Origin of the sequence: Maribacter sp. (genome assembly GCF_039968975.1) — a bacterium.
Lineage (GTDB): Bacteria > Bacteroidota > Bacteroidia > Flavobacteriales > Flavobacteriaceae > Maribacter.
The window spans coordinates 1-41,619 of record NZ_JBDVOT010000240.1 but is presented as its reverse complement, the minus strand read 5'-3'; the positions used below and the strand labels follow the sequence as shown (position 1 = coordinate 41,619).

39 protein-coding genes, 1 tRNA gene and 1 pseudogene are annotated in these 41,619 nt (G+C 35.3%); 25 read left to right on the top strand and 16 right to left on the bottom strand.

What is annotated here, in order from left to right; genetic code table 11:
• Positions 1 to 766: pseudogene (locus tag ABJI11_RS16730) on the top strand (ATP-binding protein); the annotation flags it as partial.
• Between the two features lie 3 nt (positions 767 to 769).
• A complete protein-coding gene (locus tag ABJI11_RS16725) occupies positions 770 to 1,435 on the top strand; it encodes a response regulator (protein ID WP_348354786.1) in 666 nt (221 codons plus the stop codon).
• 197 nt (positions 1,436 to 1,632) lie between these two features.
• Here the strand turns inward: ABJI11_RS16725 and ABJI11_RS16720 are convergent, their stop codons facing one another.
• From ABJI11_RS16720 to ABJI11_RS16710, 3 genes are read right to left on the bottom strand one after another with little or no spacing between them, the layout of a single operon-like run.
• A complete protein-coding gene (locus ABJI11_RS16720; RefSeq protein WP_348354783.1) occupies positions 1,633 to 2,523 on the bottom strand; it encodes a transglutaminase family protein in 891 nt (296 codons plus the stop codon).
• Positions 2,524 to 2,525: 2 nt separating this feature from the next.
• Complete coding sequence (locus tag ABJI11_RS16715) at positions 2,526 to 5,087, bottom strand: circularly permuted type 2 ATP-grasp protein (protein WP_348354780.1); 2,562 nt, start codon at positions 5,085 to 5,087, stop codon at positions 2,526 to 2,528.
• A gap of 11 nt (positions 5,088 to 5,098) precedes the next feature.
• Positions 5,099 to 8,422, bottom strand: coding sequence for a transglutaminase family protein (locus tag ABJI11_RS16710; protein ID WP_348354777.1), 3,324 nt, complete (start codon positions 8,420 to 8,422; stop codon positions 5,099 to 5,101).
• A 227-nt stretch (positions 8,423 to 8,649) separates the two neighbouring features.
• Between ABJI11_RS16710 and ABJI11_RS16705 the strand changes: the two genes are divergently transcribed.
• The gene (locus tag ABJI11_RS16705; protein ID WP_348354774.1) at positions 8,650 to 9,192 is read left to right on the top strand and encodes a DUF4287 domain-containing protein; all 543 of its coding nucleotides are present in this window, start codon (positions 8,650 to 8,652) and stop codon (positions 9,190 to 9,192) included.
• 2 nt (positions 9,193 to 9,194) lie between these two features.
• Here the strand turns inward: ABJI11_RS16705 and ABJI11_RS16700 are convergent, their stop codons facing one another.
• The 5 genes from ABJI11_RS16700 to ABJI11_RS16680 form a co-directional block, all read right to left on the bottom strand.
• Positions 9,195 to 10,091, bottom strand: a complete 897-nt coding sequence (locus tag ABJI11_RS16700; protein WP_348354771.1) for a flavin reductase family protein — start codon at positions 10,089 to 10,091, stop codon at positions 9,195 to 9,197.
• 31 nt (positions 10,092 to 10,122) lie between these two features.
• Entirely contained in the window at positions 10,123 to 11,358 is a 1,236-nt protein-coding gene (gene fahA / locus ABJI11_RS16695) for a fumarylacetoacetase (protein ID WP_348354769.1), read from the bottom strand.
• A 12-nt stretch (positions 11,359 to 11,370) separates the two neighbouring features.
• Positions 11,371 to 12,531, bottom strand: a complete 1,161-nt coding sequence (locus tag ABJI11_RS16690; protein ID WP_348354766.1) for a homogentisate 1,2-dioxygenase — start codon at positions 12,529 to 12,531, stop codon at positions 11,371 to 11,373.
• Between the two features lie 75 nt (positions 12,532 to 12,606).
• Positions 12,607 to 13,737, bottom strand: a complete 1,131-nt coding sequence (hppD, locus tag ABJI11_RS16685) for a 4-hydroxyphenylpyruvate dioxygenase (protein ID WP_348354763.1) — start codon at positions 13,735 to 13,737, stop codon at positions 12,607 to 12,609.
• A gap of 64 nt (positions 13,738 to 13,801) precedes the next feature.
• Positions 13,802 to 14,908 carry a histidinol-phosphate transaminase gene (locus tag ABJI11_RS16680; protein ID WP_348354760.1) on the bottom strand — a complete coding sequence of 369 codons (1,107 nt, stop codon included), beginning with the start codon at positions 14,906 to 14,908 and terminating at the stop codon, positions 13,802 to 13,804.
• Positions 14,909 to 15,028: 120 nt separating this feature from the next.
• On the opposite strand from ABJI11_RS16680, the gene ABJI11_RS16675 reads away from it, so the two are divergent.
• From ABJI11_RS16675 to ABJI11_RS16660, 4 genes are all read left to right on the top strand, one after another.
• Positions 15,029 to 15,475 carry a MarR family winged helix-turn-helix transcriptional regulator gene (locus tag ABJI11_RS16675; protein WP_348354757.1) on the top strand — a complete coding sequence of 149 codons (447 nt, stop codon included), beginning with the start codon at positions 15,029 to 15,031 and terminating at the stop codon, positions 15,473 to 15,475.
• 106 nt (positions 15,476 to 15,581) lie between these two features.
• Positions 15,582 to 15,655, top strand: a tRNA-Arg gene (locus ABJI11_RS16670).
• Between the two features lie 133 nt (positions 15,656 to 15,788).
• On the top strand, positions 15,789 to 16,220 hold the full coding sequence (locus tag ABJI11_RS16665; protein ID WP_348354754.1) for a BLUF domain-containing protein: 432 nt from the start codon (positions 15,789 to 15,791) through the stop codon (positions 16,218 to 16,220).
• 207 nt (positions 16,221 to 16,427) lie between these two features.
• Positions 16,428 to 16,871 (top strand): response regulator, encoded by a 444-nt coding sequence (locus tag ABJI11_RS16660; protein ID WP_348354751.1) that lies wholly within the window; start codon positions 16,428 to 16,430, stop codon positions 16,869 to 16,871.
• A gap of 182 nt (positions 16,872 to 17,053) precedes the next feature.
• Here the strand turns inward: ABJI11_RS16660 and ABJI11_RS16655 are convergent, their stop codons facing one another.
• The 6 genes from ABJI11_RS16655 to ABJI11_RS16630 form a co-directional block, all read right to left on the bottom strand.
• Positions 17,054 to 18,049 (bottom strand): AraC family transcriptional regulator, encoded by a 996-nt coding sequence (locus ABJI11_RS16655; RefSeq protein ID WP_348354748.1) that lies wholly within the window; start codon positions 18,047 to 18,049, stop codon positions 17,054 to 17,056.
• Positions 18,040 to 18,201: a hypothetical protein gene (locus tag ABJI11_RS16650; RefSeq protein ID WP_348354745.1), complete on the bottom strand. Its 162-nt coding sequence runs from the start codon at positions 18,199 to 18,201 to the stop codon at positions 18,040 to 18,042. The genes ABJI11_RS16655 and ABJI11_RS16650 overlap by 10 nt, the downstream gene beginning before the upstream one ends.
• Before the next feature lie 123 nt (positions 18,202 to 18,324).
• A complete protein-coding gene (locus tag ABJI11_RS16645; protein WP_348354742.1) occupies positions 18,325 to 20,256 on the bottom strand; it encodes an ATP-binding protein in 1,932 nt (643 codons plus the stop codon).
• 130 nt (positions 20,257 to 20,386) lie between these two features.
• Complete coding sequence (locus tag ABJI11_RS16640) at positions 20,387 to 20,827, bottom strand: response regulator (RefSeq protein ID WP_036156688.1); 441 nt, start codon at positions 20,825 to 20,827, stop codon at positions 20,387 to 20,389.
• Between the two features lie 38 nt (positions 20,828 to 20,865).
• Positions 20,866 to 21,399, bottom strand: a complete 534-nt coding sequence (locus ABJI11_RS16635) for an AraC family transcriptional regulator (RefSeq protein ID WP_348354739.1) — start codon at positions 21,397 to 21,399, stop codon at positions 20,866 to 20,868.
• A 325-nt stretch (positions 21,400 to 21,724) separates the two neighbouring features.
• Positions 21,725 to 23,377: an ATP-binding protein gene (locus ABJI11_RS16630; protein ID WP_348354736.1), complete on the bottom strand. Its 1,653-nt coding sequence runs from the start codon at positions 23,375 to 23,377 to the stop codon at positions 21,725 to 21,727.
• Between the two features lie 369 nt (positions 23,378 to 23,746).
• Between ABJI11_RS16630 and ABJI11_RS16625 the strand changes: the two genes are divergently transcribed.
• The 16 genes from ABJI11_RS16625 to ABJI11_RS16550 all read left to right on the top strand — a co-directional run bounded on the left by ABJI11_RS16625 (position 23,747) and on the right by ABJI11_RS16550 (position 38,537).
• The gene (locus tag ABJI11_RS16625) at positions 23,747 to 24,607 is read left to right on the top strand and encodes an RNA polymerase sigma factor RpoD/SigA (RefSeq protein WP_348354734.1); all 861 of its coding nucleotides are present in this window, start codon (positions 23,747 to 23,749) and stop codon (positions 24,605 to 24,607) included.
• Positions 24,608 to 24,744: 137 nt separating this feature from the next.
• The gene (locus tag ABJI11_RS16620; protein ID WP_348354731.1) at positions 24,745 to 24,936 is read left to right on the top strand and encodes a hypothetical protein; all 192 of its coding nucleotides are present in this window, start codon (positions 24,745 to 24,747) and stop codon (positions 24,934 to 24,936) included.
• Between the two features lie 42 nt (positions 24,937 to 24,978).
• Positions 24,979 to 25,794, top strand: a complete 816-nt coding sequence (gene proC, locus ABJI11_RS16615) for a pyrroline-5-carboxylate reductase (RefSeq protein ID WP_348354728.1) — start codon at positions 24,979 to 24,981, stop codon at positions 25,792 to 25,794.
• Entirely contained in the window at positions 25,787 to 26,575 is a 789-nt protein-coding gene (proB, locus tag ABJI11_RS16610; RefSeq protein ID WP_348354725.1) for a glutamate 5-kinase, read from the top strand. The genes proC and proB overlap by 8 nt, the downstream gene beginning before the upstream one ends.
• Positions 26,575 to 27,774, top strand: coding sequence for a glutamate-5-semialdehyde dehydrogenase (locus tag ABJI11_RS16605; protein WP_348354722.1), 1,200 nt, complete (start codon positions 26,575 to 26,577; stop codon positions 27,772 to 27,774). Before proB ends, ABJI11_RS16605 begins: the two co-directional genes overlap by 1 nt.
• 32 nt (positions 27,775 to 27,806) lie before the next feature.
• Complete coding sequence (locus ABJI11_RS16600; protein WP_348354719.1) at positions 27,807 to 28,670, top strand: GNAT family N-acetyltransferase; 864 nt, start codon at positions 27,807 to 27,809, stop codon at positions 28,668 to 28,670.
• Positions 28,671 to 28,847: 177 nt separating this feature from the next.
• Complete coding sequence (locus tag ABJI11_RS16595; protein WP_348354716.1) at positions 28,848 to 29,528, top strand: NUDIX hydrolase; 681 nt, start codon at positions 28,848 to 28,850, stop codon at positions 29,526 to 29,528.
• 86 nt (positions 29,529 to 29,614) lie between these two features.
• Positions 29,615 to 30,439: a TIM barrel protein gene (locus ABJI11_RS16590; protein WP_348354789.1), complete on the top strand. Its 825-nt coding sequence runs from the start codon at positions 29,615 to 29,617 to the stop codon at positions 30,437 to 30,439.
• A 166-nt stretch (positions 30,440 to 30,605) separates the two neighbouring features.
• Positions 30,606 to 31,118: a hypothetical protein gene (locus ABJI11_RS16585; protein ID WP_348354714.1), complete on the top strand. Its 513-nt coding sequence runs from the start codon at positions 30,606 to 30,608 to the stop codon at positions 31,116 to 31,118.
• A 378-nt stretch (positions 31,119 to 31,496) separates the two neighbouring features.
• Entirely contained in the window at positions 31,497 to 32,771 is a 1,275-nt protein-coding gene (locus tag ABJI11_RS16580; RefSeq protein WP_348354711.1) for an amidohydrolase family protein, read from the top strand.
• Positions 32,772 to 32,961: 190 nt separating this feature from the next.
• Positions 32,962 to 33,186 carry a hypothetical protein gene (locus ABJI11_RS16575; protein WP_348354709.1) on the top strand — a complete coding sequence of 75 codons (225 nt, stop codon included), beginning with the start codon at positions 32,962 to 32,964 and terminating at the stop codon, positions 33,184 to 33,186.
• Positions 33,187 to 34,076: 890 nt separating this feature from the next.
• The gene (locus tag ABJI11_RS16570; RefSeq protein WP_348354706.1) at positions 34,077 to 35,186 is read left to right on the top strand and encodes a DUF4236 domain-containing protein; all 1,110 of its coding nucleotides are present in this window, start codon (positions 34,077 to 34,079) and stop codon (positions 35,184 to 35,186) included.
• A gap of 121 nt (positions 35,187 to 35,307) precedes the next feature.
• Positions 35,308 to 36,324: a tetratricopeptide repeat protein gene (locus tag ABJI11_RS16565; protein ID WP_348354703.1), complete on the top strand. Its 1,017-nt coding sequence runs from the start codon at positions 35,308 to 35,310 to the stop codon at positions 36,322 to 36,324.
• A gap of 67 nt (positions 36,325 to 36,391) precedes the next feature.
• Positions 36,392 to 36,628, top strand: coding sequence for a hypothetical protein (locus ABJI11_RS16560; RefSeq protein WP_348354700.1), 237 nt, complete (start codon positions 36,392 to 36,394; stop codon positions 36,626 to 36,628).
• A 101-nt stretch (positions 36,629 to 36,729) separates the two neighbouring features.
• Positions 36,730 to 37,971 carry an alginate lyase family protein gene (locus ABJI11_RS16555; RefSeq protein WP_348354697.1) on the top strand — a complete coding sequence of 414 codons (1,242 nt, stop codon included), beginning with the start codon at positions 36,730 to 36,732 and terminating at the stop codon, positions 37,969 to 37,971.
• Positions 37,972 to 38,000: 29 nt separating this feature from the next.
• Complete coding sequence (locus ABJI11_RS16550; RefSeq protein WP_348354694.1) at positions 38,001 to 38,537, top strand: DinB family protein; 537 nt, start codon at positions 38,001 to 38,003, stop codon at positions 38,535 to 38,537.
• Positions 38,538 to 38,551: 14 nt separating this feature from the next.
• On the opposite strand, the gene ABJI11_RS16545 is transcribed toward ABJI11_RS16550, so the two are convergent.
• Positions 38,552 to 38,686: a hypothetical protein gene (locus ABJI11_RS16545; RefSeq protein WP_348354692.1), complete on the bottom strand. Its 135-nt coding sequence runs from the start codon at positions 38,684 to 38,686 to the stop codon at positions 38,552 to 38,554.
• A gap of 168 nt (positions 38,687 to 38,854) precedes the next feature.
• Between ABJI11_RS16545 and ABJI11_RS16540 the strand changes: the two genes are divergently transcribed.
• Together ABJI11_RS16540 and ABJI11_RS16535 are read left to right on the top strand one after the other, a co-directional pair.
• Complete coding sequence (locus tag ABJI11_RS16540; protein ID WP_276493690.1) at positions 38,855 to 40,093, top strand: DUF2130 domain-containing protein; 1,239 nt, start codon at positions 38,855 to 38,857, stop codon at positions 40,091 to 40,093.
• A gap of 582 nt (positions 40,094 to 40,675) precedes the next feature.
• Positions 40,676 to 41,197, top strand: a complete 522-nt coding sequence (locus ABJI11_RS16535) for a hypothetical protein (protein ID WP_348354689.1) — start codon at positions 40,676 to 40,678, stop codon at positions 41,195 to 41,197.
• A gap of 11 nt (positions 41,198 to 41,208) precedes the next feature.
• Here the strand turns inward: ABJI11_RS16535 and ABJI11_RS16530 are convergent.
• A partial coding sequence (locus ABJI11_RS16530; RefSeq protein ID WP_348354686.1) for a LytTR family DNA-binding domain-containing protein occupies positions 41,209 to 41,619 on the bottom strand: 411 nt, incomplete at its 5' end.

Genomic DNA, 41,619 nt, shown 5'->3' with positions numbered 1-41,619 from the left:
AGCTAATGCCAAACAAATTGCAGAAAATAAAAATGCGTTTTTAAAATACAATGTTGCCGAAGAACAAAAGAAAACACAAGCTAGTATTCTTCTTCAGGAAATTGAATCTCGTAAACGACTGGCTTACCAAGCTCTGGCATTCATCATTTTTCTAATCTTAGTTGGTTCTTACTTTATCTATCGCAACAGATACCGCAAAGCCAAAATTGAAGAAATCTATAAAACAGAAACTAGAATTGCTAAAAAAGTACATGATGAAGTAGCAAATGATATGTACAAAGTGATGACTTCTCTTGAGAACAATTTAGGTATCAACAATGCTATTTTGGACGAAATGGAAAAAATTTACACCAAAACACGAGATATTTCTAGAGAAAATAGCGCAATTGATCTTAGTGAAGATTTTGGGCTACAATTAAATGATTTACTACTAGGGTATAAGAACGATCAAGTAAAAGTAATTACCCGAAACCTTTCAAAAATGCCATGGAATACCGTACCTGAACTTAAAAAGACTACTATTTACAGGGTATTGCAAGAACTCATGACTAATATGCGAAAACATAGCCAAGCAACTTTCGTTACTCTAGTTTTTAAAAAAAAGGGGTCTAAAATGATTATAAATTATAAGGATAATGGCGTTGGATGTGATCTTTTTAAAAAAAATGGGCTACAACATACGGAATCCCGTATCGCTTCTATAAATGGAACTATTAATTTTGAATCTAAGCAAGGTGATGGCTTTAAGGCATCAATAATAATTTAAGGCATGTTCAAAAAAGTTTTAGTTGCGGAGGATATGGAAGACATTAACAAAGGTGTGTTTTCTTTACTGACCGAATTGGGAGTCATACAAATAGATCAAGTACAGTATTGTGATGATGCGTACCTAAAAATTAAGAGAGCTGATCTTGATAATGCACCATTTGATCTGGTGATATCCGATCTCTCCTTCAAAGTAGACCACAGATCCCAAACCTACCCATCTGGGCACTCGTTGGTTGCAAAATTAAAATCTGAATTCCCAAACTTAAAGGTAATTGTCTACTCGGTCGAAGATCGACTGCAGGCGGTGCGTACGCTCTTCAATCAACATCATATAGATGCATATGTTTGTAAGAGTAGAACCGGACTTAAAAACCTTACTCAGGCAATAAGTGAGATAGCTAAAGATGAAAAATACTTATCGCCAGAAGTTTCTAATGCCTTCAGTAGTGAAAATGAACTTGAAATAAACGATTATGACATTTCATTATTAGATAATCTTAGCAAAGGTTTATCTCAAGATGAAATAAGCGCTTTATATAGAAAAGAGAATATTTCACCTGCAAGCCTTAGTTCTATTGAAAAGCGTTTAAACAAACTACGCATTCAATTTAATGCCAATAATGCAATTCACCTTGTAGCAATTGTAAAAGATTTAGGTCTAATTTAAAGATAGTAGCCACCGTTACGGAAAACCGTAATCATGTTCTTTAAAATGGTATTAGGTTTGCCGTACTTAAAAATAAGTATAAACACTAGTCAAAAACTATAACATAAATGCTATGGCCATCCTACTGATGAGGTATTTCGGGGGAACTAACCGATTTGGTGGGAATGGCCTATTTATGATCTAAGCCATAGGTTCCTTTAAACCACCGCAGCAATATCAACAGCGACATTCAGTTTACTTTGACCACTACCATACACGACTCCTTTTAAAGGAGGCACATCATAATAATCTCTACCCCACCCCACAACTATATGTTGGTCTTTTGGTATTTGATTGTTTGTTGGATCAAAGTCTACCCATCCAAAACCTGGTATATAAATAGCAAACCAAGCGTGAGATGCATCTGCACCTACTAACTTCTCTTTACCGGGCGCCGGCAAGGTTTCTATATACCCACTAATATATCTTGCTGGTAACCCAACGGAACGTATACAAGCTATAGCAATCTGAGCAAAATCTTGACACACGCCCTTCTTCTCTTTCATTACCTCTTCTATTGGTGTAGAAATGGTTGAGAATTCTGAATCAAAATCAAAATCGGTGTAAATACGTTGCATTAATTCATAAGCTGCTTCAAAAACAGATCTATTTCCTTTAAAGGATAATTCGGCATAATCACGAATTGCCTTATCCGTTCTTTTAATAAAAATAGATTCTAACACATATTGCTTTGCCTCAAGTATCTCTGAATGCATGCCGTTCAATGCCTCAAGCGCATCGTTCATGGTAATGCTTTTACAAGCATCGCTATTGAACGATTCATGAAACTTTGCATATTCTCTATTGATTTTACTCTTAGTGGTAACCTTCAATGTCTTATGCTCTGTCTGTATAGAAAAACGAGTGATATAATTTCCAAAGAAGTCTTTGCGCTCACTTATTTCTGCAGGTTCTGGTGAAATATCAATACTATATAATATCAACTCTTGCCCTTTAGATTCCCTAGGACGCAATGTTGCTATATTATGACAATAGCTGACCGGGGCATTATAATCGTACTTTGTAATATGTGTAACGTTGAATATCATAATCAAATAGGAAAAGACTGAGTAAACAATTGGGTCTGTTTGTCTGTATGATTGAAATAGGTATTTGAGATGCATTGTGATGCTTTGTACAACAAATCTGAAAGCTCATTTAATAGCGTATCCAATTCTCCTCGTTTAAAATCTGTTTCAGAATTGGTTTGTGCTAATTTTGTAGACTCTGCCAACCTTAACTTAGAGAATGCCTCAAAAATATATTTTTGGTAATTGTTTAATTGATGGTCATATTTTGAATGAGGCAACCGTGCTATATCTTTCTGAATACGGTTGATCATAAAAGTCAATGAACGGGCATAATCAAGATCAAAAACCACTAGATCTAACACATGTGCCAACTCTATATGAGAACGGTAACTGTACCTATATATATTTAAACTTTCATGACTGGTCAATAAATACTCTAACAGATCGTACTCTACTTGCTCATCATACTTTATGGTCAACAATGCCCTGCATTTTGTAATGTTCAAGGTACTTTGCTCTAATTGTAAACCAATAAAGTATAGCAACAAACCTTGCTGTACCATGATACTTTCTTCAATTAACCCCATAAAAGCTATTAAGCGAGTAATTAATTGATTTAAAACCTTAAGTATTTTATTTATGGAATGATCTTCACCGTCTACAAGTGAAGTCCAAATTTGCTGAATATTTTCAAACACACGCCACATATCGGAAGACCAAAGATTACGAATGGAGTAGTAAGAATTACTGAACATACTTATTGTATGTGCCAGACTACCTATTCTATTTTTATCTAGAATAACCGATAACATTTCTTCATACGGATTGTCCATTGCCAACTTACCGTCTTCATCCTTACCTATGAATCCTGGGTATGTACCTGTTAGTTGTGTAACAGCTTTGAAGAGTACCGTGAGCTTTTCCGAATCTGGTTTTTCCGCCCTTTTTTGATCTATGGCCATTTGGCGCATTACGGTTCGCAAAAATCTTGCGTTAACCAGGGTACGACCAACATAACGGCCCGCCCAATATAAATTCTCTGCCGTTAGACTAGGTAAATCGTCCAGACCAGAAATAGCTATAGATGACTTTTGTTGCCAATTTCTATTTTTATCTTCTTTTAGATTAGCATCATCTAAAATCCAAAAATCTTTACTTGTACCGCCCCTTTGGTTAGATACCCTTACCGTTTCACCATCTGGAGCTACCCTTACCAAACCTCCCGGCATTATTGCATATTGTTCTTTTGAAGCAATGCAAAATGCTCTGGCCACCACATTTCTAGGTTCCAATTCTTTTTCGCTAAAATTAGGTGCCGTAGAAAAATTGATCCGTTCTTGGGCTACAAATCTATACGGGCGTTCTAGAATAACTTTTATGAGATCATCTAGTTCTTCTTCACTCATTTGTTCACCAAAATAGATACTTTCCCTATTGGTGCGATCTATTCTTTTGATTACTAATTTTGATATATTCTTAAGTACATAATTTCTTTCTTTCTCTTGCCCACACCACCAAGATGCTATTTGCGGTAGCTTCAAGTCTTCATCCATGAAATACTTGGCAATTGCTGGCATAAAGGGTATTAAACCAGGGTTTTCAATAACACCGCTTCCTATCGGGTTAATAACGGCTACATTTTTTCTTCTAACGACATCCAATAATCCCGCTACACCTAAATGTGAATCTTCACGCAGTTCCAAAGGATCTGTAAAAGCATCGTCTACCCTACGTAATACAACATCTATCTGTTTTAAACCTTGTAGGGATTTCATCCAAAGAAAGCCATCCCTCACTACCAAATCATTTCCTTGCACCAAAGGATAACCTAAAAATGAAGCCATATAGGCATGTTCAAAATAGGTTTCGTTATGAGAGCCGGGCGTAAGAATAACAATATTCGGATTTTCTTTTTTACCAGGTGCGGCATCAATAAGCATTTGATTGAACTCTTGGAAAAAACCTGACAAGCGCTTAACCTTCATATCGGCATAAATATCAGGTAAAATCCTACTTGTTGTTGATCTGTTCTCTAATGCATAACCCATACCAGATGGTGCTTCTGTACGGTCATTTACAACCCATAATCGTCCATCTGTACCACGGCAAAGATCTGCTGCATATATGGACAAATATTTCTCTAACTGAAGCTCCATATCTGAACATTGTCTTAGAAAACCGCGATGACCATAAATTACTTCAAAAGGAACTATTCCATTTTTAATAAGTTTTCGTTCTCCATAGACATCTTTTAAAACCAAATTCAGCAGTTCTGCCCTTTGTTTTAATCCCTCTTCAACTTTTGTCCATTCATCTTGGTGCAACATAAAAGGAATTACATTCAAATTCCATGGTCTATGCATTCCCTTAGGGTCATTGTATACATTATAGGTTACCCCATTTTCTGACAATAACCAGTCAATATCTTTTTGTCTAGCACTTATACCGGTGACTCCCAAAGAATCAAAACCCTTTAATAATTTTGTCCAATAGGGTTTCATACCATTGTTCAACGCATACATTTCATCATTGCCGCGTTGGGTACTATAATTATTGAACCAGTTTGTTTTTGTTGTTGGCATTACCTCTTCATTTACTTCTTACGTAAATCCGTCACATGTGGATATTCAGGATTTACAGGCATCTCTTTGTATGCAAATGTATTTGAACCTTTCTTAGGTTCTACCATTCTACCCGTAAAATTTGTTGAAGCGACCAATTCTGTAGGAGTAACCTCATCTTGTGTCATACCAATATCCCAAAATCTATTGATTCTTCTTGATTCTGCCTCTAAACTATTAACTGGATAGGTATCATAAGATCTACCACCTGGGTGTGCCACAAAATAGGTACAACCACCAATTGACTTATCGTTCCAATCATCAACAATATCAAAAACCAACGGCGTATCCACACCAATTGTTGGGTGCAATGCCGACCACGGTTCCCAAGCTTTAAAACGAACTCCTGCTACATATTCCCCTTTTGTACCGGTAGCGCTTAATTCAATTTTTACACCGTTACAGGTTAATGTGTAACGTTTGTTATTGAAATTATTGACTTTAACCTGTACACGTTCTAAAGAAGAATCTACATAACGTGATGTACCGCCGCCCGTCATTTCTTCTCCAAGCACATTCCAAGGTTCTATGGCCATGCGTAGTTCCATCTGAATGGAGTTAACATCTACCATACCGTAAAGAGGAAAACGGAATTCAAAAAATGGATCAAACCAGTCTAATTTAAAAGGATATCCTGCTTCGTTCAACTGTTCTACAATATCCTTGATATCTTCTTTTACATAATGCTCTAACAAAAATTTATCGTGCAACTCTGTGCCCCAACGCACTAATTTATGCTTGTACGGTTTTTTCCAAAACCATGAAACTAAGGTACGCACCAATAACATTTGCATTAAACTCATTTGCGCATGGGGCGGCATATCAAAAGCACGTAGCTCTAAAATACCTAAGCGCCCAGAAGATGAATCTGGCGAATACAATTTATCTATACAGAATTCTGCCCTATGGGTATTACCGGTAATATCTGTCAACAAGTGTCTAAACAACCTATCCGTAATCCAAAAAGGGACTTCCTTATCATCGGGTATTTGAGAAAAAGCGATTTCAAGTTCATACAAATTTTCCAATCTTGCCTCATCTACACGTGGTGCTTGACTAGTTGGACCAATAAACGCTCCTGAAAATAAATATGACAATCCAGGATGATGTTGCCAAAAGGTCAAAAGACTTCGTAACAACTGCGGATTACGTAACAGCGGACTATCGGCAGGTGTTACACCGCCCAACGTTACATGGTTACCACCACCGGTACCGGTGTGCTTGCCATCTAACATAAATTTTTCCGTACCTAAACGTGCTTGTTTTGCTTCGGCATATAATGTCAACGTATTATCGGTAAGTTCTTGCCAGTTTTTCGCCGGATGTACATTAACCTCTATCACTCCCGGATCTGGAGTTACCTTCAATACTTCTAACCTGTTATCTCTAGGCGGTTCATAGCCTTCTAAAATTACCGGAACCTTCAGTTCTTTTGCAGTGGCTTCTATACTTGCTACCAAATCTAAAAAGTCTTCAGCACTATCTAGTGGCGGTAAGTATAAGAACAATTTACTTTCACGAACTTCTGCACAAATAGCTGTTCTTACATAAGGGTGTTTTCTTGGATGAGATGATGATTTTAGCTTAAGCCTTTTTTCTAAAGCATCGCTCGTATTTGGTAAGTCCGGTGTATTTTCAAACAACTCTACTTCTGCCGTAGGTTCTGACGGTATTGGTGGATCTTTTGGCAGAGCCGCCAATGGTAACCTTAAACCAATTGCAGAATTACCTGGCGTCAATAACAAGTGTTTGTTTCTGAACTTCCACTTATTGGTTAGCCATTTATTGTTCTTTTTGGTCAGCGGATACACATGACCTACCGCTTCACCAATCCCTTTTTCCAATATCTCACCTAGTTTTCTACGTAAGTGGCTATCGTCTTTATTATATTTTTTAGGATCAACGTCTACGGGCAGCTTACTCTCTTCCCATAAAAAGTAAAATGCATCTTCATATGCCGGTATTACACTATTGGTCTTACAACCTAAATACCCACCTAAAGTCTTTAAAAATCGTTTGGTAATATTCCTGGGCATTTTATACTCCTCAGAAAAAGATGCCAATAAGCTTGGATCGTTCCAAATTGGCTTTCCATCTTTTCTCCAGTGAATACCGATCAACCAACGAGGTAAAGCCTCACCCGGGTACCATTTACCTTGAGCGTGGTGCAGAACTCCGCCTTTACCAAAAACTTCTAACAATCTTGTAGATAACTTACTCGCCAATTCTCTTTTGTGCTGACCATCTGCTGCGGTATTCCACTCTTCAGATTCCATATCGTCTATAGAAACAAAAGTAGGCTCACCCCCCATGGTTAAACGCACATCATTAGCCTGTAATTCTTCTTCTACTTTAAAACCAAGATTGTATATAGCGTTCCACTGTTCTTCTGTATATGGTTTTGTAACACGGGGTGATTCAAATATTCTTGTAACCGAATTTTCAAATTCAAAAGTCGTTTCTGCAAAATCACTATAACCACTTACCGGAGCAGCACTCTCATATGATGGTGTACATGCCAACGGAATATGTCCCTCGCCGGTAAAAAGTCCGGATGTTGCGTCTAAACCGATCCAACCGGCACCTGGCAAATACACTTCTGCCCATGCGTGTAAATCTGTAAAATCTTCTTCTGGACCAGAAGGACCATCTAATGATTTTTCATCAGATTTTAATTGTACCAAATACCCAGATACAAAACGTGCCGCCAATCCTAAATGACGAAGTGTCTGCACCAATAACCAAGCAAAATCTCTACAAGACCCCAATTTTGCTTTTAAAGTTTCTTCGCATGTTTGTACACCAGGTTCCAAACGTAAGGTATAATCCAAGTGATTATACAAAGCACTATTAAGTGCTATTAAAAAATCAATACTTCGTTGTGGCGTTAAATCTATCTCAGAAACCCATTTTTTTAAAAGCGGACCACTCTCCACTTTTTCCAAATAAGGTAAAAGTTCTTTCTTTGCTTCTTCTGAATACTTGAAAGGAAATTCTTCACAAGATTCTTCCACGAAAAAATCGAACGGATTTATTGTCTTTAAATCGGCAATGATTTCTACATCTACAGAAAGCTCTGTGGTCTTATCTGGAAATACAATTCTTGCCATATAATTTCCAAAAGGATCTTGTTGCCAATTGAAAAAATGATTCTCAGGTTTAATTTTTATAGAATACGCCTCAATAGGTGTTCTACTATGTGGCGCAGGTCTTAACCTAAATATGTGAGGAGATAGATTTATGCTTCTATCATAAATATATTTTGTCTTGTGTTTGATCGCAACTTTTAATGCCATGTGGTTGTGGGATTTCGGTATTACCTAATATAACAACTAATATTAGCAATTAGAGATTACCAGCCGTTATTCATAAAATTATTATTCATATTAAAGTTGGATCGTATTTTATTGAAAGATTCATAATGTTAAGACGTAATTCTTGTTTTTCTGCGGATGTATTAAAAAGAAAAGAAGCATGATTTTTTAATTTTTGTAAATTGATGTGTTCAACCAAACCTAAGAAAATGGAAAAGGCACTACAAACCATGATTGATAATATGCCAGAGAAAACCGGCAAGTCTTTAAGTGAATGGAAATCAATTCTGAAAACAAAATCGTTTGCTAAACATTCAGAAGGTGTCAATTATTTAAAGAAAGAACATGGTGTTACTCATGGGTTTGCAAATACCATAGTCACTTTATCCAAAGAGGAAAACAATTCACCTACAGATTTGGTCAATCAACAATATAAAGGCAAGGAAAACCTAATCCCAATTTACGAAGCCCTTTTAAAAGTAATGAAGACATTTGGCGATGATGTTACCGTTACCCCAAAGAAAACCACTGTAAGCATTATTCGCAAAAAGCAATTCGCTTTAATCAAACCCGCTACCAAAACCAGAATAGACCTAGGACTCAAAATAAAAGATAAACCAACCATAGACCGACTAGAATCTTCCGGACCTTTTGGCAGTATGTGTACGCACCGAGTACAACTTACAGATACTAGTCAAGTTGATGAGGAACTGACCAATTGGTTGAAGGAGGCATATGAGAAAGCGGAGTAATGCTAAACCCCCAAATGTAGCAATGCCAAAGCATCTGCAGTTTTACCATCTGCCAACCACTGTTGTGCTAGTTTATGCAAAGCTGTAATACTTTTATCTCCATTTAAAATTGCTTTTACCTCAGCGTGTTCTGCAATCGCAACTATAGCTTCTTTGGTTGGCAGTTGTTCCAAATTACCTAACCTACCTAAATTGTTACCTGTTAAAACCGTACTGTTCTGTACTACTTCCGGGAACATATCTACGCCGATTCCTTTTGTACGGATTGGTTTAGGGATTTCAAATAAAGCATCGCCATTAGCCCTACAATACCAATTGCCCCCCATACGGGCTACTAAATCTAACTTGGGAGTATCTAATTTTCCCTCAGTATCTAAAAAGGCTTTCTTTACGTGAATCTGAACCACTTTGGCCAGCACCAAATTCCCAGCCCCAGGTCCGTCACCCAATGCAATTACTTGATCTACTATACACTCAAAAGCAACCGGTGCCTCACCTACTCTTGGCGGCTGAACCTTATCACTTGGTATTTGCGTAAAACCTGCTTTTACAAATTCATTTACGCCGTCGCCATACTCGGTACTTGACAATGACATTTGCTCTACCATGTCATAATTCACAATATTGATTACCGTTTCTTTTACCGCTAACACATTCTCTAAAGTATGCTTAGTTGTATTATCACGACCTCTTCTAGAAGGTGAAAAAACCATCATTGGCGGATTTACACTGAATAGATTAAAATAACTAAACGGACTCAAATTTACATTCCCGTCTTTATCAACAGTACTAGCAAAACAAATGGGTCTTGGTGCTACGGCAGATAATAAATACCCATGTAGTTCTTGTTGAGAAATACTATTTGGATCTATAGAATTGATTTCTTCGTTATGTGACATGCTATAAACTTATATCGTGAATTGTGTTGTTTTATTTACTCGGTAAAATGGTTCCCGTTACTTCTCCAAAACCTACTCTTTTACCTTCTTTTTCTGCGAACCCTCGCATTGTTACCGTATCATTGTTTTCTATAAAAGTACGTTTGCTTCCATCCTTTAATTCAAAAGGTTTTTTACCGCCCCAAGAGATTTCCAACAACGATCCATATGAACTTTCGTCTTTTCCAGAAATGGTGCCCGATGCCATTAAATCGCCTACATTGATATTGCAACCGTTTACGGTATGGTGTGCCAATTGCTGCATCATATTCCAATACATATATTTGAAATTAGATTTGCTAATAACGGTATCTTCTGAAGTTGAAGTAGACATTGCTACTTCTAATTGTATCTCATAATTTCTATCTCCCTCGTACTCTAAATACGAAAGCACTTCTGGTTCTTGTTCCGGACCTTTAACCTTAAATGGTTCTAAGGCTTCTAACGTAACAATCCACGGTGACATAGATGATGCAAAGCTTTTTCCTAAAAACGGTCCTAACGGCACGTATTCCCATTTCTGTATATCGCGAGCAGACCAGTCATTGAACAAAACCAAGCCAAAAATATGTTCAGCGGCATTTTTAGTTGAAACACGTTCACCTAATTCAGTACTCTTACCAACTACGAAACCCATTTCCAATTCAAAATCTAACCGATCAGATGCTTGAAAAACCGGTGCTTTCATATCATTAGTTTTCACCTGCCCCATTGGTCTTCTAATCTCAGTGCCACTCACCACAATAGATGATGCACGACCATGATACCCCACAGGAATATGTCTCCAATTTGGTAATAAAGCATTCTCAGGATCACGAAACATTTTACCCACATTGGTAGCATGTTCTATACTGGAATAAAAATCTGTATAATCACCTACGTGAACGGGTAAATGCATTGTAGCATCTTTCTGCAACACAAAAACTTCTGGGTGATTTTTCAATGGTGAATTCTCTATCACCAATAATTTCTGAATATCTAAACGTACCTTGTTCGTAATATTCTTACCTAAAGCTATAAAATCGTTCAAGGTAGATTTCTTAAAATAGCCAGTATCTACATCTAACAAACCTAACTCTGACACTAATGCTAAATCTACAATCTGTTCACCAATGGCAATTCCTGCTTTTGGTGCTTCCGTATTTTTAGAGAAGATGCCAAAAGGGAGATTATAGATAGAAAAATCTGAATTTTCAGGTACTGAGACCCACGTATTTAATGTTGTCAAGTGTGTATTATTTTATTTATCCAACCAAGATTTGTAATAATCTCCGTCATCTAATTTTAAAGCATTCTCGGTAATCATTAGTGGCTTAAAAGTATCTATCATTACCGCCAATTCTTCTGACCCTTTTTGACCTATACTTCTTTCTGCAGCTCCTGGATGCGGACCATGAGGTATACCTGCGGGATGCAATGAAATATTACCTGGCTGCACTCCGTTTCTGCTCATAAAATCACCGTCTACATAATACAGCATCTCATCAGAATCTATGTTAGAGTGATTGTAAGGTGCCGGTATGGACTGCGGATGATAGTCATACAACCTTGGTACAAAAGAACAGATGACAAAGGCATTTGTTTCAAAAGTTTGATGCACCGGTGGCGGTTGGTGAATTCTACCAGTAATTGGCTCAAAATTGTGAATTGAGAATCCGTACGGGAAGTTATACCCATCCCAACCTACAACATCAAAAGGATTACCTACATAGACCATATCATGTATGACCCCTTGCTTCTTCACTTTTATTAAATGTTCATTGGTATCTGTAAAAGTTTCTAAATTCTCCGGTAACTTATAATCGCGCTCACAAAAAGGAGAATGCTCCAATAACTGCCCAAACCAATTTCTGTATCTTTTTGGAGTATAAATGGGCGAATATGATTCAGCGAACAAAATACGATTGTCCTCACCATCAAAATCTATCTGATAAATGGTTCCTCTTGGTATTATTAGATAATCACCATACTCAAACTTAATTTGCCCAAAAATAGTTCTTAGCGTACCTGTACCTTTATGAATGAACAACATTTCATCGGCATCGGTATTCTTATAAAAATATTCTCGTAACGACTTTCGTGGTGCAGCTACCCCAATAATTATATCACTATTGACCAAAAGTGGTTCACGGGCATCTAAAAAATCATCTTTAGGTGCCGTATTAAAGCTCACTAGTTTTAACGAACGTATATTCTTCTCTAAGGCAATTTTTGGCGAAACATCTGTGCTCTTCAATATCTCCTTAACCATTGTTGGCCTGTTAAAGTGATATAGTAAAGAGGACATACCGTCAAAACCAATAGTACCAAACAATTGCTCTGAATACAATTCGCCATTTGGTTTTCTAAATTGCGTATGCCTTTTAGGTGGCAACGCTCCCTGTTTATGATATATAGGCATATACGTTCGTTAATCTAGTTAGTACTCTACTTTTAAAAATACGCTATTCTTAAATGCTTAAGAAATTTGTTGAACTTATAAAGTTCCTCTTAATTCTTGCTCACGCTCAATAGCTTCAAACAAAGCTTTGAAATTTCCTTTTCCAAAAGAAGTAGCTCCTTTACGTTGAATGATTTCAAAGAACATTGTTGGTCTTGCTTGTACCGTTTTGGTGAAAATTTGCAATAAATACCCTTCATCATCACGATCTACTAAAATACCTAGCTTTCTTAAAGAGTCTATATCTTCATCAATCTCACCAACTCTTTCTGTCAATACATCATAGTATGTCGTTGGTATCGTCAAAAACTCAACACCTCTACTTTTTAAATCAGATACTGTTTTTACAATATCATCGGTAGCAACTGCAATATGTTGAACTCCTTCACCCTCATAGAACTCTAAATACTCATCTACCTGAGATTTTTTCATACCTGGTGCCGGCTCATTAATCGGGAATTTGATACGACCATTTCCATTACTCATTACTTTACTCATTAAAGCCGTATAATCTGTAGAAATATCTTTATCGTCAAAAGACATGATTTGCTTAAAGCCCATAACATTGGCATAAAAATCTACCCAATAGTTCATTCTGCCTTCTTCAACATTACCTACCATATGATCTACAAACTTCAAACCTGTAGAAGTTGGTTGATAATCACTTTCCCATTTTTGGTATCCCGGTAAAAATGTACCGTTATAGTCTTTTCTTTCTACGAAAATATGACCTACTTCACCGTAAGAATAAATACCTGAACGCACTACTTTACCAAATTCATCTTCTTCGGTAACAGGTTCCATATAACTTTTGGCACCTCTTTTCATAGCCTCTTCATAAGCGTAAGTAGCATCATCAACCCAAAGAGCCGTAATTTTTACACCGTCGCCATGTTTATCTATATGCCTACCTACATCTGTACCACTTTTTAACGGTGACGTCAATACCAACCTAATTTTATCTTGCTCTACCACATAAGATTCAAAATCTCTACTGCCGGTCTCCAAACCTTTATATGCTAAAGATTTAAAACCGAATGCTGTTTTGTAATAATGTGCCGCTTGTTTAGAATTACTTACATAAAGCTCTAAATAATCTGTACCGTTGATAGGCATAAAATCTTGCGCCTCTTTGTGATCGTTTTGTGCTACTGTTGTTGTTGACATAGTTCTGGGTTTAATAATTTTATTTCGTTTATTGTTGCTTCTGCAACATATATATTAAAATTTTTTATGCTGTTGTGGCTTGGCTTTTCATCAATACTTCTAGCGCTGCCAAAAGTGCTTTATTTGCTTCTCTCACCCCAAAGGATATTCTCACCTTTCCCGGAGCTCCAAAATTACCTACAGGGCGCACCATAATACCACGTTGTTCTAAAAATGAAGTAAACTCCATATCATTGATCGGCGGGTCTATTAGTACAAAATTACCTTGCGCAGGCCAGTATTTAATCTGTAAAGCATCAAGTCCGTTCAAAACAAACCTTCTTTCTTCTTTTACCAATGCTACGGTCTTATTTACAAAATCAACATCTTCCAATGCAGCTATAGCCCCTTCTAAAGCCATTGTAGATAACAAGAAAGGCTTGCAAATTCTACGCATATAGCCGCTAATTTCCAAAGGCGCATAGCAATACCCAACCCTAAGACCGGCTAAACCGTATGTTTTAGAAAAGCTATTAATCGCTATTACATTTTTACCCTCCACTACAAAAGGTAAACCCGATGTATAATCTTCAGCTTCGGCAAAATGTCTATATACTTCATCTAAAACCAATACTACATGCTCAGGTAATTTTTCAATAAAGTTTCTTAAGTCTGCCATGGGAATATAATTTCCTGACGGGTTATTAGGCGATGCAAGAAATACCAACTTTGTTTTATCTGTAATTGCTTCAAGAATACCATCTAAATTATAGTCGTAATTCTCGGTCATGGGAACGTTGATTGCCTTTGCACCCATCCAACGGGTAAAAGCAGTGTAGGGCAAAAAGCACGGCTGACTAACAATTACCTCATCATTTTCGTTCAAAAATGCTTTAGATATCATATCTATTATTTCTGAACCACTATTAGCAGTAATAAAATTGTCAGCAACCAAGGCTTCGTCAAAGTCTTTTACCAAAGCTTCACGTAACCTTATATCCGTATTATCTGGATAGAAACTCAAATCATCTAACGTATTTGCCAGCGCTTCTTTTACTTTTGGCGAGTACCCTAACGGATTTTCATTAGATGAAAGCTTGTGTACAGTAATACCATCTGGCATTACAATTTTCTTACCTCCACCCTTATAAGTACTATCCTCTAATATATATTTCTTAAAACCTAGTTGCATATTCCTTTGAGTTTGGACCATTTTATCTGTAGTAAAAATACAATTTTTTTCGAATATTGTTGCATGAACAACAATTTTAACGATAAACTCCTTTACATTTGGAGTAATAACATTTGGATTATGGACAGGACGGAAGGATTTGGAGTTTACATTGATCGCACCCTAAAAAAGGTTCAAAGTACCTTTTTACAGGTATTTGCAGAGAATAATATTGATCTTACCATTGAGCAATGGGTAATTTTACAACGTGTACATTTAGAGGGCAAAGATGCTTCACAGGCAGATATTGCCAAATCTAACTTCAGAAATAGGGCTACAACCTCTAGAGTTATTAGCGGATTATGTAAAAAAGGCTTCCTAAGGAAGTCTAGATTTAGAGATGATCAAAAAAGATACAAACTTGTAATAACTGAAGAAGGTTCCGCTCTTATTAAACAAGTAATGCCCTTTATTACCGATTTAAGAAAAGTTAGTACACTGGGTATCACCGAAGAAGAGTTTGAAATTTTCTATAAAGTTCTTGATCAGCTATGGGAAAATTTTGACCAATATGAAGGTCGTTCTTAGTCATAATTTAAGCATATCAAAAAAATATTGAAATTTTTGTTTGATTTTCGTTTTACCAGTCTATAAAAATCACTAAGTTTGCACCCACATTTGAAAAAATGGTGTCGGTCGCATAGCTCAGCTGGATAGAGCATCTGCCTTCTAAGCAGACGGTCGGAGGTTCGAATCCTCCTGCGATCACTCAAAAGCCCCTTCTAGGGGCTTTTTTGTTGCCTAATATTTGCTTAGCCTTACCTTTTACTATCTTTTTAAATGGTATGCTTCATTTTTAGCATTTTTATTATTTTTGCCCATTAAGGATAATTTCAACAATATGTATACATTGACATATGAATCTGTTGCCACGAATAAATTAAAAACCGCGGAAATGGAAGAGCTTCTTGAAAAAGCTCGTGCCAATAATAAAAGGGACGATATTACCGGATGCCTTATATATTACAAAGGAGGTTTTGTTCAACTTTTAGAAGGCAGCAAAAAAAAGATCAATGAACTTTATGACAAGATCAAAAAAGATCCAAGGCATAAAAATGTTACTTTGTTCTCTGACGATGAAATTAGTAAAAGGACTTTTCCTAATTGGGGTATGGCCTATTACCCTATTGACGAGAACAACACTACTAAATATGAGTATGAACAATTTAAGAGAAACCTAATTTTAATGGCAGACCTTATTGAACCTACCAATGTTACTTCAAAACAATTCTGGAAGAAAATTAAAACCATGATTTCAGAACCACCTATGTAACTTCAAATTTCATCTATACATTTTAACTCAAAATAGTAATATGTGCTCTTATGCTAACGTTATAAATTAGGTATTGAGCTATTTTTAAAATCAATCGCATCACTGAAGAACACCCTCAATTTTTATCTTGCTTTTGAATTTTGAAAGAAATTCTTACTTCAAGTTTTTTTTGAAGAAAAATATTTAGAGTTTAAATTATAAATTGCCATGAGCAAAACTGTACTAAATGTCTTCCTAGCTGATGATGATAGTGACGACAGAACATTTTTTTCCGATGCATTGAGAGAAATCCCAATACAAACTAAAATAACTGAGTTTAACAACGGTGTAGACCTAATGGCAGGTTTGCTATCCAACGATATTGAAAAACCAGATGTTATCTTTTTAGATTTAAAGATGCCTATGATGGATGGATTTGAATGTCTTGCCGATATTCGTGATCTTGAAAAATACGCAGATACTCCTGTAATTATTTATTCCACATCATATCACCCAAAAGAAATTACCCGCCTAGATGAAATGGGTGCGTCTTTATATCTACAGAAACCTTCTTCATATAATCAGCTTAAAACGCTATTACATAAATGCCTGAGATACGTAGATAACTCTGAGCATAACAAACCAGAAAGAGAGTTTGTCATTTCTATTTAAGCAACTATTTACTATTATTCACATTAATGCACATTACTAACTAATTCAGTTTAGTTGGTTATCTAATTTCTATCACACTCTAATTCTCAAACTACCTTTTATAGTGTGCTTTCTACATAATTGCATAAAACAAAAAAAGCCAGCTCTATAGAGCCGGCCTTATCATTTTCACATATTTTATCTTATGCCGAAAGCGATACGTTTCTAATATTCATTAAGTATGCCTTTGGTGTACATTTAAATTTATTTCTAAAGATTTTAGAAAAGTAACTTCTACTTGTAAAACCTATTGAATATACAATCTCTGAGATGTTCATATCAGAAGTCTGTATTAATTCTTCAGCTAGGATTAATCTTTCATTTCTAATAAAGTTAGTTACCGTAGTACCTTCCATTACTTTAAATCCTTCTTGTAGTTTTGTTGGTGAAAGACCATATTCTTTGCTCAAATCCGTTACCGTATAAGGAAACTCTGGCTTTCTTTTTATTGCATTGACTGCTTCTTCTATTCTCAACAACTCTTTTTTGGTCAACATAGTAGATACCTGACCACTGCTCTCAATATCTTGCTTACAATGTAAAATCTCTAATGCTAAAGTGAAGTTTACAATTCCTTCAATTAGTAATTTTCTAACCAAACCTACCTGAGTAATTGATCTAATCTGTAATAACTGTTCTTTTATTTTAAGGTTAAAGGTCCCAATATGAGCACTACCATCTTCATTCAAGAACTGCGTAAACAATTTCTCATACAACTCGTTATTATTAGCATTTTTGGTTAACGCCTCGCCATCTTGTGTTACTTTAATAATTGACAAGTTAGACTTAGTCCCTTCTCTTAATTTTATATTGATAGTTTCATTAGAGCCACCTACAACTACTGTCTGCAAAGCTTCCACTTTATTGTTTTCTTTACCTTTAGAAAATCTAAAACTACCTTCTAAGCAGTATATAAAGTATAAACTACGATTTTGATCTAATTTTAAATCGAAATTAAAATCTTCGTTCAAATCCAAATCATATTCAGCATAAGAAATTCCCGACCCCAATGAAACGGTCTGTATTCTACCTGTTCCTTTATCATTATCATATTGAAGTATACGATCTCCCTGAAAACTAGAGATACTTCCTCCTAAAACACTATTGAAATAACTTAACTGATTATGAACTACTTGCATGATATATTGTTTATATGGTTATTATTTAATGTAGCCGCTTGTGCTTTAAAAGCATCTGAAGAACTAGAAGTATTAACTTGTATAGTTGAGGCTTGGTTGTAAGAACTTTTGCTTCTTACAGCACCTACTCTAGCATATTGAAGATTATTCATAAAGGCTTACATTTCTTGTTGATACAAAGATGCAGCCTATGTCACGTAATTGTGTTACAACATTTTTAGAAGCTGTTACACAATTTTAAGAAGACGGATTAAAATGATGTAATACACTTTAGATCATAGTAATGTAGGAAGGTAAACAGTAAATTCTGCTCCTTTATCTAATTCCCCCTTAGCCAAAATTGTTCCATTATGGGACTGTACAATTTTCTTACATATAGATAACCCCAACCCAGTACCAGAGAATTCTGTTTTACCATGTAAGCGCTGAAAGATTTCGAAAATTTTCTCTTGGTATTTTTTTTCAAACCCTATACCATTATCAATGAATTGCAGTTTAACGTAATTAATACTCGGTAGTAAAGTGTCTACTTCTGTTTTGTTACCACTGACTATACTACCCAAAATTTTAATATTAGGCTGCACTCCTTCCTTTATGTATTTGAGTGAATTACCTATAAGGTTAGCGAATAATTGTTCTAATTGAAATTGAACACCGTTTACCACCGGTAAGCTTACTGATTCAATTTTAGCATCTAAATCATTAATACGTTCCCCTAAATCTTCCAAAACATTTTTCAATACATCATTTAAGTCTACTCTTTTGGGCTGCTCACCTACCTCATCTACTTTTGAATAAGATAAAAGGTTATTGATTAGGTTACGCATTCTATCAGAAGAGTATTTAATTTTGGACAGGTACCCCTGGGACCTATTACTTAAACGCCCCTCTTCTTCTTCATCTAATCGACTAACGAACATTTGTATTTTACGCAACGGCTCTTGAAGGTCATGACTAGCCACGCGATTAAATGCCTCCAAATCGGCATTTGTACGTTTTAATTCTGTATTCTTTATCTGGAGTATAGATTCTGCTTCAATTTGTTTGGTAACGTCCCTGATAACACCAACCATATACCAACTTCCTTCTTTCTGGTAGCATTCGCCAATAGTGTTCATATATCTTAACTCTTGAGATTTCGTATAAACACGAAATACCAAGTCTGTTTTAGACTTATTTCTTCTAGCCGCCTTAAAACTAGATTTTACTTTTTCAATATCATTTGGATGTAAAAATGTTAGCAGGCGATCATATTTATTATCAAACTCATTGGGATCATAACCAAACAACCTATAAACGTTATCAGAATACTTAATTTGATCTTCGACCAAATTCCATCTAAAGCTACCAATATTGGCTACGTGTTCCGCTTCTGACAACAACCTGTTCTGTATAAATAACTGCGCTTCATATTTCTTTTCTTGAGTAACATCTTTAGAAAACAGTATAAGCCCGTCATTCATTTTAACTGCCTTGGTGGTTAGCCATACGGACTCTTCATTGAAAATGAACTCTTTTGTATATTCTTTATTCTCACCGGTTTTATAACATTCTGCTAAAATTTCTAGTACGCCGTTTTCCAAGTTTTTGGGGTAATATTCTAAAATGGTCTTACCTTCTATAAACGCAGAATCGTCGTTGGCTATCTCTCCTATACGATTATTGATATAGTCAATACGAAAGTCATTAACATTGCCTGTGGTATTAAATACCGGTTTTAAATAGGTGATAATACTATCATTACTATCCAGAACCCGTATACCAAAAAGATTAGAAATTTCAAGTTCTCTATTTCTTGACTTTAAATTACCTAAGGGAAGCTTAGATTCTTTGTCGGTTATAAATTTCGGCTTAATTAAAGATAAAGCGAACAAAAGACCTTTATGAAATGATCTTATTCTAACATGATAATTAAGTATGCTATCTGCTTCTTTAACTATAATACTAAAATTTTCATCTTCACTCGTTTCAAGAACCTTATTAGCCAAAATTAAAAGTTCATCATATTTCACGATTTCTTCTAAAGTATAATTTTCATTACTATCAGGAGATATCACAAAGAAACTTTGCGCTTGTTGGTTTGCATACTTAACCAGGTATTCTTTTGCATTTAATGAATTAAGCACCAATGGCTCAGTATATAATACAGCAGTGTCGGCATTATCTACCATTGTTTTAAAAATGTCATCTGCTAAACTATTCTCCATACTATATAACTTTTCAAGCCTTTGTTAAGGTACTGCGAAATAAATGATTATGATACGACTTGCTTGGTGCTAAAACAAAAAAAGTTGTTCCTAATGAAACAACTTTAATACTGTAATGGGTGTAAAAAACTTAAATCTTCAATAAAAAATTCTCTTTTTTGAAATCGTTTAAGTGATAAGCCCAATTCATTTTAACTACTTGTTTCAATGACTTTTTAAGCTCACTAAAACTTGATGGTTTTTTAATGTAAATATTGGCACCTTTTTCAAAGGTTTCTTCAATATCTCTTTCTGCTGAAGATGTAGAGTAAATTGCTACTAACAAATCTTTTAAATGAGGTGTACGTCTTATCGCTTCCAAACACTCAAATCCGTTCATAATTGGCATATTCAAATCTAGAAAAACCAAATCTGGCGTATTATCAGTATCGCTAAGCAAAAATTCCATACAACTTTTACCGTTCTCTAACTGGCGTAGCTCTGTATTGAGTTCAACTCCCTCCAATGCATCTGCAAAAAACTGTCTGTCGTCTTCATCGTCATCAACGAGAAGTATTTTTAATTTATCCATTTTCACTATTCATGTATTGAAAAGAAGAACCGTTCTTCTTACTTTTTTCTAAACTTAATGTACTGGGTGATGGTTAATCCAGTTACTTTTTTGAATTGATTTGATAAATGAGGAACACTGCTAAAATTTAAGTTGTGAGCAATCTCACTTAAACTTGTATTCTCTAATAGCACTAATTCCTTCACTTTTTCTATGCGTACTAAAATATAAAAATTCTCTATTGAGGTATATGTTTTACTAGAAAATAAATTTGAAAGATATGGATAACTAAATCCCAATTGATTAGAAAGTAATTCTGATATTTTTACATTTCTAATATCGCCCTCATAAACCATTTTCTTAATGTAAATCTTGATTTCTTCAACAATATCACGATTTTCTTTCGTCTGAACTTTTATACCAAAACTATTAAGTTCCTTTATGATAAATTGAAGCTTGTCATCACTTAAATTATCAGGTAGCTTAACAGTATTATCATGCAAAATTTCAAAATCAACTCCTGCAGCGACCATGGTTCTTTGAAATATTTCATTAACCATTTTTTCAGGGCTATATATGAAACTATATTCCATTAAATACATCAATATTAGTTCGCCACATTTAAGCTGGTAAAATTATCATTTTAACCATAGATTCTATAACAAAATACAATAAATTATTACTACAATTGAGCCTGAATAAGAAAATAAATTTAATTGTAAGATAAAACATACAATTTGTTTCCTCTAATTTATTGAAACACAACTAAATTATTAACAAATTATGAAAACTGATTCGGCATATACCAGTATATCTATCTTACTGGTACAGTTTTTTCCTCAGTGTTTTTTTCTACAACTTCTACATTATCAAGAAACTCCAAGATACCTTTGACAATAAGTTTTAAACGTGGTGTTTCTATTGTGCCTTAGGCATTACAATTACAAAAACAGAGCCTTCATTTAATTTTCCCGTAGCACTTATCACTCCGAAATGATTTTGCACAATTTTCTTAACAATTGCCAATCCTATACCGGTACCAACATATTCTTGCCTGGAATGTAAACGTTGAAATACTTCAAAAATCTTTTCAGCAAACTGTTCATCAAACCCAATACCATTATCGGTAATAGTAATTTGAACATATTCTTTTTTGTTTTTTAAACTACTATCAATAGATTTTGCATTTTTAACAATTGCTGTATCTATAATAATTTCAGGCGAGACATCACTCTTTGCATACTTTATAGAATTAGATAATAGATTATACATTAACTGTCTAAACTGAAAGGGTACTACCTCTATTTTACAAGATTTCAACAAAGTAATTTTACCATGTTTATGATTAAGTTCATCCCCTAAATCATTCTTAACATCTGTAATTACATCTTTTAAATCTACAATTTCAAACACCCTCTTTTCAGTGTCCGTTCTAGAATAAGAAAGTAAATCATTTATAAGTGATTGCATTCTGTTCGCAGCAGATTGTATTTTTTCGAATTTTACCTTGCCAGATGTGGACAGTTTATCAAATTCGTTCTCCATCAACACCTCTGAAAACATTTGTATTTTACGTAACGGTTCTTGCAAATCATGGCTAGAGATATATGCAAAAGACTGAAGCTCTTTGTTCATTGCCTCTAGCTTATCATTACTATCTGCAAGTTCTCTAGTACGTATATCTACTTCTTTCTTTAGATGGTCAGAAAATGATTTTTGTTTATCAATGTTCATGGCCGTACCAATGAAACCGACCATTTTACCTTCTTCAAATTTAGGAGCTCCTAAAACTTTAAACCATTCATAATTACCGGTTTCTTTTCTTTTAACGCGATATTCTAATGTAAAGCCAGACTCATCTTCAACAGCTTTTCCAAACCCTTTGAATACAATATCCAGATCATCAGGGTGTACCACATCTATCCATACCTGACCTGTAAAGTCAGATTCATTTTCTACACCCACATATTCTAATAAAGCACGATTAGAATATTGAATATTAATTTCATTATCAGTAATCCAGATCCATACAGGAGATAAATTTGCAACTTCTCTAAACCTGCGTTCACTCTCTTTTAAACGTCTTTCTGCCAATACAGCTTCTGTTGTATCTGTCACAATTACCAAAACTCCAGAAACGCAACCAGCTTCATCTTTTACCGGACTATAACTAAATGTCCAATAAACATCCTCCATTTGACCGTTACGAAAAATAGGAACCATCAAATTCTCCTTCCAAATAGACTCCCCTTTTTCGGTTACTATTTTCAGCATAGGTTCTACATCACTCCAACTTTCTGACCAAGCTTCCTTTCCGTTTAACCCTAATATCTTTGGATGCTTACCATCATCTCCTAAAATAGGTCTATATGCATCATTATAAAAACTTTTCAAAGTATTTCCCCAAAACAAGAACATAGGAAAAGGTGAGTTCAACATAATGTTCAAGGTAATGCGCAAACTCTGTGGCCAACCATTTGGTTCACCTAACGGAGTAAGAGACCAATCTTTCTCTCGCATTAACCTACCCATTTCACCACCATCATCAAGAAAATGAAATTTTTTGTTCATAAGGATGCAGAATTAAAGTCTCTAAATTAAGGATTAAAACATTGAACACAAGCCTCTGCAAAGTAACACCAGTATAATTGTTATATGAATTACTTACAAGAGCATGGTCTACAAATTAAGCAATTTTAAAAAGGAATATTTAACTCAATAAAGTAGAATTAGATTATTCTGCATTAAGAATAAAAAAATCGGTAGTAATTCACAAAATTTATAATTAAAACTATAAAATCAAAATTTTCAAAAATCACCGTTTTTAGCCCTAAAACAAACAAAAAACCCTTTAAAATAGTCAAATAAATCATAAAATAGATCAATTTCTTGCATTTTAACAATATTATACTATGTTATAGTTTAACCTTAATTTATTCTATGCGACAATTAAAGATCACTAAACAAATTACGAACAGAGATGCTAAATCATTAGAAAAATACTTTCAAGAAATCAGTAAAATAGATTTGATTACTGCAGACGAAGAGGTAGAATTGGCAAAAAAAATTCGTGAGGGTGATCAGAAAGCGTTAGATAAATTAGTGAGCGCCAATCTAAGGTTTGTAGTATCTGCGGCGAAGCAATATCAAAATAGAGGTCTACGTCTTACAGACCTTATAAACGAAGGTAATTTAGGTCTGGTAAAAGCTGCAAAACGCTTTGATGAAACTAGGGGATTTAAATTTATATCCTATGCTGTTTGGTGGATCCGTCAATCTATACTTCAGGCGCTATCCAATAAATCTCGACTTATACGTTTACCACAGAACAAGATCGCAACTAGCTCTAAAATCTATCAAGTATACTCTACTCTAGAACAAGAAAACGAAAGAGCACCTAGTGCTTCTGAAATTGCAAAAGAATTAGATATGAATGTTTCAAAAGTAAAAAGCTCTTTGAAAAATTCAGGTAAATCCATTTCATTAGATGCTCCTTTTAAAGATGGGGAATCTTCTTCTCTATATCATGTTCTAGAATCTACAAAACTGAATAGCCCAGACAAAGAGATGATGGAAGAATCATTGGAAACCGATATTAATCAAGTTTTAAAGAAAATACCCGAAAGGCAAGGCGATGTTCTTCGTCTCTTCTTCGGTCTTGGCAATCAGCCTGCTATGAGCTTAGTTGAAATAGGTGAGGTTTTTGACGTTACCAGAGAACGTGTACGTCAAATAAAAGACAAAGGTTTAAAATCTTTACGCCGCACGTCTAATACAGAAATTCTACGCGCTTACCTGTAAAACACTACGCCATCACAAAGCTAAAACTAGCACACTGTTTATTATTAACATCCTTTAAAATACAATAACACAAACTTAACAACTCTAATTTGGAGTTGGTAAGGCATATGTTATGTTATTATTTATAACACCATTACATGAAATTATTTTACATCAGAAGAGAAAGCAACACCAAAGAATTGTACAGAACACGTAACGGACTAAAAAAGTCTAAGGTCACCTCAATCACAAAATACTTTATGGGTATACCTATAAAAACTTTACACACCTACAGACAAATATATCACAGACGTAAAAACAACGCTGTCGAAAAAATGTTATTTATCTAATTATACAGTCATACATATAATCCAATAATTAAAATTGAATTCATGAAAATACTAGTAATAGGAGCCGGCAACATGGGCTTGACTTATGCAGAAGGCATGTCGAAATCAAAATTACTTAAGAAGAGAAATATAATGGTGCTAGATACTTCTGAAGAGAAGCTAGAGGCATTACGCGAGAACCCACAATTTGATGCTTTTGATGACTTAAAGAAATGTGCTCCAGAGGCTGATATCATTTTTATAGCAGTTAAACCTTACCATGCAGAGAGCGTATTTTTAAAATTGAACTCTCTTGTAAAACCTGGTCAAATTCTTATTTCCATTATGGCAGGGGTTACCATGGAAACGATTAAAAATTTAACCGGACTCACAAAAATAGTACGTGCCATGCCTAATTTACCGGCACAAATTGGTAAAGGGTTGACTTCATTTGTTGCTTCTGAAGATGTTACCAGAATTGAGTTACTGACTATAGAAAGTCTACTGGACACAACAGGTAAATCTGTTTTGGTTAGTGATGAGAATTTCATTGATGCCTCCACAGGTATTTCCGGTAGTGGTCCTGCATATGTATTTTACTTCATGCAGAGTATGATGGAAGCTGCTCTAAAAATGGGCTTTACCCCAAAGGTTTCAAAAGTATTGGTAGCACAGACCTTTACCGGTGCCATTGAGCTTTTTAATCAAAACGAACTTTCCCCAAACTCTTGGATGGACAAAGTTGCCAGTAAAGGTGGTACTACACGGGCAGCGCTAGATTCTATGGAAAATAACAATGTAGGAGAACTAATCAAGGAAGCAGCGTTCGCAGCATTTGAACGTGCAGTAGAACTTGGAAAAGAAAAAGTAAATGTATAAACAGAAAATAGTAATTAAGGTAGGCACTAACGTAATGACCAATAAGGACAATCGTATTGTGAGACCGGTATTGCGAAATTTGGTACAACAAATTGCAGAATTATATGAAAGAGATATTATAACCGTGCTAGTTTCTTCTGGCTCCGTTATTGCGGGACGTGAAGTTTTAGGTGCCTCAGCTATTGAGGATGATACGCAACGTAGACAAGTATACTCGGCCATTGGGCAACCGCGTATGATGCGTTTATATTATAATATTTTTCATGATTACGGAATGAAGTGCGCTCAGGTATTACCGACAAAGCGAGATTTTACGCCAGGCGTGCATAGACAGAATATGATTGATTGTGTAGAAGGATTATTATCTGAAGGTGTAATTCCTATTGCAAATGAAGATGATGCAGTTTCGGTTACCATGAGTATGTTTTCAGATAATGATGAGCTAGCAAGTTTAATTGCACAACTTATCGACGCAGACAAAATGATTATCCTAACAGATATTGACGGTCTTTATACCGGTCACCCAAATGCAGAAAGCAGTAATCTTATAACTCATGTGAACCCTGAGGAAAATCTAGATAAATTTATTCAGGATAATAATAAAAAAGCAGGAGAAGGCCGTGGTGGCATGGGGTCTAAATTAGATTATGCTCAACAGGCAGCAGCCAAAAATATACCGACATACATTGCAAATGGTAAAAAAGAGCGTACAATAATTGATATTATAGAAGGAAAAAATGTGGGTACGAAAGTAACCCTAGAAGAAAAAGTAGAAGCATAATGAAAATAATTTCAACGGAAATAAAAAACAAGGTTTTAAACAGCATGATGCGCCTTTTGGATGAAAACCGAAGTAGCATATTAGACGCTAACAAGAAAGACCTTAATCTTTTTGAGAAGGATGATCAAGCCATGTACGATAGGCTTATCGTAACCAACAACAAAATTGATGGTATGATCGGTTCTATAGAAAAGGTAATGTCTCAAGACGATCCCGTAGGCAAAGTAATTTCTCAACAACACTTAGACAACGGGTTGGATATCAGTAATAAAACAGCTCCTTTTGGTACAATAATGATTATTTATGAATCTAGACCAGATGTCACTATAGAAGCTGCGGTTCTTGCTTTTAAAGCAAACAATAAAATTCTTTTAAAAGGTGGTAAAGAAGCTCTGCACAGTAATACCATTCTGGTAAAACTTTGGCATAAAGCTCTTGAAGAAAACGGATTATCAGAAGCGTTTATTCAACAATTGACCATGAATAGGGAAGAAACGCAAGAGTTTTTAAGAAACCCAACTGAAAAACTTGATCTTATAGTACCAAGAGGCGGTGAACGTTTGATCAGTTTTGTAAAAGAACATGCCAAATGTGCTGTATTGGTGAGCGGTAGAGGTAACAATTTTTTGTTTGTAGATAAAGAAGCAGATTGGGAGAAAAGCATAAAAGTCATCATGAACGCCAAAACCGAGAAAATATCGGCTTGCAATGCTCTTGATAAAATCTTGATCAATTCTAAAATTGAGAATTACGAGCAAAAACTAACGGATATTTACCAACTTTTAAATGCAAATGGCGTAGAAACATTAGTAGATACAAATGTAAATTCTGTTCTAAAAGACGCACAACGCATTCAAGATGATTCTATCTGGCAAGAAGAATTTCTTGCTATGAAGTGTTGTCTAGGTGCAGTTGAATCTTTAGATGAAGCAGTTGAAAAAATAAATGATAATTCTGGCGGACATTCTGCTACAATTATGACCTCAAATAAAAACACGGCCCTACAATTTATGGAAGAAGTAGACTGTGCGGCTGTATACCAAAATGCGTCAACGCGTTTTACAGATGGCGGACAAATGGGTGTTGGTGCAGAATTGGCTATTAGTACAGACAAATTGCATCACCGTGGTCCTTTAGGGTTAAAACAATTGGTCACCAACAAGTATTATGTATTTGGTGATGGTCAAATTCGTGAATAGTTAACGCAATTTTTATCTGATAATCGAAATTTATGTTCGAAACAATTGAAAACATAGACGGTGCTTTGGTTTACCATGGCAACATGCATAAACGTATTTATTTCTCTCAAGCCGATAATGTTGACTTGGACAACTTGCTTCAAAAAATGAAGACTCTTGCAAACGAGAAGCAATATGAAAAAATTCTAAGTAAGACATCCGAAGAAAAAGCAGCTATTTTAAAGTCAAAAGGCTTTGAGATAGAAGCCAAAATTCCAGGTTTATATAATGGCACCACTGATGGTTATTTTCTAGCGGATTATATCAACAAAGAACGCCATGGGTATAATGATAAAATAGCTAAGACGATTGCTACAGTAAAATCTATTGCCCAAGCTGCCAACAAACCAGATTCTGATTCCTATTTTCATATGCCTGAAAATATGACTTTAAGAGAGCTTGCGAGTAATGAGTTTCATTTGCTTGAAACTTTACATAACAAAGCATATAAATATCATCCAAATCAAATTAAAGATGTTACCTATTTCTCAAAGCTAAAAGAATTAAATCATGAGTTCTATGGGCTTTTTCAAAATGGACAATTACTTGTTTCTGCCATCATTGGCATTAACAAGGAAGAGGGTAATATGGAAATTGTAGATTTTGTAACACACCCAGATTACAGAGGCCAAAATCTATCATACTTCTTGGTGCAAGACATTAAGGAGAAAATGAAAAGTTTTGCGTGCAAAACTATATATACCATGGTTAGATCTACATCTTACGGATTAAACATTACCTTTAGTAAGCACGGGTTCATTTTTGCTGGAACCTTGAACAATAATTGTATGGTCAGAGATACTTTAGAAAGTATGAATGTCTGGTATTTTAAAGAGCCCGAACAAAGTAAACCGTAATCTTATTTAATTTAGATTTTTAAAATGTGCCGATGTGAATATGAACTATTCATATCGGCACATTTTATCTATTGTCTCATTTAATTACAATAATCCTTTGATAACCCGTTATTTTATGCTTTATTTGAAAATCACAACTAAAAATTATCAAATTCACTAACGAGAGGTGCAAAAAATATGAAATTCATTCCTAACCTTTCTTATGACTGTGTAATATTTGGTTTTAATGGTAAGACATTAAAAATTTTAATTCTAGAATATCACAATACGGGCTTATTTGCACTTCCGGGGGGATTTATCAAAAAAGACCAGAGTTTAAAAGACGCCGTAAACAAAGGTGTAGAAGATAGGACGGGGCTTACAAACGTTTTTATGGATCAGTTTCAGGTTTTTGATAAACCCGATAGAGCCAATGTTTTTGATATGCGCCGCATCTTAGAAGGTAATAACAAAGACCTAGAAGAAAATAGTTGGATGCTAGAACGCTTTTTAACGGTAGGGCATTATGCACTTATTAATTATGAAGATGTAGATCCAAAACCAGATCACCTTTCTGATAGTATTGGTTGGTATGACATTGATAATGTACCACAATTAATGATGGATCATAACGAAATTGTAGATAAAGCTCTTGAGGTACTTCGTAACAACATCAGTGAAAAATTGATAGGTATGAACTTACTACCTCAAAAATTTACGATGAAGCAATTACAACAAGTTTTTGAAGCCATTTTAGACCAAACATTAAGACGCACAAGTTTTCAACGCAAAATGTTGTCGTTAGATATCTTAGAACGACATGAGAAACTTTTTGAGGGCAAAGCTCATAAAGCTCCATACCTCTACAGCTTTAAATAATAAAACTAACACGCTCAATTAATACAACAACAATGAACAAATCAAGATTAAACAACTTTTTAAAATGTACCGTTCTCGCAGCTTTTATGTTCGGCACATTGACCACCTACGCCCAAAAGAAATTTGGTGGCCTTGCACTTTACACGGTTAGAGACGATATGGGTACAAATGCAAAGACTACGCTACAGGCAGTTTCAGATGCAGGTTATAAAAACATTGAAGCAGCCGGTTATGAAGATGGCAAGTATTATGGTATGACTCCCGCAGATTTTAAAGACTTATTAAAATCTTTAAAATTAAAACCAATCAGTACGCACCAAAGTGCAGTAACTCTTGACAATGCAGATAAGATGATGGCAGATGCCAAGGCTGCAGGTTTTAAATATTTCGTAGTTCCAATTCCTCCAATGGGTATGTTTACCTTCAACCAAGAAGACAGAACCATGGGTATGACAGGCACTGTAGAAGACTTGGCTAAAATTTTAACCACCCTTGGTGAAAAGGCAAATAAAGCAGGGTTAAAATTATTATACCACAATCATGATTTTGAATTCAAAAAGAATGCTGAAGGTATTGTACCAATAGACTACTTATTAGAAAACATAGACTCTAAACTACTGAACTTTCAGATGGATTTGTTTTGGGTTACCAAAGCAGGTGCCAACCCTATTGCTTATTTCAACAAGTACCCAGGTCGTTTTAAAATATGGCATGTTAAAGATATGGACGAACAAGGTAGGTTTGCCCCGGTGGGTACAGGTTCTATAGGGTTCAAAAATATCTTGGCGAACAAAGAGCTTTCTGGAATGAAGTACTATATGGTTGAGCAAGATATGACCTTTGACGGTTTAAAACCTTTAGACGCCATTAAAATTAGCCATGAAGGTATTAAAGAAATAGGTTTCAAATAATAATTAATACCAAACAACGGAGAATGCCCCGAAGAGATTTTTCTCTTTGGGGTTTTCTTTTTTTACAAACTACCATTAAACCTTTCTCCTTTAAAACAGTCATAACCGTTTATAAAAATATGTTCCTATTTTTGCTCGGCCAATGCCAATTTATAAATAATACAAAATGAGAATGACCACAAGTTTACGTATGAGAATTATTCACCGCTACCTAGGTTTCTTTTTAGCCGGTATCATGGCTATGTATGCCATTAGCGGAATTATCATGATTTACAGAAATACCGATTTTCTGAAAAGTGAAAAAATTACAGAACGTCAGTTACAACCAAATTTAAAAACTGCTGAACTTAGTGGCGCACTACGTATTAAAGGAGGCGTAAAACCCGAAAAGACAGAGGGCGATATTGTTTACTTTAAACAAGGTCAGTACAACACTGCTACAGGCATGGCGACTATAAAAAAAATGGAACTTCCTTTTATTTTAGATAAAATGGAACACCTTCATAAAGCAACAACGAATAGTCCCGTATATTTTCTGAATATATTTTTCGGACTATCATTGCTGTTTTTCGTAGTCTCCTCTTTTTGGATGTTTATGCCAAAAACTACAGTGTTTAAAAAAGGGTTATATTTTTCATTAGGCGGCATAGTGTTGACTATTATACTACTATTCGTATAGCTTGAAAATATTTTCTAATACTAAAACCGCTTTAAAGAGATTTCTTTAAAGCGGTTTTTTAGTTTTGCCGGGTACAGTTGCTAGCATCAAACATGCGTACTCTAGTTACCAACCCCTAGCCCCTCCCAAGAGGGAAAAAGACCCTCACTTTGATTAAACTTTTAGATAATAAAAACAAATAACTCGTACAAAAACCAATCCTTCAAACGACCAATAATAAAAAAACTCCCTCCCGGGAGGGGATTGAGGGGTGATCCGCTGGATAATAACAAAACCGTACTTCTTAAATAAAAACAAAAACGTATACCACTTATTTTCACTAATTTCATGTAATATAATCCAACTGAATAAAGACCATTAAAATCCAACCATTATTAAATGAAAAATCTCATACTATTAGCACTACTGTTTATTTCTACAATATCCATTCACGCCCAATCCAAATTGATTAAGGCAGATTCGTACTTAAATGTTAGAACTGGTAAATTAATCTCTCCAGCTAATCTTCTCATCGAAAACGGAACTATAAAATCCATCAACCCTAAGACATTGCCTAACAATCTAGAAACTGTAGACCTAACAGGTAAAATCTTATTACCCGGCCTTATGGATATGCACGTTCATTTAGATGGCGATTTTAGAGGGAACTGGGACTATGTCTATAAAGAAAGTGCCAGTCAAGGTACCGTAAGGGCAATCGTGAATGCTGAAAAAACATTAATGGCCGGTTTCACCACCATAAGAAGTATAGGGCAGCTGCATATTACACCAGAGCTTATAGATGTTGCAGTTTCCGAAGCTTCTGACAATGGAATGATAGCTGCACCGAGAATCATTCCATCGGGACATATGATTTCTATTAATGGCGGGCATGGTGACATTTCTTTAGGACTAGCCGAAGGATTAGTTACCGTTGGGCCTAATGACGGAATCATCAATGGAAAATATGATGCTATCGAAGCGGTACGCTATCAAATTAAGCATGGGGCTAAATTTATTAAAATGCACGCTACTGCTGGTGTATTGTCTATGGAAGATGCTATTGGCGCACAACAATTAAGCAATGAAGAAATGAAGACCATTGTGGATGAAGCTTCTAGACATCATATTAACGTTGCCGCCCACGCACATGGAACAGAAGGCATTAAAGAGGCAATAAGAGCTGGTGTATACTCTATTGAGCACGGATCTATTATTGATGATGAAGGTATTCAGTTAATGAAAGAAAAAGGGGTGTATTTAGTTCCTACAAGGGGTCTAGCCACTATCATTGAACCTATGATAGACAAAATGGACCCCGTCATGGCCGGTAAAGCTGAATATGTAATGCCTATTGCCAAGCAAAACCTGAAGAATGCTATAAAAGCTAATGTAAAAATTGCCTTTGGTACAGATACTCCTATAATCCCTCATGGAAAAAATGCTATTGAATTCGCGGCATTAATGGAGTGTGGCATGAATTCTATGGAAGCTATACAAACAGCTACCACTAATAGTGCAGCAATGTTAGAACTTACCGATCGTGGTGAGCTAAAACAAGGGTTACTAGCAGATATTATTGCAGTAGACGCCAATCCTATTAAAGATATATCCACTTTAGAACATGTAAAGTTTGTAATGAAAGGTGGTGTGGTATATAAAAACGAAAAGTAACATATGGCTTAGAATTTTAATTCTAAAAAAAACGAAAATCATGAATTTACCGCAACGCAATTTTATCAAAACAATCTTTTTCGGTGTGTTAACCAAATAAAGAAACAGATAGTGACTAAAATTTAATAATTGCAGACCTATACCCTTTACCTCACCCAACACTGGTATCTTGCATGTATAAATTACCCTTATGAAAATCAATTTATTGTCATGTGATGCCCAAAGACCAGATAGAAGAGCGATAGCTAATTGTATTGCAGAATTATCATCTAATGTTAGCGATTCGCTTGCCAATGAGCTTACAGATATTCTTTTAGAAGGTGATGCAGTAGATATTGAAGTAAGCGATAAAAATTCTGGTTCAGCTTTAAGAGCTTTACGAAAGCTGAGTATAGATTATGAGATTATAGAATAAGGCGTTCTACATTCAGCTTTTGTTAGCTTGTTCGTTATAAATAATATTGTCACTTCGAGTGAACTACGAGGTACAAGAAGTTTGTATCGAGAAACATTCGTGTACCAAAGGGTTCTCGATACAATTTTAAGTTTCCATTGCATTACAACATAAAACCACTGGAACTGACAATACGTATTCAATTCAATAAATGTTAGTCCTTTCATTCTAAGTAATATTGTCACTTCGAGTGAACTACGAGGTACGAGGAATTTGTATCAAGAAACATTCGTGTACCAAAGAGTTCTCGATACAATTTTAAGTTTCCATTACATTACAACTTAAAACCACTCGAACTGACAATGCGTATTCAATTCAATATATGTTAGCCCATTCGTTCTAAATAATATTGTCACTTCGAGTGAATTTTCGAAGAATGAGAAAATTTGTATCGAGAACTCGTTTGTCACCATCTCCCAACTTACCAAAATCCAAAATACCCACCCTAGCCCCTCCCAAGAGGGGAACAGATAGTGACTTTTATTTAGCTTTTTAGACAAATAAGAAGAAATAGTTATTATAGAAACAGAAGCTCCCAACAAACCATAAATTCGCAAATAAAAACGCAATTCTCCCCTCTTGCGAGGGGGGTTAAGGGGTGGGTGCTACGGTGTACTCGTTCTAACTACAAACGCAGCTCGTTATATTCTCTTTACACCCCATATATTTTTCTGATAGTTTTACGGAAACCCGTAAGAAAATATACCGTATCTTCTTTATATTGCAGTACCAAGCAAAGTACACTCCCCCTACCACTTTAGCAGAAACTAATTTAAAAACCACTACATATACCCGAAATATGTGTAATTGTGTATATACACAATCGTTAGCACCAATATGACCAAACAACAATGGGGTTAAAATTTAGAAGAAGACAAAAATTATTTCCGGGTTTCTATGTAAACTTTAGTGCGAGCGGAATTAGCACTACTTTGGGAATTAAAGGATTTAATGTTAATCTTAATAAGGACGGAGCTTATTTGAATACTGGAATTCCCGGAACTGGAATTTATGACAGGAAAAAAATTACTGCCTGGGATTCAAAAAATCAAAAATCCGTAGACTTTCCACCAGAAACACAACAAACCGAAAACTATTTCCTTCCAGAAAATTTGAGAGGAGAAATAAAAAGTAAAAATGCTTCTGAAGTTACTACACAGGGTTTATTGGAATTGAAAGAAACATTAGTTGCTGCTAATAAAGAAATGGTTGCAATTAAAAAAGAGATTTCACAACTTGAAAAAAAGGTTAAAAATTCAAATACTTTAAGAATAATTTCAAAAGTTTTTTTAATTGGTTTTTTAATTAAATGGTTCGATAAAGATTATCTTGAGAAAAAGGAATATTTAGTCAATTTAAAAAAACAAGTTACAGAATGCCATATTGATATAGAAATTGATATGGATAGAGTCCTCGATGAAAAATATTTGAAACTAAAACTTGCATTTGACAATTTATTAAATTCTTCCATCATTTGGGATATGACTAACGCAGTTCCAAATGATGACAATCGGTCTTCTGCTAACAGAAGCATAGAACGTAAGCCCACAAAAGTAAGCTATCAGAAAATACCATTTTTAAATTCGGTTTATGAGGCTATGTGTTTTCAAAATCAAAATGGCAGTAATATTTACATTTATCCAGGTTTTGCTGCGCTATTTGATAACAAGGAAAATTTTGGACTCATTGAAATTGACAAATTAAATTTAACCTTTGAATCAATGAACTTTCTCGAAACTGAAAAAATACCTAAGGACAGTAAAATAGTTGGAGAAACCTGGGCAAAAGTAAACAAAGACGGAACACCCGATAGAAGATTTAAGGATAATTATAAAATCCCATTAGCACGATATGGAGAGTTAACTTTTAAAAGTAATACCGGAGTTTTTGAAGTTTTTCTTTTTAGTAATGAGGAGTACTCGAAAGAGTTTGCTGATAGATACAATAATTATATTGAATAAAAAGCGTATGGTAACAATGTATATACCCCATTGCTAATTCTAGCCTATTTACGAAAATCCTTTTTAATGTTTTATTCGATTTGAGTTTGCTAAATTGGGTGCTTAGAACACGTAATAAACCATGAGACAATCAACCATAACAACCCTATTTTTATTTTCTTTTCTATCTCTTTTTTCTCAAAATAACCTAGAAGACTATGTAAAAGAAGGTATTGAACATCATGATAATGGAGATTATGACAATGCCATTGCTTCTTATTCTAAAGCGCTTGATGTAGACCCAAAATCTACTCTAACTCATTATGAAATGTCTTTGAGCTACTTCTCAAAAGGGAATTATGAAGAAGCTGTCAAGTACTCAGATTTTGTTCTAAAGCAAAAGGAAGATTATTTGTTAGAGGCCACTCTAACAAAAGGGTCATCTTTAGATATGTTAGGTAAAACAAAAGAGTCAATCAAGCTTTTTGAAAAAGCAATCAAACAAAAACGTATCCATTATTTGCTTCATTTTAATTTAGGTATAAACCACTACAAGCTTAATGATTTAGATAAAGCAGAAGAGCAACTACTTAAGGCAATTGAACTAAATCCTAATCATTCAAGTAGTCATTTGATACTCTCATACATTCATAATCAAAAAGGTAATACGGTTCAAACCTTACTAGCATCACATTATTTTCTATTTCTAGAACCAGATAGTGAAAGGTCAAAAATTGCATTTGGAAATCTTCAAGATAATTTTGGAGGAAATGTCACCCGAGACTCTGAAAAACCCAATAACATTAATATTTTGTTGAACATGAACAACGACAAACAATTTAGTTCCACAGAATTAATGATTTCTATGTTAGAAGCTTCAAGATCCTTAGAAGAGAACAAAGACAAAACTGATGAAGAAATGTTCTTAAAAAACACAGAATCATTCTTTAAGATACTAGGAGAATTAAAGGATGATAACAACAAAGAAATTTGGTGGACTTTCTACATTCCCTTTTTTTATGATTTAGCTAAAAGCGAGCATTTAGAAACCTATTGCCAATACATTAGCCAAAGTAAAAATGAAGATGCCCTGAAATGGTTAGCCGTAAACAATGATAGATTAGTAGCGTTTGATCAATGGTTGAGAAGAGAGCAATAGCATTTATGTAAATGGGTATTTAATAGAATCCGCTAAATACAAATTCCCAACCGATAGTATTGTTGAAGTGGAGTTAGTGACACCTACTACCGAAAATAGACTAGAACAAAAAGTCATCAATACTTGGACATTGACTCAAGAAGAACGAGAAAAAAGCTTAACCACAAATTTCAAACCTATCCCGAAAAACCTATCCACCGCAACAGACCCACTAAACAATTTCACTCCATTTTCTAGCAATATGATAGCAATTATCACTATTTTCAATAACATCATATTGAAAATTGCTATTTCTATGCATTAATAGCATTTTTAGCATACACTATAAACATCAAGTTTCAATGAAAATCAAATTAGATTATTAACCTCACTTTTCATTTTAAACTTGCTATAAAATTTTACATCATGAACTCTCTGCTAAAACAACGGTTGCATTACCTTTCTCTGTCATTAGTATGCATTCTATGTACAACATTCGCTTTTGCCCAAGACATTAAAACCAATACCACCCCTGCTCTACTCATTGGACAAGGGGATCAACTATCAAGAATAAAAAAAGAACTTGCAGCGGGCAATTCAGATTTGGTTGCCGCCTTAAAAATAATCGTTGAAAAAGCTGATGCTGCACTTGAACAACCCATTGTCAACGTTTTTGCCGAAGGTGCGTTACCACCTAGTGGCGATGCACACGACTACTTTAGCTATAGCCCATATTGGTGGCCAGATGCTGAAAATCCTGATGGTCCGTACATTTGGCGTGACGGGGTTACAAATCCTGATCGTCGCACTTCTGATGTTTCTAGACTCGAGGCTATGGGCAGAGCGGTTAGTTCGTTGGTTCCTGCTTGGTATTTCACGGGCGATGAACGTTATGCACAACGTGCCGTACAGCAAATTCGTGCCTGGTATCTTGATCCTGAAACTAGAATGAACCCTAATTTCCGTTTCGGTCAAAAGCGCCGTGGTCATGATTATAATAGTAGTGGAGGTATTCTAGAATCTAATAGAATGGATTGGGTCGTTGATTGCGCAATTTTACTTGAAGACTATTCTGGCTGGACAGAAAAAGACCAAAAAGACCTACGAAGTTGGTTTGGTGAATTAGCGACTTGGATGGTGGAAAGTCCGGAAGGAATAGAGGAGGCTATGCAGCCCAACAACCATGGTGCTTGGTATAATTATCATTTAATTCTCTATTCGCTCTATGGTGAAAAACCCGAAATTGCACGCAATCACCTAGACCTTATGCCCGCACGTATTTTTGGGCAGGTCTTCATTGATGGTCGCCAGCCACAGGAACTTATCCGCACCAATGCATTAAGCTATAGTGTATACGGTGCCCGTGCACTTACGGGCGTTGCCCGCTTAGGTCGCCACCTAGACTATGATTTATTTACTTATCGCAGTACAGAGGGTCGTAGCATACGGCTAGCTATTGATTACATTACTCCTTTTATTATCGGTGAAGAAGAATGGCCAGGTGAACAAGTTAAACCTGTCAGCACCAGTAGAGCCAACGAGTTGTATTGGAATGCCGCACTTGGCTTCAAGGAACGTGAATTTGCCAATATTCTAAATAAACTGCCGGGAGATGCCTTGCCATCACCCATTGTTCAATTACTTGACCCATTGCCAAATGGCTGGTAAATTAGTTATTCATCAATCAAAAAAATCAAATGAAAAAACGCTTTATTTTCACCTATTTCATCTTAATGACAATTACCCCTCTTTTAGCCCAAGAGGATAAATTTCTATCGGATTTTGTAGAGCGATTAGAGAACTCCAATAAGTACTTACAATTGGTTGCCGAAATGATGCCAGAAGAACATTATGATTATAAGGTTACGCCCGAGTCTTTATGCTTCTCCGAAAATTTAATGCATATTGGTTTTGCTTTAGACTGGCACAGCCAATCACTTTTAGGCGATCGTGAGGCACGAGTGTACCAGACGGACACCATTTTTAAACCTGCGAATAAAACTAAAGCTGAAATGATGGCAAGAATAGACCAAACTTTTGGCGAAGCTATAGCACTGCTGCAAGAGTTTGATACCAACAAACTAGATGATCATTTAGATTATTTTGGGCTAGACCGCTCTAAAAGACAAATATGTATGCTTTTGGCAGATCATATTACGCACCACAGAGGGCAAATGTTAGTTGCCATGCGCCTAAAGGGCCTAACGCCACCAAGGTATGTGTTATACCAATAAGTAGTTTAGAAATACTACTCTTGCTTCTTCTTGTCGTTTTTCATTAAACTATATACCACAAGTACTAGCCCAAGACAAACTGCCGCAAAAATGGCAATTAAAATAACACCGTGCCCCCAGTTCACCAAAGGAAGATTTAATAACGTCATAAGTTGGTCATTTAATTTGATGTAAAAATAAATTCTAACGGCTTTTTATTCTATGACAATTGTCAGTTCACAGAAATAGTCAAGCATATTTTATATAGCGATTATCGCTCAAAGATTGTTTGCCATATTTGGGTTCTGTATTTTTATAGTTACAAATGATATTTGAAAATGGTAGATAAGATTAAATGCCCCAATTGTGCTCATGAGTTTGATGTTGAAGAGGCACTTTCTGGTAAAATGCAAGCGCATTTTAAGGCTGAATACGAACGTAAGGTAGCTGAGCAGGCAGAAATATTCAATAAGGAACGTAGAAAACTTGAAGTTGAGGTTGAAGAATTTGAGAAGAAGAAAGAAAAAGAGAACGAGCTTTTTAAAGAGAAGCTAGCGCAACGTATTGCCAAAGAATCTGAAAAAATACAAAAGCAGACCAACGAATCTTTTGAGCAACAGCTACGTGCCCTACAACAGGAGAACGAAAAAAAGAAAGAGGAAAACAGAACCTTGCGCGCACAAGAAATAGACCTTTTAAAACGTGAGAACGAATTAAAAGAAAAAGCTGAAGAGCTTAAAATGAACGTGCAAAAAGAGCTGTTAGAGAAACAATCTGTCATTGAAGAAAAGGCAAAGGCAAAAGAGCGTGAGGCTATGGCTTTAAAAGAAAAAGAATACCAAAAGCAACTTGACGACCAAAAGAAGTTGATTGATGAAATGAAACGCAAGGCAGAACAGGGTTCTATGCAAATGCAGGGCGAAATACAAGAATTAGCTCTTGAAGAATTGCTACGTAATACCTACCCTTTTGATAATATTGATGAGGTTGGCAAGGGTATTCGTGGTGCAGATTGTATACAAACGGTAATCAACTCTCTTCAGCAGACTTGTGGTTCTATCGTTTATGAAAGTAAGCGTACCAAAAACTTCTCTAACGATTGGATCAATAAACTTAAGCAAGACCAGATCAATTGTAAGGCTGATATTGCAGTAATTGTAACGGAGACTTTTCCGTCAGATATGGATCGCTTTGGTGAGAAAAATGGCGTGTGGATCTGCGGATTCAATGAGGTGAAAAGTGTATCGCTCGTTCTTCGTGAACTACTTTTAAAAACACAATCTATAAAATCATCTGACGAAAACAAAGGCGATAAGATGGAGCTGCTCTATTCTTACCTAACCAGTAACGAGTTTGTACAAAATATCAATAGAATTATAGAAAATTATGATTCTATGATTAAGCAATTGAATTACGAAAAGAAAGCGGCCTACAAGAATTTTGCAGTTCGCGAGAAGCAAATTTGGGGTGTTCAAGAAAATATAAACGTGCTCTTTGGCTCTATTAAAGGGATTGCTGGTAACGCCTTATCTACTTCGACTATTCTTGATTTACCGGATGCGGAGATTGATGATTAGTCGGTTAGTTAGTGAACTAGTTTGCTAGTGGGTTAGCGGATTTTTGCTGCGCGATATTCGCTATACGCTCTTCGCTTGCCTTATACACTTTGGTAGTTCTTGTTTTGTTCTTAAAATCACTGAGCATTTTTCGTGTTGTATTTAGCGCTAGGCGTGCCGCGCATTACGCTAAACACTTTTCGTTTTTGAATTAAGCCATGTAATCATTTTTTCGAATCTGAAAGAGACCCAAATAAGGTATATACAACCAATGAAGCTTCCAAAATTACTGCTTGATGTATCTTTAAAATAAAAGACATTTAAGAGTGTTGCCGCTAAGCCTAATATTCCAATAATGAGTAAAAAGTATTTCAAATATTTAATAGTAAATGTTTTTATAAATTACGCCAATGCGGCTCCAAATGACTCTCCTAGCTCAAAAAAATACCCGACACCTAACATAATCGCTATTAATAATACTACTATATACCAATAATAAGATGTCTTTACTTTTTGCATGTTTTTGACTATTTTGATAATCATACTTAACTATAAGTTTCATTTTTATGCAAAATGTTACATGTTTTAGCAAAAAAATATTTTATGAAATTAACGCTTAACTTATTTGTTTTTCTACTTCTGATCTTTTCCATCTCATGTAAACAAAAAAAGCAACTTCCCAATAATGAAGATTCAAAAATGTGGTCTCAATTCCTGAATATCTTAGAGAACAATGACACATTGGCTTTTAAAAAAGCATCCTACAAAACGATACGTTGTTATGACTGTTTAGAAAATACACCATTTGAATCTGAGCAAATGAACATTTTAAGAGAACAGGATTCGCTTTGGTATGACAAAATTTATGATGACCTCATCAACATTCCTATAGATAGTTTTGTAGCCAATGATTATAATATCCAATTTAAACCTGAATTCATAAAAGTCCTTCAGAAAAATGAAACTATAGTAATGAAAGATGAAGGCAATAATAGCATCTTTGCTCATATTCTAGTAACGACTACACCACCTACATTAGATTTTGAAGGTGGTCAGCACAGTTTTACTTTTTTTAAGGATAAAGACGGTAAATGGAAATTGAATGAAATCAGTACCATACCATAACTACGTTAGGACTAGGCTCCCACCCAATTTTTAAAATCTGATGCCTTTGCCTTACTCACCACAATACGTTCATTACACGGTGGATGAACATCTACCAGCAACTTACTGTTAAAATGTAATTTAATAGCGGTAATGGCTTCCCTACGCACTATAAACTGTCTATTGGCCCTGTAGAATAGCTGAGGATCCAGAGCTTCTTCTATATCTTCTAATTTTATGTCTAACACATAAAAACGCTCTTGTACCGTTACAGCTTTAACAAGCCCCGTATCTATATAAAAATAGGCGATATCGGCAGTTTTAATAGGTAACAACTGATCACCGACACCTACCAAAAATGTTTGCTTGTAATTCGTAGATTTATTCTGAATTAAATGTAACAGACTTTGCATTTGCTGCTCGTCTATTCCGCTACGCTGGTT

Excerpts from the sequence above, each read along its gene's own strand:
- ABJI11_RS16725 (WP_348354786.1), top strand. The coding sequence starts at position 770 with ATGTTCAAAAAAGTTTTAGTTGCGGAGGATATGGAAGACATTAACAAA.
- ABJI11_RS16720 (WP_348354783.1), bottom strand. The coding sequence starts at position 2,523 with ATGATATTCAACGTTACACATATTACAAAGTACGATTATAATGCCCCG.
- ABJI11_RS16715 (WP_348354780.1), bottom strand. The coding sequence starts at position 5,087 with ATGCCAACAACAAAAACAAACTGGTTCAATAATTATAGTACCCAACGC.
- ABJI11_RS16710 (WP_348354777.1), bottom strand. The coding sequence starts at position 8,422 with ATGGCATTAAAAGTTGCGATCAAACACAAGACAAAATATATTTATGAT.
- ABJI11_RS16705 (WP_348354774.1), top strand. The coding sequence starts at position 8,650 with ATGGAAAAGGCACTACAAACCATGATTGATAATATGCCAGAGAAAACC.
- ABJI11_RS16700 (WP_348354771.1), bottom strand. The coding sequence starts at position 10,091 with ATGTCACATAACGAAGAAATCAATTCTATAGATCCAAATAGTATTTCT.
- ABJI11_RS16690 (WP_348354766.1), bottom strand. The coding sequence starts at position 12,531 with ATGCCTATATATCATAAACAGGGAGCGTTGCCACCTAAAAGGCATACG.
- hppD (WP_348354763.1), bottom strand. The coding sequence starts at position 13,737 with ATGTCAACAACAACAGTAGCACAAAACGATCACAAAGAGGCGCAAGAT.
- ABJI11_RS16680 (WP_348354760.1), bottom strand. The coding sequence starts at position 14,908 with ATGCAACTAGGTTTTAAGAAATATATATTAGAGGATAGTACTTATAAG.
- ABJI11_RS16675 (WP_348354757.1), top strand. The coding sequence starts at position 15,029 with ATGGACAGGACGGAAGGATTTGGAGTTTACATTGATCGCACCCTAAAA.
- ABJI11_RS16665 (WP_348354754.1), top strand. The coding sequence starts at position 15,789 with ATGTATACATTGACATATGAATCTGTTGCCACGAATAAATTAAAAACC.
- ABJI11_RS16660 (WP_348354751.1), top strand. The coding sequence starts at position 16,428 with ATGAGCAAAACTGTACTAAATGTCTTCCTAGCTGATGATGATAGTGAC.
- ABJI11_RS16655 (WP_348354748.1), bottom strand. The coding sequence starts at position 18,049 with ATGCAAGTAGTTCATAATCAGTTAAGTTATTTCAATAGTGTTTTAGGA.
- ABJI11_RS16650 (WP_348354745.1), bottom strand. The coding sequence starts at position 18,201 with ATGAATAATCTTCAATATGCTAGAGTAGGTGCTGTAAGAAGCAAAAGT.
- ABJI11_RS16645 (WP_348354742.1), bottom strand. The coding sequence starts at position 20,256 with ATGGAGAATAGTTTAGCAGATGACATTTTTAAAACAATGGTAGATAAT.
- ABJI11_RS16640 (WP_036156688.1), bottom strand. The coding sequence starts at position 20,827 with ATGGATAAATTAAAAATACTTCTCGTTGATGACGATGAAGACGACAGA.
- ABJI11_RS16635 (WP_348354739.1), bottom strand. The coding sequence starts at position 21,399 with ATGGAATATAGTTTCATATATAGCCCTGAAAAAATGGTTAATGAAATA.
- ABJI11_RS16630 (WP_348354736.1), bottom strand. The coding sequence starts at position 23,377 with ATGAACAAAAAATTTCATTTTCTTGATGATGGTGGTGAAATGGGTAGG.
- ABJI11_RS16625 (WP_348354734.1), top strand. The coding sequence starts at position 23,747 with ATGCGACAATTAAAGATCACTAAACAAATTACGAACAGAGATGCTAAA.
- ABJI11_RS16620 (WP_348354731.1), top strand. The coding sequence starts at position 24,745 with ATGAAATTATTTTACATCAGAAGAGAAAGCAACACCAAAGAATTGTAC.
- proC (WP_348354728.1), top strand. The coding sequence starts at position 24,979 with ATGAAAATACTAGTAATAGGAGCCGGCAACATGGGCTTGACTTATGCA.
- proB (WP_348354725.1), top strand. The coding sequence starts at position 25,787 with ATGTATAAACAGAAAATAGTAATTAAGGTAGGCACTAACGTAATGACC.
- ABJI11_RS16605 (WP_348354722.1), top strand. The coding sequence starts at position 26,575 with ATGAAAATAATTTCAACGGAAATAAAAAACAAGGTTTTAAACAGCATG.
- ABJI11_RS16600 (WP_348354719.1), top strand. The coding sequence starts at position 27,807 with ATGTTCGAAACAATTGAAAACATAGACGGTGCTTTGGTTTACCATGGC.
- ABJI11_RS16595 (WP_348354716.1), top strand. The coding sequence starts at position 28,848 with ATGAAATTCATTCCTAACCTTTCTTATGACTGTGTAATATTTGGTTTT.
- ABJI11_RS16590 (WP_348354789.1), top strand. The coding sequence starts at position 29,615 with ATGTTCGGCACATTGACCACCTACGCCCAAAAGAAATTTGGTGGCCTT.
- ABJI11_RS16585 (WP_348354714.1), top strand. The coding sequence starts at position 30,606 with ATGAGAATGACCACAAGTTTACGTATGAGAATTATTCACCGCTACCTA.
- ABJI11_RS16580 (WP_348354711.1), top strand. The coding sequence starts at position 31,497 with ATGAAAAATCTCATACTATTAGCACTACTGTTTATTTCTACAATATCC.
- ABJI11_RS16575 (WP_348354709.1), top strand. The coding sequence starts at position 32,962 with ATGAAAATCAATTTATTGTCATGTGATGCCCAAAGACCAGATAGAAGA.
- ABJI11_RS16570 (WP_348354706.1), top strand. The coding sequence starts at position 34,077 with ATGGGGTTAAAATTTAGAAGAAGACAAAAATTATTTCCGGGTTTCTAT.
- ABJI11_RS16565 (WP_348354703.1), top strand. The coding sequence starts at position 35,308 with ATGAGACAATCAACCATAACAACCCTATTTTTATTTTCTTTTCTATCT.
- ABJI11_RS16555 (WP_348354697.1), top strand. The coding sequence starts at position 36,730 with ATGAACTCTCTGCTAAAACAACGGTTGCATTACCTTTCTCTGTCATTA.
- ABJI11_RS16550 (WP_348354694.1), top strand. The coding sequence starts at position 38,001 with ATGAAAAAACGCTTTATTTTCACCTATTTCATCTTAATGACAATTACC.
- ABJI11_RS16545 (WP_348354692.1), bottom strand. The coding sequence starts at position 38,686 with ATGACGTTATTAAATCTTCCTTTGGTGAACTGGGGGCACGGTGTTATT.
- ABJI11_RS16540 (WP_276493690.1), top strand. The coding sequence starts at position 38,855 with ATGGTAGATAAGATTAAATGCCCCAATTGTGCTCATGAGTTTGATGTT.
- ABJI11_RS16535 (WP_348354689.1), top strand. The coding sequence starts at position 40,676 with ATGAAATTAACGCTTAACTTATTTGTTTTTCTACTTCTGATCTTTTCC.